The organism is Succinimonas amylolytica DSM 2873 (assembly GCF_000378405.1).
Taxonomy (GTDB): Bacteria; Pseudomonadota; Gammaproteobacteria; order Enterobacterales; family Succinivibrionaceae; genus Succinimonas; species Succinimonas amylolytica.
In genome coordinates, this window is record NZ_KB899636.1 from 1,645,405 (window position 1) to 1,703,075 (window position 57,671).

34 protein-coding genes, 1 pseudogene and 1 CRISPR repeat array (1 of these 36 running past the window's edge) are annotated in these 57,671 nt (G+C 49.5%); of the genes and pseudogenes, 18 read left to right on the forward strand and 17 right to left on the reverse strand.

Annotated elements, in window-relative coordinates:
- The 9 genes and pseudogenes from F557_RS22660 to nhaB all read right to left on the reverse strand — a co-directional run.
- Window positions 1–238 (reverse strand): annotated as a pseudogene (locus F557_RS22660) (hypothetical protein); the annotation flags it as partial.
- A 120-nt stretch (window positions 239–358) separates the two neighbouring features.
- Window positions 359–5,012: a CRISPR direct-repeat array (repeat unit 28 nt; unit sequence TTTCTAAGCTGCCTATGCGGCAGATAAC).
- A 233-nt stretch (window positions 5,013–5,245) separates the two neighbouring features.
- Window positions 5,246–5,845 carry a type I-F CRISPR-associated endoribonuclease Cas6/Csy4 gene (gene cas6f, locus F557_RS0107365; protein WP_019001598.1) on the reverse strand — a complete coding sequence of 200 codons (600 nt, stop codon included), beginning with the start codon at window positions 5,843–5,845 and terminating at the stop codon, window positions 5,246–5,248.
- Entirely contained in the window at window positions 5,845–6,870 is a 1,026-nt protein-coding gene (gene csy3 / locus F557_RS0107370) for a type I-F CRISPR-associated protein Csy3 (protein ID WP_019001599.1), read from the reverse strand. The genes cas6f and csy3 overlap by 1 nt, the downstream gene beginning before the upstream one ends.
- Before the next feature lie 39 nt (window positions 6,871–6,909).
- Window positions 6,910–7,866 carry a type I-F CRISPR-associated protein Csy2 gene (csy2, locus tag F557_RS0107375; protein ID WP_019001600.1) on the reverse strand — a complete coding sequence of 319 codons (957 nt, stop codon included), beginning with the start codon at window positions 7,864–7,866 and terminating at the stop codon, window positions 6,910–6,912.
- Complete coding sequence (locus F557_RS0107380; RefSeq protein ID WP_019001601.1) at window positions 7,863–9,044, reverse strand: type I-F CRISPR-associated protein Csy1; 1,182 nt, start codon at window positions 9,042–9,044, stop codon at window positions 7,863–7,865. Before F557_RS0107380 ends, csy2 begins: the two co-directional genes overlap by 4 nt.
- Window positions 9,034–12,468, reverse strand: coding sequence for a type I-F CRISPR-associated helicase Cas3f (cas3f, locus tag F557_RS0107385; RefSeq protein ID WP_019001602.1), 3,435 nt, complete (start codon window positions 12,466–12,468; stop codon window positions 9,034–9,036). Before cas3f ends, F557_RS0107380 begins: the two co-directional genes overlap by 11 nt.
- Before the next feature lie 5 nt (window positions 12,469–12,473).
- Window positions 12,474–13,436, reverse strand: coding sequence for a type I-F CRISPR-associated endonuclease Cas1f (gene cas1f, locus F557_RS0107390; RefSeq protein WP_019001603.1), 963 nt, complete (start codon window positions 13,434–13,436; stop codon window positions 12,474–12,476).
- A gap of 257 nt (window positions 13,437–13,693) precedes the next feature.
- Window positions 13,694–15,547, reverse strand: coding sequence for a YdgA family protein (locus F557_RS0107395; protein WP_157617783.1), 1,854 nt, complete (start codon window positions 15,545–15,547; stop codon window positions 13,694–13,696).
- A gap of 302 nt (window positions 15,548–15,849) precedes the next feature.
- Complete coding sequence (gene nhaB, locus F557_RS0107405) at window positions 15,850–17,457, reverse strand: sodium/proton antiporter NhaB (RefSeq protein WP_019001606.1); 1,608 nt, start codon at window positions 17,455–17,457, stop codon at window positions 15,850–15,852.
- Between the two features lie 380 nt (window positions 17,458–17,837).
- Here nhaB and F557_RS0107410 point away from each other — a divergent pair, with 380 nt between their 5' ends.
- Both F557_RS0107410 and F557_RS0107420 read left to right on the forward strand, forming a co-directional pair.
- On the forward strand, window positions 17,838–19,634 hold the full coding sequence (locus F557_RS0107410; RefSeq protein WP_044142688.1) for a putative transporter: 1,797 nt from the start codon (window positions 17,838–17,840) through the stop codon (window positions 19,632–19,634).
- Window positions 19,635–19,834: 200 nt separating this feature from the next.
- The gene (locus F557_RS0107420) at window positions 19,835–20,746 is read left to right on the forward strand and encodes an aldo/keto reductase (RefSeq protein WP_019001610.1); all 912 of its coding nucleotides are present in this window, start codon (window positions 19,835–19,837) and stop codon (window positions 20,744–20,746) included.
- Between the two features lie 179 nt (window positions 20,747–20,925).
- Here F557_RS0107420 and F557_RS0107430 read toward each other — a convergent pair whose 3' ends face one another.
- The 5 genes from F557_RS0107430 to F557_RS0107465 form a co-directional block, all read right to left on the reverse strand.
- Entirely contained in the window at window positions 20,926–22,017 is a 1,092-nt protein-coding gene (locus F557_RS0107430) for an FUSC family protein (protein WP_019001612.1), read from the reverse strand.
- Complete coding sequence (locus F557_RS0107435) at window positions 22,010–23,011, reverse strand: hypothetical protein (protein WP_019001613.1); 1,002 nt, start codon at window positions 23,009–23,011, stop codon at window positions 22,010–22,012. The genes F557_RS0107430 and F557_RS0107435 overlap by 8 nt, the downstream gene beginning before the upstream one ends.
- Window positions 23,012–23,103: 92 nt before the next feature.
- The gene (locus tag F557_RS0107445; protein ID WP_019001615.1) at window positions 23,104–25,716 is read right to left on the reverse strand and encodes an SEL1-like repeat protein; all 2,613 of its coding nucleotides are present in this window, start codon (window positions 25,714–25,716) and stop codon (window positions 23,104–23,106) included.
- Window positions 25,717–26,247: 531 nt separating this feature from the next.
- Window positions 26,248–27,303, reverse strand: a complete 1,056-nt coding sequence (locus F557_RS0107460; protein WP_019001617.1) for a hypothetical protein — start codon at window positions 27,301–27,303, stop codon at window positions 26,248–26,250.
- A 404-nt stretch (window positions 27,304–27,707) separates the two neighbouring features.
- Window positions 27,708–29,906, reverse strand: coding sequence for a RelA/SpoT family protein (locus F557_RS0107465; RefSeq protein ID WP_019001618.1), 2,199 nt, complete (start codon window positions 29,904–29,906; stop codon window positions 27,708–27,710).
- A 428-nt stretch (window positions 29,907–30,334) separates the two neighbouring features.
- Between F557_RS0107465 and F557_RS0107480 the strand changes: the two genes are divergently transcribed.
- From F557_RS0107480 to F557_RS0107520, 7 genes are all read left to right on the forward strand, one after another.
- Window positions 30,335–30,892: an NAD(P)H-dependent oxidoreductase gene (locus tag F557_RS0107480; RefSeq protein ID WP_019001620.1), complete on the forward strand. Its 558-nt coding sequence runs from the start codon at window positions 30,335–30,337 to the stop codon at window positions 30,890–30,892.
- A gap of 322 nt (window positions 30,893–31,214) precedes the next feature.
- The gene (locus F557_RS0107490; RefSeq protein WP_019001622.1) at window positions 31,215–32,660 is read left to right on the forward strand and encodes a sodium-dependent transporter; all 1,446 of its coding nucleotides are present in this window, start codon (window positions 31,215–31,217) and stop codon (window positions 32,658–32,660) included.
- Window positions 32,661–34,070, forward strand: a complete 1,410-nt coding sequence (locus F557_RS0107495) for a sodium-dependent transporter (protein WP_019001623.1) — start codon at window positions 32,661–32,663, stop codon at window positions 34,068–34,070. It abuts the gene before it with no gap.
- Window positions 34,071–34,178: 108 nt separating this feature from the next.
- Window positions 34,179–34,844 carry a 16S rRNA (guanine(966)-N(2))-methyltransferase RsmD gene (rsmD, locus tag F557_RS0107500; RefSeq protein WP_084761594.1) on the forward strand — a complete coding sequence of 222 codons (666 nt, stop codon included), beginning with the start codon at window positions 34,179–34,181 and terminating at the stop codon, window positions 34,842–34,844.
- A gap of 126 nt (window positions 34,845–34,970) precedes the next feature.
- Complete coding sequence (locus tag F557_RS0107505) at window positions 34,971–36,062, forward strand: hypothetical protein (RefSeq protein ID WP_019001625.1); 1,092 nt, start codon at window positions 34,971–34,973, stop codon at window positions 36,060–36,062.
- 737 nt (window positions 36,063–36,799) lie between these two features.
- Window positions 36,800–37,498: a P-loop NTPase family protein gene (locus F557_RS0107515; RefSeq protein WP_026297810.1), complete on the forward strand. Its 699-nt coding sequence runs from the start codon at window positions 36,800–36,802 to the stop codon at window positions 37,496–37,498.
- Window positions 37,477–37,986, forward strand: coding sequence for a PD-(D/E)XK nuclease domain-containing protein (locus tag F557_RS0107520; RefSeq protein WP_019001626.1), 510 nt, complete (start codon window positions 37,477–37,479; stop codon window positions 37,984–37,986). The genes F557_RS0107515 and F557_RS0107520 overlap by 22 nt, the downstream gene beginning before the upstream one ends.
- Before the next feature lie 359 nt (window positions 37,987–38,345).
- Here F557_RS0107520 and pykF read toward each other — a convergent pair whose 3' ends face one another.
- Entirely contained in the window at window positions 38,346–39,758 is a 1,413-nt protein-coding gene (gene pykF / locus F557_RS0107525; RefSeq protein WP_019001627.1) for a pyruvate kinase PykF, read from the reverse strand.
- Window positions 39,759–39,981: 223 nt separating this feature from the next.
- On the opposite strand from pykF, the gene F557_RS0107530 reads away from it, so the two are divergent.
- Complete coding sequence (locus F557_RS0107530) at window positions 39,982–41,949, forward strand: hypothetical protein (protein ID WP_019001628.1); 1,968 nt, start codon at window positions 39,982–39,984, stop codon at window positions 41,947–41,949.
- Between the two features lie 116 nt (window positions 41,950–42,065).
- Here F557_RS0107530 and metE read toward each other — a convergent pair whose 3' ends face one another.
- Window positions 42,066–44,357, reverse strand: a complete 2,292-nt coding sequence (gene metE / locus F557_RS0107535; RefSeq protein WP_019001629.1) for a 5-methyltetrahydropteroyltriglutamate--homocysteine S-methyltransferase — start codon at window positions 44,355–44,357, stop codon at window positions 42,066–42,068.
- Between the two features lie 458 nt (window positions 44,358–44,815).
- Here metE and F557_RS21135 point away from each other — a divergent pair, with 458 nt between their 5' ends.
- The 5 genes from F557_RS21135 to F557_RS0107570 all read left to right on the forward strand — a co-directional run bounded on the left by F557_RS21135 (window position 44,816) and on the right by F557_RS0107570 (window position 50,584).
- The gene (locus tag F557_RS21135; RefSeq protein WP_157617784.1) at window positions 44,816–45,784 is read left to right on the forward strand and encodes a J domain-containing protein; all 969 of its coding nucleotides are present in this window, start codon (window positions 44,816–44,818) and stop codon (window positions 45,782–45,784) included.
- A gap of 426 nt (window positions 45,785–46,210) precedes the next feature.
- On the forward strand, window positions 46,211–47,515 hold the full coding sequence (gene tig / locus F557_RS0107550) for a trigger factor (protein WP_019001632.1): 1,305 nt from the start codon (window positions 46,211–46,213) through the stop codon (window positions 47,513–47,515).
- Between the two features lie 283 nt (window positions 47,516–47,798).
- Window positions 47,799–48,422, forward strand: coding sequence for an ATP-dependent Clp endopeptidase proteolytic subunit ClpP (gene clpP / locus F557_RS0107560; protein ID WP_019001634.1), 624 nt, complete (start codon window positions 47,799–47,801; stop codon window positions 48,420–48,422).
- Window positions 48,423–48,478: 56 nt separating this feature from the next.
- Window positions 48,479–49,780 carry an ATP-dependent protease ATP-binding subunit ClpX gene (clpX, locus tag F557_RS0107565; RefSeq protein ID WP_019001635.1) on the forward strand — a complete coding sequence of 434 codons (1,302 nt, stop codon included), beginning with the start codon at window positions 48,479–48,481 and terminating at the stop codon, window positions 49,778–49,780.
- A gap of 126 nt (window positions 49,781–49,906) precedes the next feature.
- A complete protein-coding gene (locus F557_RS0107570; protein ID WP_026297811.1) occupies window positions 49,907–50,584 on the forward strand; it encodes an MmcQ/YjbR family DNA-binding protein in 678 nt (225 codons plus the stop codon).
- 24 nt (window positions 50,585–50,608) lie between these two features.
- Here F557_RS0107570 and F557_RS0107575 read toward each other — a convergent pair whose 3' ends face one another.
- Window positions 50,609–51,058, reverse strand: coding sequence for a hypothetical protein (locus F557_RS0107575; protein ID WP_019001637.1), 450 nt, complete (start codon window positions 51,056–51,058; stop codon window positions 50,609–50,611).
- A gap of 413 nt (window positions 51,059–51,471) precedes the next feature.
- Here F557_RS0107575 and F557_RS0107585 point away from each other — a divergent pair, with 413 nt between their 5' ends.
- The 3 genes in view from F557_RS0107585 to F557_RS0107595 are tightly spaced (at most 2 nt apart) and all read left to right on the forward strand, a layout consistent with a single transcriptional unit that may run on beyond the window.
- Window positions 51,472–53,361, forward strand: a complete 1,890-nt coding sequence (locus F557_RS0107585; RefSeq protein ID WP_019001639.1) for an ICP22 family protein — start codon at window positions 51,472–51,474, stop codon at window positions 53,359–53,361.
- A 2-nt stretch (window positions 53,362–53,363) separates the two neighbouring features.
- Window positions 53,364–56,441 carry a virulence factor SrfB gene (locus F557_RS0107590; RefSeq protein WP_019001640.1) on the forward strand — a complete coding sequence of 1,026 codons (3,078 nt, stop codon included), beginning with the start codon at window positions 53,364–53,366 and terminating at the stop codon, window positions 56,439–56,441.
- A 2-nt stretch (window positions 56,442–56,443) separates the two neighbouring features.
- On the forward strand, window positions 56,444–57,671 hold the 5' end (the start) of the coding sequence (locus F557_RS0107595; protein ID WP_019001641.1) for a virulence factor SrfC family protein. It continues 1,490 nt past the right edge of the window; the window shows 1,228 of its 2,718 coding nt (coding positions 1–1,228); the start codon lies at window positions 56,444–56,446; its stop codon lies beyond the right edge, outside the window.

Below are 57,671 nucleotides of genomic sequence, written 5' to 3' on the forward strand. Positions count from 1 at the left end.
CGCTGATCCTATTCTCCTGTTCTTCAACTTTTTTGGCTTGATTTTGAAAGGCTTCAGTCTGCTTCTGAATGGTTGAAGTCTGCTTCTGAATGGTTGAGGTCTGCTCTTGAATGGTTGAGGTCTGTTCTTGAATGGTTGATGTAAGTTTTTCGATTAACGAGTAAAGGTTGTCCAGTTTGGAAGTATCAGTATCGTGCTGATTAGCAGGAAGATTGTTATTTGTGATCTTCGCTTCCATTGCAAAATCCTTCAACACATCCCGATTTTCGTGTGCGATATGGTACGGATTCACCAGCACTTTTGTCAAGAATCCCTGAAGCCTTAAAAAGACGGTTTAAGACCTAATACTTTTTTTGAATTTCTAAGCTGCCTATGCGGCAGATAACTCGCTATTCGGTGCAAGTTCGTACACACGGCCTTTCTAAGCTGCCTATGCGGCAGATAACGCGTACAACCTCCCGCACCTTAACGCTGAACATTTCTAAGCTGCCTATGCGGCAGATAACATGGACTTAGCGTGCCGAAGTTATATGCTATACTTTCTAAGCTGCCTATGCGGCAGATAACTAAACCGAAGAATGACTAAAAATTAAACTATTTTTCTAAGCTGCCTATGCGGCAGATAACCGAACGTTTGCAGAACTGCATGATATACTTGCTTTCTAAGCTGCCTATGCGGCAGATAACACGTGTTAAAAACGTGTTATATGGGGACTTTTTTTCTAAGCTGCCTATGCGGCAGATAACAGAAAGCATTTTACGGGACTTTTCTATATATCTTTCTAAGCTGCCTATGCGGCAGATAACGCCGACCCTAAATATCAGGCCACCTTCCTGATTTTCTAAGCTGCCTATGCGGCAGATAACTAATGGCGTTCACATGGACGCATATAATAAGCTTTCTAAGCTGCCTATGCGGCAGATAACGGATATGAGATCATTATATACGTAAACGGAACTTTCTAAGCTGCCTATGCGGCAGATAACATGGGATGCCGCAACAGTACACGGTAATGAAATTTCTAAGCTGCCTATGCGGCAGATAACCGTTGTTTCCCTCCTCGGTGGGGAAAATTACAATTTCTAAGCTGCCTATGCGGCAGATAACCTTTCCCGCTCCTGAGAAAATCCCTGGCTCATTTTCTAAGCTGCCTATGCGGCAGATAACTTCTGTATATTGGTAATAGTATCAATGAGCAATTTCTAAGCTGCCTATGCGGCAGATAACTTCCGCCGCCGCTCTCATTATTTCAGGCTTCATTTCTAAGCTGCCTATGCGGCAGATAACATTTATGACACCGGCAGAACTGCGGCACTGGTTTTCTAAGCTGCCTATGCGGCAGATAACAAATTAGTCTCAAAGATAATACAAGTTATACCTTTCTAAGCTGCCTATGCGGCAGATAACTATGTTACATCTTACATTGAACGGTAAAAGCTTTTCTAAGCTGCCTATGCGGCAGATAACATTATGTAACCGCCCTCCGGGATTCCGTCCATTTTCTAAGCTGCCTATGCGGCAGATAACGTTAAGGCCGGCGCCGCCGGACTGACCGCTGATTTCTAAGCTGCCTATGCGGCAGATAACGCTACCATGAATGCCTTCGCGGCGTGGATGGATTTCTAAGCTGCCTATGCGGCAGATAACATATACCTCATTATTTGATCTGCTATGGGAGCTTTCTAAGCTGCCTATGCGGCAGATAACGCTACCGGTATCGGCCAGACCATTGTCATTCTTTTCTAAGCTGCCTATGCGGCAGATAACGAATGGGACAGGTTCCGGGAATATTGCCGGCTTTTCTAAGCTGCCTATGCGGCAGATAACGTATGTCGGGGCATTGCTCTGGAGCACTTCACTTTCTAAGCTGCCTATGCGGCAGATAACCATTTTCCGGACGTATGCCTGTTCAGCGTTAATTTCTAAGCTGCCTATGCGGCAGATAACTGAAAACTTGAAAACGGTCTCCGGAGTAGTCATTTCTAAGCTGCCTATGCGGCAGATAACTTTTCCTCTCCTTTTCTCTCTCTGTCATTTGGGTTTCTAAGCTGCCTATGCGGCAGATAACATTTTTAACCTCCCCGTTTTAATGTTCCCCGTTTTCTAAGCTGCCTATGCGGCAGATAACAGAAGGTGTAAATTTAAATTTTAGTTCATTGTTTTCTAAGCTGCCTATGCGGCAGATAACGTCAGGGACGGAATAACCGAATCGCTCCAGCATTTCTAAGCTGCCTATGCGGCAGATAACGATAAGAGCTCCCGCACCTCCGGAGGACAGGCTTTCTAAGCTGCCTATGCGGCAGATAACATATTCCGGGAGGTCTATGCCTAAAATCTCCCTTTCTAAGCTGCCTATGCGGCAGATAACCGATAAGCGCGTCCAGCTGTCCGACAGTCTGTTTTCTAAGCTGCCTATGCGGCAGATAACCAGTGTATCAGTTTTGATAATAATAAAAACAATTTCTAAGCTGCCTATGCGGCAGATAACATTAATGTAAGCGTAAAGCCTTATGATGTAAGTTTCTAAGCTGCCTATGCGGCAGATAACAGTTTTTTTTGTATTTCCCCCTGTTTTTTCCTTTTCTAAGCTGCCTATGCGGCAGATAACTCATAGACAATATCATTTTTTTTGTTACGTGCTTTCTAAGCTGCCTATGCGGCAGATAACTCCGGTGATGAGCACGTGAGGGTTAGCGTCGCTTTCTAAGCTGCCTATGCGGCAGATAACAATATCTTGTTTGTGGCTGATATTACCGATCCTTTCTAAGCTGCCTATGCGGCAGATAACGAAGCCCGCGCGGGCGGGGAGCATGAAGACACTTTCTAAGCTGCCTATGCGGCAGATAACGTTATCACTGAATCGGGAGAGAGACAGTTTCCTTTCTAAGCTGCCTATGCGGCAGATAACTCCAAAGCACCGGAGATCCTTTGATGATGTCTTTTCTAAGCTGCCTATGCGGCAGATAACCATAACGCACTACTGGCGCTTTGACTTCTGTTTTTCTAAGCTGCCTATGCGGCAGATAACAGAATTTAACCGATAACCCTCCTGCCAGTATCTTTCTAAGCTGCCTATGCGGCAGATAACGGATTTATTAAAACAGATTTTTAAACAAAAAATTTCTAAGCTGCCTATGCGGCAGATAACACGTGTTGCAAGTTCCTGCGGCATAACGTGCCTTTCTAAGCTGCCTATGCGGCAGATAACAGCAACGGGAAATACTTTTCCACAGATAAGGATTTCTAAGCTGCCTATGCGGCAGATAACCAATATGTGATAATTGTCACATAATAAGAGTGTTTCTAAGCTGCCTATGCGGCAGATAACGCAATATAGGGCATTTTGAGCAAATCCTATACTTTCTAAGCTGCCTATGCGGCAGATAACGAATTAATGCATGATACTACAAAATTTAACCGTTTCTAAGCTGCCTATGCGGCAGATAACTTATGAAAGGTTATGAACCGGATATTGTAAAATTTCTAAGCTGCCTATGCGGCAGATAACGAAAAGCTTTTTTTGGCACGTTCTTATATGTCTTTCTAAGCTGCCTATGCGGCAGATAACCATGATATCCGCGATGGTGGCGTCAGGCGGGATTTCTAAGCTGCCTATGCGGCAGATAACAATTTCTTTTAATCTTGTTACTTCCATTTTTTTTTCTAAGCTGCCTATGCGGCAGATAACGCTGTTTCTTCTGCCGCCGCTCTCATTATCTCTTTCTAAGCTGCCTATGCGGCAGATAACTAGGTATCGTATAGCGGCGCACCTGTCCACCGTTTCTAAGCTGCCTATGCGGCAGATAACGTCGGAAGCAAAAGCTATGCAATTATCACTGATTTCTAAGCTGCCTATGCGGCAGATAACGGCTTACATCAGAAAAATGCGGATACCGGGCTTTTCTAAGCTGCCTATGCGGCAGATAACGCTTACAACCTCCCCCACCTTACCTCCTGGCATTTCTAAGCTGCCTATGCGGCAGATAACTTACATATCCCAGAGGAAGTTATCAGATTACCTTTCTAAGCTGCCTATGCGGCAGATAACTTGTTAAATTTTTAAATTGTTACTTTTCTTTTTTTCTAAGCTGCCTATGCGGCAGATAACAGACCGAGAGGCGGGAGATCCCTTACTAGCAATTTCTAAGCTGCCTATGCGGCAGATAACAGCAGAAGCAGGTAAAATCTTTCAGAGAGTGCTTTCTAAGCTGCCTATGCGGCAGATAACCCTGTGGCAGGTTTTATCATTTCTAAGCTGGATTTCTAAGCTGCCTATGCGGCAGATAACATTTTGTAGGCACAAAAAAATAGCACCAAATATTTCTAAGCTGCCTATGCGGCAGATAACAATTTAATTCAAAAGCAGCTAAGGCAAAATCATTTCTAAGCTGCCTATGCGGCAGATAACGGAGAAGCACCCCCTCCGCCGCGGCGATGACAATTTCTAAGCTGCCTATGCGGCAGATAACCTTTTTTGATATACGTATAATCTGCTATGTGTTTTCTAAGCTGCCTATGCGGCAGATAACAGTAATGATGTATTTACCGGAAACTTTCGAAACTTTCTAAGCTGCCTATGCGGCAGATAACATAAAGGAAAAAGAAAAGGCCGCCATAATAGCTTTCTAAGCTGCCTATGCGGCAGATAACGCTATGAGCAGAAGATTAAGGCGGGAACCTCCTTTCTAAGCTGCCTATGCGGCAGATAACACTTTGAATTTTTTAACACTGGCTTTGGAACAGTTTCTAAGCTGCCTATGCGGCAGATAACGGTCGGGTAGCCCCCGGCCTCTCTCTGACTAATTTCTAAGCTGCCTATGCGGCAGATAACCTGCTAAACAAGCAATTAAGAATAAAGCTAAATTTCTAAGCTGCCTATGCGGCAGATAACATTTCTGCAAGTGGATATAATCGGCATTTTATTTTCTAAGCTGCCTATGCGGCAGATAACGACGACGCCCGCGCAGACATTTGCGGATCCATTTTCTAAGCTGCCTATGCGGCAGATAACTACAAGAAGTTTAATTGTACTACAAGAATCAAATGACTATTTACATAAACAGTAACCAGTTTTAATAAGATATATGATGTTGGAATGAGTCATATATGAATAAATAACGAGACCTTACAAATTGTAGAAAATGCAACAACTCGTTAGTCTCTCCCAAAAAAATGGTTGTTTTACAAAACATTAGAATAAAAATATCAAAGATAAATCTATGTTATATCCTCCATGGTTTTCAATTAAGTTGAATTGCTGAAATAAGGTAGAGCTCCTGACTTTATAAGTCCATAGCTACTAAAAACCAAAGTATTGTTGTTCTCAACCTGCAACACTTCGTCGATATACAGTCTGAAGCGTTGTCCGCTACTTAGGCTGTCAAGAGTGACATAAGGGAGGTTATTTTCTGGATTTTTGTAACAGGAGTATTCCTTTTCTGCCTGTTTCATATCCACATGATGTCTTTGAGCATAACGTCTCACAAGCCGTTCCTTATTCTCCTTGAACTGAATCCGTCGATACTGGACATATCCTTGGACAATATTAGGAATTGGCTGTATTTCCCCTTTCTTTATGTAATCAGTAAGACGAAGTAATCTACTGTTACAAGATGAATTAAGGAGAATATCGGGACTAGATGCATAAAGACGAACAATATTTCCCAGAGTTCGTTTTTCTCTATTGAATCTTGGAAATCCAAGACCTATATTGACGCATCCAGTTTTATGTTCGTCTTCTACGAATATCAAATGCAGTGCAGAAATCACTTTACCCATCAGGAAAGTCGCTGAGACCTCCTGATTAGGTAAAAGTATGAGATCCTGGTAGTATAGTGTTCTCATTATTCCTTGTCACCTTTGCCAAAGACACCACCACGGATAAGAACCGACATAACATAATGCTTGTCGTTATCATTGTCGAGAGGTGTACCACAGGTAAACCGGTCAAAAAGCGTGTAAAAATCTACTTTGTCCTTTGGATTTCGGAATGCCTTACCCATATTTGTTACTGCACCATAAGGCTCTGCGGCTATTGGTCCGGCACCATTCACAGGATCAGTGTATTCTGGATACCAAGTGTCGACCGTTCTTAGTGCGTTTCCTATTTTCTGTGAATGAACGGCAGCTATACCATCCACAGCATATAGGATTTTGCTTTTACTACTGTTTTTTCCTTTGTCCAGTACCAATTCTTCGCTAGGGAAAACTTCCTGTCCATTTTCAATTTTGGCATAGGTTGTAACCTCTAATGTTACAGATTCAGAACCGGAGAGTGTATCCGCTATCAGTTCGCCAAGTGCTACTATTTTTTCGTCAGATTTGTCAAAAGTACGGATAGGGTAGGTCTTTCCGTCAAATACCCATGCTTTCTCTGATCCTAGTACTTTGACATATACTTGAATTGCTTCAGCACCTACTCGGTTTCGCCACAAAAAGCGACCAGACGCGATATTGTACGCATACCGTTTTCCAAGTTCTTTAAAACCGAAGGTATTGGAATATGCAGATACTGCAGATCTGAGTTTGTTCTGAAAGTCTGCCATATTGCAAGATGAAGGCTCCCCGACTTTGCCAAGCACTTTAACAGTAAATACCATCTTAAGTGTGTCGCAATCCTGTGGTAAAGCACAAAAGTCAACTGTTTGCAAGTTTGGTTTTTGTACTTCGGAATTAAGTTTTAGGGGATCCCCGGATATTGCAGTTTTAAGACGGTTAGAGATTGTTCCTCTAACTGATTTTTCTACAAGCTTAAGGGGGACGGCATTTCCTTTATCATTCCATCTTGTTCCGTATAAAAAACCATCTGATGGGTTGAGTTTACGCTCAAATGCAAGTACCGACGGAAAATCGCTTTTTTTTGCTACCATGGATATAGTTCTCCAAATCAGAAAATAATGTTTTACAAATCAAATATTGAATAATTCTGAGTTTTCTTCATCCTCCTCCCCTGTATATGTCTGCTGACTCTCCTCTTCGTATTGGCTGTAGCAGTAAATTCCTGTGTTCGCGTCATAATATCTACGCCATAGCAAGGAATTAATGTTATGAAAGCGGTGAAGCATTTTGAATTCGCCAAGCGTGACTATGGCTTCTGCGAAGCAGTGCGGTGTTTCCGGATCTCTTTGATTTGTTGCTCTTCCAAGCTCATTGATGGCTGCGTAACCAGTGCTTATAGGTACTAACCATCCACGATTTTTTCGGTAGCGCTCGATGTCAACTTTTCCGTTATTAATGTGAGGCTCGGCTATGACAGAGATGTGCTCTATCAGTGCATCCAATGCATCATTACCAAGTTTCATGCTCTCTATCATTAACTCGCGGCGTTCGATGAGAGCATATCCAGGCATTAGTCTGTGGATGATATCTTTTCTGAAATTCTCATCTTCTTCGTTGGTAGTATTTACCCTTGTAATATATGGAGTTTCTGTCGGTTGTACATCTCCTGAAGCTATTCTAAAACCGCTATTTAGTAAATCATTTGCAGTATGTTCTATATCCTCATCTTCATCATCATTTGTGATTCCAGCAAGTTCGCACAGTAAAGAAACTTCCAGTATGCATTTAATTTCCGGAACAAATGAAGGACGATTTCCGTCTTTATCCAAGGGATTTGCACCGGCTATTATTGATAAATCACTATATTGTCCTTCCCTGTAGGTACGCATGCTGAATTTGTGATTAATGATCCCCAGCCCGTTTATTTCAAAATTATTAAAGCCTTTTTCATTGAATTTACGTTGCAACGCATGGACGGCTCCGCCGAAGGCACATACGGACGGGAATCCGGCAGTGTAAGGACTTGACCATGCATTAGCATTATTGACCTTAATGTGGGGTAATATCAAAAAAGTTTTTATACTCATTTCCACAAGTCTCTATAACTATCTATAATATTTTTTATTTCTACCATTTCAGCATCTCCGAGTACTACGGAATGCTCTCGTTTTAGGTTTTCAATTATCCAGCGTGCCATATCATTCTGTATTTCACTTTCCCAGCTGTTATTTTGGGCACGTAATGTTTCATCCTTACTAAGCCAAATTTGCTGTGAAATTTTGAGCGTACTTGGGATGTTTATAAGAGCTGCGCGAACGATAAACATTCTTTCCGATATGGACAATATGATTTCTTCAAATATCCTATCGCGGAATTTTCTTTGCTTTTCTAAAGGTATTGGCGAATCCTTAGGGAGTGTGATTAGTTTTAATAACCTGCTAAATTCCCATTTAAAAGTGCGTTTGTTTAGACATTCAGAGAAGAAATCTCGACGAGGTAATCTAATTTTGTGATCTTCTAGAGTAGGCGGCGCACTGAATAGCAGTTTGGTTATTCCGCCGTTTTCAGTATTGAGTTGGCTGATGTTCTGTGGCTGGGTTCCTCCATATTTAAGAGTAGTAAGGTTGTAAATTTCCCGGAACGAACCAGTTGTTGCTCCCTCTCCCTTCCTTATGAGTTCTTTTTTATCTTTTGCATCATCTCTTATCGCAGAAATTCTGTTTTTTAGTTCGTAAACCAAGGCTGATGGAGTGAGTAAAGACAGGATATGGTACTGCCCATTTCCTAACGTGAAATAAACTTGCTTGATTTTAGATGACGTAACATGGGTGTCTTTGCACGGTTTGAATACTTGTAGAATTTGTTCGCGTAGCTCGGTAGCTGAATTCCCTGAAGAAGACAGCAGTTCCTTCCCTTCGGGAGTATCTTCTCTGATATTATCAAGCACCGTTTTTCCATTGCTCATTGGTGTGGCAAGAAACTTCATGATTGTGGCATAACCAGCACTACCATACATATCAATATTACGCTTGGACTTTATGTTTCCTGATCTTATGTAGCCATCAGCTGATGCGGAACCAAAAAATACAATGGGTGTAATCTTGGAATTCTTATCCTGATTTGCATAAGGATGCGAGAACTGGCACGGGTGTGTAGCACAGGTTATGTATTTTGCATTGAGTGCTACGTTAGGTATGAATTTTTCGGGAGTGTTCAGTTCTTCTTTGAGCCCGCTAATGAAATCATATATAGCCTTATCTATCATCCTCGTTATGCTCCCCTTTGTCTGTTTTGTACATTCCGAATACGTCACTGTAATTCCAGTTAGCTACATTTCCGTAGTCTGGTATTTCAATAGTACCAAAACGCTCCATAACTTCCGTTGATTGAATACCGTTAAGTACGGCATATTTCTCAATTGTTGAACCGTAGTCTCTCATAAGCCACATTCTACTGTTAAACAATTTTATATCCTGTAATGATGTATTATTAATATTATAGATATTCTCTACCTTGGTCAAATTATTTTGTTTGTCATGTATATAGAAAGAATAATAATTTTCGTCTGGTTCACACTTTTTTAAAGTCAGAGTAATGGTTGGTGTGCTATCACGGAATCTGCTGAGTTTTTGGGTAATTGCACTAAGATCCCAGTAGCTTACAGGATATTCTTTTGTTGAATCAGGCTCGTTACTATACAATAAACATTTAATTACTTTATGCTCGTACCATGCAATAATATTTCCATTATTTGGAGGGGTCTTGTAATCTGAAATCATAGTCAGGCGATCGGCAGCATTGATTATGTTGTTCCATGAGGGAAGTAGCATTTTCATGTCATGGGATGGCATTGATGGATGGGCTGTTTCGTAACCTGGTTTGGTGTAATAAAGGCAAGTTTTTCCGTTATCCCAAGATTTTCTGTTTTTATATTTAAAAGCTTTGATGTTGTATTGCATGATTGCTATATTTGGTGTCAATATAGGTATCTGCCGGTGACGATTTACCCTACCTGACATTTGGACAATGCTACGCCAAGAACTGGGTTCTATTACAGCCCAGTCATAGTCATGATCCCTACCAACCTCTTCTACAGGAGTACATATGACTATAAAGAGAATATTGGTTGTGAATGTGGTATCTATGAGTTTTCTGATTACAGGATCTGTCAGAATAACCGGTGCTTGAGGGTTTTCTCCATGCCTTTTTAAAATATTGTCCAGGTACTGTTCTTCTTCATGACGTAGTAGCAGAGTTTGTCTGCTGTGGTAAACCATTATTTTAATTTCAGTGTCAGCGGGAAGAGAGTATTTGCATAGGTATTTTGCAAACTCTACACAGGGATCAATATTAGCAAAACGGATTACTCCGAAAGAGACCTTTTTGCCGCTTTCTGCATCATGTAAATGATGATTATGATGCAATGACAAAGCAGCTTGTAACATGTGCTCGAAGTAGATTTCAGTGCGATTTTCTTTTTTGTCAGAATAGTTATCGTCATTTTCAATGGGACAGTTGCAGATGTACCCTGTTCTTAGAGGGACAGATCTTTTGAGTCTGTCTGTCTGTCGCTTTGAAAAATTTGAGTGAAGCCTCCCAAAATTAAGATTTTGAGATGATTCTATGCAGCTAATTTTTTCCACGCTGCTTTCATTCTCATCAAGCCATGCCACCATGATATTAGGCTTTATGGCTCTTGCATCGCAATAGTTTTTAAAACCTTCCTTGTATGCATAGAAGTAACAAATTGCAATTTCAGGAGGGATTGTTGCAGAGGAAAGAACCACTTTTCTACCCAAAGTACCACAAAGGTGGATGAGTCTTCCGATGGCCTTCAGATCATTTCCTGTAAAATCATCAACTTCATCAATTATGAGGTCTGATGACATTATTCGTAGCAAGGGCAACATGTAGCGACCACCGCGACAGCATTCTGTGGCATTCATGATTTGATCGATGGTACAGCATAGTACTGGAGCGTATAGCATTTTTGATGAAGCTGAATTTTTGAATAGTGTTGCAAAACCTTCATGTGGAAGCTCGCCTTCGAAGAAGGTCTCATCTTCATACAAATCTTCCAGTGATTCCGATCCCCCAAACATATTTTCATCCGATTCTTGGGGGAACAATTTTTTTTCAAGTATATGCTGTTTCCTCTCCTGTTCGTGAAGATATTGCACGCTAGCCGAGCCGATGACCACAGCCAATTCTTCATCTGTCAGACGCAATCTGTCACGATATTCATCACCGGTTTGCAAAGTAAGAGTTCTCAATCCAAGTGCTAGTGTAAAACGTAGTGTTCCTGGATTTTCTCCAAATGTGGTCGCGATTTTTGCGTTGGCAGTTGTTTTGCCGCAGCCGGTGCTAGCCAGATTAAGGATAAAACCTCCTATGACATCGGGGTTTTCAGTTCGGAATTTTTTAATGGCTGTTACAGCCTGATCCTGCCAGATATATTTGCCCTTGGATTTATGTTTCAGTGCCTGGATAATTCCAGTGTGCGGAAGATCATTTTCAAGAGCGGGAAGGTAGTGAGAGACTTTAAGTGCGATGTTTTTAACTCCGCACAGATGTTCATCAAGTTTTTGCCGAAAACCACCGCGTTCCCGATCTGTGTTGGCGTAGAGAGAACAATTGCTTTTCCATTTTGGATCAGCTTCCAGCGATGAATAGAAGTGATCTCCGAGCATCAATGAAAGTCTAGCGTATCTGAGCACCAGTCTCAGGGTTCCGTCATTTGCGAATTTTTCGATCTCAGATGAAGCTTCCAGTAGTCTATAACACCATTTTTTCAGGTCATTGCGCCATTTTTCGGAAAAGTCAGAAAACTCATAAGAAAAATCAAAGCAATGATTCAAATCTGCCTTAAAATTCCTGGTGTCATCTGAATTATTCTCTGTGAAGCGTCTGTAGGTATATCCAGGAGTAATGTATGACAACAGTTCCGAAATGCTTGTAGCTCCATTGCTTAAATCATTTTTAGTAACAGTATCGCCACGAGCATTAACCGGCAGAGGTAATCTGTGATGACTTAGTACAAGCCAAACAATACAGCAGAGAACAATTGATGATTCTTTCCTAAAAGGATGATACTGAGGTTTGTTTTCTTTCTCAGGATCTCTGCAATGATGTATAAAATCAGCTATTTGAGGCATATTTCCAGCGGCAAGTTCTGTCCATATGTCACGTCCATTCTCAGCATAATAGCGGGATATTCCCTGGATGATTATTGCTGACACAAATTCGTGCCGAAACGGATCTGCAGTACAGGAGGAATTACGGAGTTTGTCCTGAAAATATGATGATGCTTTTCCAATATCGTGCATCAGAGCTGCAACGGCAGAAAGAGCTTGCACCAAAGGCATGAAGTTCCAACCGGTTTCCTTGTAGTGTTTTAGAATTTTTCTGCCGGTACTGTTTACTGGGACATTTCCGTCTTCATCAAATTTGTTTTTGTTGCCCACGACCCATAATAATTCTGAAATCTGTCGACTCCTAATCCAATGGCAACTGACTGAGGTGTTTTTACTTGCAGTTTGTCTGAGGAGATGGCGGACCATTTCAAGGCCTTCTTTTGTAATAACAGTCTGCCAGGTATTTTCCCCGATTCTATTGGCAAAGGCATCCAGCACCTTTCGTGTGGATTTTATAGCATTTTTTTCGGACTCTGAGATAAACATTACCATCATGGCTACTAGGTCTCCATCTGGTTGTTATCTGAACAAATCTGCTGAACACTGTCGAACATGTAATCCATAACCTTTAGTTCATTAAAAACCACAATAAGCTGTTTTCTGAAGGTACTGTCCTGATAATTACGTGCAGCACAAATAAATGCCCAAGGCAGAACTACAGCATCCTTGATGATATCTGCCACGTCAAACACTAGTGCGCCGCGTCTAGTTTTTCCATGCATAAGTGCAAACGCATGCGGGATTCCCAGTACCCACAATACTGATGCAGCAAGACCGTAGGCCAGATAGTTTCCATGATCCAAAAAACTATTTGCAAGATCGGTGCTTTCGCCTTCTTTAGAACGAGAGAATTCGCTCTTGAGCAAAGTTGTAGCAGCGTATTTATATAACAATTTGGTAAAACGAGCCTCAATCGTAAGAAGATTTGTTACATTAGATGCATTGTCGTTTTGAGATGAGTAATCATTGAGAGCGCTGTATAATTCGTCACTGATTGACAATCCAAACTGGTTAAGGTCTCTGTTACTGGACCAGATTTTTTTAATAAATGATATGCGATAGCGTTGGAGTTGCTTTGCAGCTTTGAGTCTGAATTCGTCAATGTACCAGAATGATAGCCACTGTTGCACAAACAAAGGAGGACGGTATTCGCTTTGAGGAGTAACGAATTCAATGCTGTTACCATCGAATAGTGGAGTGCCACCTCCACCGCAAAAGCCAAATAGTACACCAGCTTGGGCAAGCATTCTGGCAGCTGCCTGGGTGATTGATGTTCCAGAGCCTAGAAGAATTACGATCGTATTGCATATAGGAATATTGAAATAGCTTTCTTGTTTGGAATCTTCTGTTAGGTATAGAACTCTTCCGTCTTTTTGCATCACTCGGCAATGTTCTAAAAAGTAGATATTAGATCTTTTTGAATGCAATATTGACTTCATCTCAGATGATTTGAAACCGTCCATGATGCGTCTCCAAGGTAATATTTTATGTTTATTAGTATTAAAAGTTTGTGATTGGTTTGCATGTTTGTCAAACATTAAAAATTAAATGTTATAAACAATTTGTTATATGTCACAAAAATATTAATATTGTTGGGAGCTATAGACGATATCTTGTCAGAAATAGAGAAAAAAAGAAGTGATTTTATATCAATAAAAAAGCAACGGATTCAGGAGACTCCGTTGCTAGTTTTATATAGTGCGTAATTTCCGGAACAGTCTTACTGCATGTCCTTTCCGTTTATCTTCAGTGCTCCGTCGCGGAATTCCAGATGATAGGTGTAGACAGTAGCTGCCGGATCCTGGGCATACTGCTTCAGCATGGCGGTCACATCTTCCGGAATGTACTGCGGTTTGCCCAGAAGGGCGGCATCAATGCTGATGTCGGCATCAAGAATAATGTCCCCCGGGATATTCGGCAGAGAAGGTGCGGCACCGTCGGCACTCTCCGAGGACTTCTCCTGCGGTTTGATTCCGGCAGTGGCCTTGGCAGAGACCTGGGATCCGCCCAGCTGGGCACTCAGGTTGATATTTGCGGAGAAATCCCATCCCAGAAGTCCGAGAAATGCGGCCTCCCTGGCATCATCGTCAATGGTCATGTTACATTTGGAGAACTGGAGCATATTCATACCGGCAGTCTTGTCTCCGCAGGCAGCGGCCATGGCAGTGGTGTCAAGGTTATTGAGAGAAAGATCCAGTGATGCGTTTTTGACGTCAAAGCGTTCGTTTTCTCCGGCGTCCGGCTCGGCGAATACCAGCTGTGCCATCTTAAAACTGTAGCTGAGGGAGTTTTTGTGTGCAGCGGCATCGATTTTTGACGAGAAGCCGGTCTTGACATCTGTGATTTCCAGAGGGCTGTAGCTGACTTTTCCGGCGGCAAGATCTGTCTTAAAGCCGTCCAGGCGATTCTGCGCCGTGAGACTGAAATTGGAGAGCCCGAACAGAAGTACGTCCTTTTTGCTGCTTTCCTTTTTCTCCTCTGCTGCTCCATCAGCTTCTTCATCAGCTTCTTCAGTTTCCAGAATTTCCAGGGACGGAATGCTGATGGAGTAGTCAAGAGAATCCTTGTAGGCTGTCAGGTTATGCATGGTGGTTTCCATAACCGCAGGAGCCCACTTGACGGTTATGTCGTCAGCGGTACGGGAATCCTCCTTCAGACTGGTGGTTACTTTTAGGCTGTCGTCCGCAATGCTGTAGAAGCCTTTAGTTCCGGACAGAATGTTCTTAACGGTGTCCCGCTGGACATCCTCGATATCCATGGCTTCATATAAAGCATCGGAAATGTTCAGCTTTGCAGTGACTCCCTCCGGAGCCCGGGTGGTGATGAATTCAAAAATTTTGCGGGAGCTGTCAGCAGAGCTGTCTTCGACCTCAGGATCAAGTTCTGCAATTTCGTACTGGGTTATTTCCTCGCCATTGTCCGCGGTCTTTCTGCTGACTTCCCGGACTGCTACCTCGTCTCCCACGGCGGTAAGTCCGTCATGAATATCGCGGGCAATTTTGGTGACCAGCCATCTTTCGGCTACCCGGGGATCCGCACCGGGAGTCGGAGCCGGAGCCACCTCAGGGCCGGAGGCGGGGGTTACGGTGCCGGCAGTCTCGGTTTTCTGAGTGTCATTTGTTGCGGTTTCCGGTTTCGGGGGTTCCGTGTTTCCGGTGCTGGCGGTGTCAGTTGTACTCGGGGATTCCGTGTTTCCGGTGTCAGCAGTTACCGGAGTTTCGGCACTGCCGCCTCCGATTTTGCTGATGATTCCGGCGATCTTGTCCCGATCTACCTCGAATCTGGCGCGCACTTTGGTCTGTCCCTTGCCATTGCTTTCCGAGGAAAGTATTTCTGAACCGGTAACGAGCTCCCCGCTGTTAAGGATGATTTGCTGACGAATATCGGAAACATGTCCGCGCACAAATTCCTCATCGGTTATAGTGAGCATCACATTCCTTACGGCATTAACCTCGGCCTTTTTAAGAGCCGCTTCCTGATCTTTTCCAGTGGCATCGGTTTCTACCGGTACCGCCCAGACTGACAGGGGCAGGGCGGCTGTCAGCACCAGACTCATAATTTTTCTTGCAGACACAGTGATACCTCGCTTTAAGTGACAGTGCTGTCTGAAACAATGTTTCGCGGTGTTCCGGAGGCGCACCCGAAACTGAACTGCCGATCATTATACATGGATCGTCTGAGAAGCGTTTTCGGAATGCCTGAGAGACGGATCGGCCGCACATATTTCCCGGTATCATCTCCGTATAAGCTCTCATCAGGACAGATTTTTGCCGGTATTTGCCGCTTTTAAGGATAAAAAAACGCAGTCCCTAGAACTGCGTTTCCTGTCGGAAGCGTCGTTGCAGGACAGTTCCGCAACGACGGACTGCTAGCCTGCTATTTCACAGGAACCGGAGCAAGACACTGAGCCAGTCCTTCGGGAACAGTGTGCTCAACCCATCCCATGCTGATGAACCAGTCGGTCACTGCAGGAAGTACCAGCCAGGTGCAGAAAAAGCCGGCAATACCCATAACCAGAGTGTACGGCAGAGCCATCCACATCATTCTTACATAGGAAAGACGGATCAGCGGAGCCAGGGCAGAGGTCAGCAGGAACAGGAAGGCTGCCTGGCCGTTGGGGGTTGCCACTGAAGGCAGATTGGTACCGGCATTGATGGCGATTGCCAGATGGTTGAACTGTTCGGCATCGATCTTGCCGCAGGCCAGAGCCTGAGCTACCTGATTGATATACACCGTGGCCACGAATACATTGTCGGAAACCATGGAGAGCAATCCGTTGGCAATGTAGAAGAGCGGCAGCTGGTTTTCCGGAGATACGGACAGCACAGCATGAATAATCGGGTCAAAAAGTCCCAGACTGTTGATAACTGCTACCACGGCAAAGAACACACAGAGCAGCGTGGTGAAAGGCATGTTTTCGGTAAAGGCATTGCCGATTTCGTGTTCCTTGTTGACACCGGTAAAGGCAGTGGCCAGAACGATTACGGAAAGACCGATAAGCCCGGGGACTGCCAGATGGTAGGCGAGACCGGTAATCAGCCAGCAGCAGACCAGAGCCTGCATGATCAGGGATACCCGGGCCTCCTTTGAGTAGGCTTTTACCTGACGATCGCTGGATTCCTTGAGAATTTTGAAGACCTTTTCCGGAAGTGTGACTCCGAAGTCAAAGATCTTAAAGGTTTCCACGGCCCAGCAGGTAATTAGGCCCAGGACAAAAACCGGAGCGGAAACCGGCATTACCCGAAGCGCGAATTCCGAGAAGTGCCAGCCGGCGATATGGCCGATGATAAGATTCTGAGGTTCTCCCACAATGGTGCAGATTCCGCCAAGAGCGGTACCGACACCGGCGTGCATGAGAAGGGATCTCAGGAAGGCTCTGAAGTTGTCCAGATCTTCACGGTCAGGGCCGGCAAACTTATCGTTGTCAGTGAGCTTGGAGCCGGCGCCGGCAATAACCTCGTGATATACGGCATAGAAGCCGGAGCAGACCGTGATTATTACCGCCAGCACAGTCAGGGCGTCGAGGAAGGCAGAGAGAAATGCGGCCATGAAGCAGAAAATCAGGGACAGTATCACCTTTGAGCGTACCTTTATCAGGAGCTGGGTGAATACCAGAAGCAGGAGCTTTTTCACAAAATGAATACCCGCCACCATGAACATCAGGAGGAGAATAACTTCAAGATTTCCCTCGATTTCATGATAGATGGTGCCGGTATCGGTCATTCCGATAGCCACAGCCTCTATGGCCAGAACACCGCCAGGAATCAGCGGATAGCATTTGAGAGCCATGGCCAGGGTGAAAATAAACTCGCCGACAAGACACCAGCCCGACAGAAAAGGGCTTATGGCAAACAGCACCGGATTCAGAACGAGACACAGCAGAATAAACCGCTTGTACCAGATTGGGGCATCTCCCATGAAGTTATGGAACAGCGCCCTCATTGCCGGCACAAATCCCGAAGAATTGTTTACAGCATTTTGCATACAACTATAGTGACCCAGAATAGAACAGAAGAAAATAACCTGTAGATTATACCTTACTTTATCGGGTACTGAAGCGTCAAATATGTTTGCTTATCTTCAGTTTTGTATCTTTCTTCTGAGAATTCCGGCGGATGAGGCGGGTTACTCCGGAGCATAGGCGGAATGACATGCATTCTGATGGTGCAGAGGTGTTTTTTTACCTGCTGGAGTCCCGGTTTTTGGACACAAAGGATTTTTTGCAAAAAGTTTTAATTTGCTCAAAAAAAATGTAAAATACGCGCGATCAGAGAGTACGGGACTTTTTTTGTTTATCCAAAATGTTTCGGCTGTCGTCTGGTTCCTGGTTTTGTTCTTTGTTTTTTTTATCTCGGATCTTGTTTATGGGACTCTTTGATTTCAGCAGTACCATAGCTGTGATTACGGTGCTAATTTCCTTGGTATCGATAGTCGGCATACTGCTTGGAGATATAAGAATTCGCGGGGTCGGCATCGGCATCGGTGGCGTGCTCTTCGGTGGTATTTTTGTAGGATGGCTGGCTTCGTACATGGGGTGGATCCCTTCGGCCGTTGCTCTGTCCAGTGCGGCGCAATCTTCAGATCCGAAAGTGGTCCAGAGCTATGCCAAGTTTGTGGCCTTCAATGATATTCTGCATTACATGCAGGAGTTTGGCCTGATTCTTTTTGTATACACCATCGGCGTTCAGGTAGGTCCGGGATTTTTTGCCAGCATGAAGGGTAACGGGCTCAAGCTTAACAGCTTCGCAGTTCTGATTGTACTTCTGGGTTCTGTCATCGCTACCTGCTACTGTCTGTTTTTCGGGATGCGCATCGATCATGTAATCGGTATTTATTCCGGAGCCGTTACCAATACTCCTGCTCTCGGTGCCGGGCAGCAGATGCTGGACAGCATGGTTTCATCCTTCACCGGGGCCGAGATTGATGCCCGCGGTCTCGTTTCCGCCAATGTTCCCAAGGCCTATGCCATGGCATATCCGTTCGGTGTTCTTGGCATCATTATGACCATGTTTATCATCAGAATGATCTTCCGCATCGATGTAAACAAGGAAGGCGAGCGTTACGATCTTATGAAGAAGAGCAGCCACAAGGCTCTCAATACCCAGAATGTGGTTCTCAAGAATCCGCAGTATTTCGGAAAGAAACTCGGTGAGGTGCTGGCTCTTCAGAATGACACCGTGCTCTGCTCCCGTCTCAAGAGAAGCAACGTGCTTATGGTGCCCAAGGCTGACGAGGTTCTCCAGGAGGGGGATATCCTTCACCTGGTGGGTGATGGCGACAAGCTTTTGAAGGCCTCCGAAAATATCGGCGAAAGCATCAAGGTATCGCTCAGTACCAAGGGAACCGAATTTGAAGTTAAGAAGGTAGTGGTTACCAACGAAAAGGTATTCGGAAAAACTCTTGAAGAGCTGGATCTCAAGTCCCGGCACGAGGTGGTAATTTCCCGCATTATCCGTACTGGTGTTGGCTTTATTCCTCACAGAGGAACGGTTCTCAACTTCGGTGACCAGCTGAATCTCGTTGGCCGTCCGGAGTCCATTGAAGAGGTTATCAAGATTGTCGGCAACAGTGCCGCAGCTCTCTCAAAGGTCAAGATGCTTCCGATATTTGTCGGTCTGGCTCTCGGCATGTGTCTGGGCTGCTTCTCTCTTCCGATTCCGGGACTTACAGCCCCCCTTAAGCTGGGTCTGGCAGGCGGTCCTCTTGTGGTAGCGATTCTGCTCTCCTGCTACGGCCATACCATCACCTTCAACAGAATGAACTGGTTTATGCCGGCAGCTGGAAACAGCGCCCTCCGCGAAATCGGTATTGTGCTGTTCCTGGCGATAGTCGGCTTCAGATCCGGTGCCAATGGCTTCTTTGACGACCTTCTGCATGGCGACGGCCTTACCTGGATGGGGATGGGTGTATTTGTAACCTTCATACCTATTTTCATTGCCGGTGTTCTGGCCTACAAGGTGGCTCATGTTAACTATCTCCAGATGTGCGGCATGATGGCCGGTTCCATGACCGACCCTCCGGCTCTGGCCTTTGCCAACGGTCTTTACAAGAATTCCGAAGCTTCGGCCCTGAGCTATGCCACCGTGTATCCGCTAACCATGTTCCTGCGTATTCTGAGCCCGCAGTTCATGATAAGCTGCATGGTTGCTCTGGGAGGCTAAGACACGTCACATCCTGGCCGGGATTCCGCTCCCGGCTCTGACAGCATGGCCTGCATCTTCAGGGGTAGTATTCCCGGAGGTGCGGGCTTTTTTATATCCTGAGAATATTCTGAAAACTCTTTATCTGTTTGTCATTTTCGGCATTCCTGCTATCCTGATACATGTGGTGAGTACAACAGGATAACAGGGGCTTAACAATCATGATTAACGTTTCAGATACCGCAGATTCTCAAAGAATAATTTCCGGCATGATGCGTCTTTCAGGGCGCGGTCGTGAAGAGGCGATGCATTTTTTGGACTATGCGTGGGATTCCGGGGTCCGGTGGTTTGATCATGCGGATATCTATGGCAACGGTGCTTCGGAATCTGTTTTCGGGGAATGGCTGAAAACTCGCGGTCATCCCCGGGAGGAGCTTATCATTCAGTCCAAATGCGGTATCAGACCTGGTATCGCCTACGACTGTTCTTCAGAGTACCTTATCAATGCTACTGATGGCATTCTGAAACGTCTCGGCTGCGGCTATCTGGACGTGCTTCTTATACACCGCCCTGATGTTCTCTGGGAGCCGGAGGAAATAGCGGCAGCCTTCCGGGAACTCTACGATTCCGGCAGGGTGCGGGAGTTCGGGGTCTCAAATTTCAACCCGGTGCAGATTGAGTATCTCGGACATTATCTTGACCGCAAAATCGGCTATAACCAGCTGCAGCTCAGTCTGGCCTTTGCCCCGATGGTTTCGGAGGGACTGGAGACCAATACCTATTCCCCGAATGGCCTCAGCAGATCTCAGGGGGTTCTTGACTACTGCCGCCTCAACGATATCCGTATCCAGACATGGAGTCCGCTGCAGTTCGGCACCTTTCAGGGTACCTTTATCGATAATCCTGGCTACGGGCCCCTGAATGCCAGGCTGGCAGAGCTTGCCGGAAAATACGGGGTATCGAAAGCGGCCGTGGCTGCAGCCTGGAATCTCAGACTTGACCGGAGACTGCAGGTTATTCTGGGGACGGTTAATCCCGGTCATTTCGGCGATCTTCTCAGGGCCACCCAGGTACAGCTGACCCGGGAGGAGTGGTACGGCCTTTATATGGCCGCCGGCTATTCTCTGCCTTAAGCGTGATTTCGCTGTTCGGGACGGGGGATCGTGAATCCTAATACGGATGATGAGCTTCTGGATCTTATCAGGGAAACTGCAGATCCGAAAATCCCCTTATTTTTCCGGATCTGTTTCGGGCTGTCGTGAAGCCCCGGTATGACGGTTGTCGTTTTAGCAGCGCGTATAATTCCTGGAATTCAGTCCCGGCTGCCGTTTTTGTACGTCAGGTACATCTGAACGGCCCCGCCTGCCAGATGGGAGAGATCACTTTCCAGTTCCCGCAGGGTAAGCATAATGGTGGCACTGACTCCTTTCTGGCCGAGAAGACGTTTCTCCAGAAGACTGTTGATTTCCGCCAGTCTGGCGAGATGGCTGGAGGCGGCATCGCGGTTCAGCCGGATAAGACTGAGGATCACCTTCTTGGTTTCGGTTCTGTTATGTGAAAGCAGTTCTTTTGTTTCCGGATCCGGGAGGGCCTCCGGGGGGAGGGTGGAAATGCTGGTCAGAAGCACCCGGTTCATCAGCCTCATTTTATGAATGCGGTGCAGGAAACGTACAAAGCTCCTGTAGATAAATACATTGAATAGCAGGGCATATCGCCATACCGGAAGTTTTTCCTGATAGGTACGGCTGCTTTTAAAGATATCCCGGGGATTAATTCCGGAATCGTTCCTGCCGGTTTCTGTCAGCCGGAAAACACAGATGCGGTATTCCAGGTAGAACATGGTGAGGTAGTGCCGGTAGGTGCGCAGCATGTCCAGTCTTTCTGTGGCCGGCATGACCAGCGAGCTAATGATGAGGGATATTGCCGCCCCCAGAATGGTAAAGGCCACCCTTTCTGTAATCAGGTAGTCAGGAGTCAGGGAGGTGTGCCGCATCAGCAGGGCCAGGAGCATGATTACCGAAGCAGTCATAAAGGACACAAACAGCCAGTAGAGGCTCATAAAGGCCCGGCTCCAGAGGGTAAGACCGGAAAACAGTACCAGAAAGGTCAGCAGTCCGGCGGTTTCCGGAAAACACAGGCAGGCGATGCCGGCGATAATAACCCCGTAGATGCTGCCCAGAATTCTGTGTGCTGTGCGTCTCAGGGCGGTAAGGGGGGTGCTGATATAGAGACAGACGCAGAAGGTTGTCAGGGCAATCCAGAAGCTCTGATCCACGGGATAAAGCATGGACACGATTTCGGCCGTCAGCATGGAGAGCCCCATGGATAGCATCTGTCTTAGGAGAAGACTGTCCCGTTTTTTTCGGATGCGCTTTACGGTATCCGGTCTTATGCTGTCAGTCATGTCCGATTTTCTCCTTCATAAGAACGGCAATTTCCCGGATTGCCGCAGCGGTCTCAGAGGTCATTTCTCCGCCGCAGAAGGGATCCCGGGGCAGGCAGGAGATTTCGTTTTTAAAGTTATCCAGCTCCTTTAGAAGAACTCTGAGGCGCTCAGGATTTCTGGCGGAAAGAACGCCGAGAAGCTTCTCAAAAAAGCCTTTTCTGATGCCGGTAATGCGCTTTTTGTGCTCCTCTGAGGCTCCGGCACCGTGAGGCCAGTAGGTGATGAGCATAAGAGAGTTCAGGAGTCTGAGATAGCGGTTTTTACGCAGGGGATCGTTAACATACGAGGTGATGTTGAACAGTGAGCTCTGCAGCATGAGAAGCCGGTTCTTGGCTTTTCCGTCAATTTCCGAAAACGTATTAAGCTCTCCGAGCTCCGTCATTGTCCTGGCGAATTCCCGGAGGTCATGATAAAAGCAGAGGTTGATAACTGCGCACCAGTGGATTTTTACTGCGGGAATCAGAAGTACGGCGAGAAATACCGCTGTGCTTCCGAGCAGGGCGGATCTGAAAAGCTCCGGGAACAGGATCTCGTGTTCGTGGTCAATAAGGCCCATGCCGAAGTTTACTACGGAGAAAACGCTCATGAACATGATGGTTCCGGAAAACCCCGGGGCTTTCCGGAGGGCCCAGACCGTTCCTGTACAGAGCGTGATGCAGAAAACCAGCTGAGGGAGATACAGCTTTTCCTGACCGAAATACAGGGAAACAGCCAGAGTCCCTGTGAGGAGCAGCAGGCTTAGCAGGATATTTCCGAGTCTGCGGAGGAGTGTGGCGCCGTAAAGGGATCTGAGGCCGTACAGTCCCACGATAAGAATGTAGGCATTGGCGGGATTCGGAGCCGCGAGTTCGTTAAAAATCACTGCCAGAAGCATGCTGAGACAGCCGCGGAGCAGTTCAGCGGTGTAGATCCCTTCAAGATCGTTTCTGATATATCTGATGAAAAAGGACATGATGCTCTCTGCCCGGGGATGCGGAGTAACCTTTTCCGGAACAAAACCGCTCCCGGAGAATGGCCGGAAGCTCCCGTCTCTCCGGAGTTAATTTATTTTTCCAGCTGTTCCAGTACTTTTGCGGCTTCCATGTTGCCGCCGTTGGCCGCATCTCTGATAAGCCTCATGCCCAGACTTCTGTCCTGAGTGATGCCGGAACTGGGGGTGGCGTTGAGATACAGCAGTCCCAGAGCCAGTTCGGCATCATGGTTATGCAGCTGCACCGCCTGTTCGTACCAGGTTACGGCACTGATGAAGTTCTGAGTAACGCCGATACCGTACTCGGTCATATATCCGAGATAATAAAGAGACTCCTGATTGCCTGGGAACGGAGGATTTCCGGCCGCTGCCTTCAGGAACAGGTCATAGGCCTTCTTGGGATCCTTTCCGGTCAGCCTGCCGTCAAGGTAGCATTTTGCCAGAAACGCCTGGGCATCCGGGAAATTCTGGTTAATCCCTTTCTTCAGATATTTCCGTGCCTTATCGGGATTGGCGGCAATGATCCGTTCCGGGTTTCGGGGATCCGTATAGCCGCTGGTGTAGATTGCAGCCGCAACTGTGGCGGAATAGGGATCGTCAAGATCCGCAGCCTTCTGATACCACTGGTAGGCAGTGTAGGGATCCTTTTCAGTGCCGTTGCCGTTTATCAGGTTGTCTCCGGTGATTCTCATGGCTTCGCGATTGCCGTGGGCAGCGGCACTCAGATAGCTTTCATAGGACTTTGGAAGTGATCTGGCGACACCAAGCCCCTTTTCATAGCAGCGGCCCATGGCCATCTCCGCTTCCGGAACATGGTGCTCTGCTGCCAGCTTATAGTATTTTACGGCTTCCTGAATATTGGCATTGGTGAATACGCCTTCCTCCAGGTACCGGCCGACGTAGTACATGGCTTCGGGATGACCGCGCTTGGCGGCATCGGAAAAGTGTCTGTAGGCTTTCTGGCTGTCAGCGGTGACTCCGCTGCCGTTTTCATAAGCCCGGGCGATATTGAAGATTGCTTCCGGATCCTTCAGTGCCGCGGCTTTGGTGAAAAGCTCGAAGGCCTTTTCCGGTTCGGTTTTGCCGGTTTTGCCGTCCCGGTACATTTTTCCCAGGGCTGCCAGTGCCCGGACACCGCCGTTCTTTATGGAAAGCTCATAGTATTTCTGAGCCTCGCCATAGTTTCGGTCTACGCCCAGTCCGTTTTCATACATATGTCCCAGCCAGTATTCGGCTTCGGGATTCGGGGTCTTTTCCGATTCTGTGAAGTTTTCGAGGGCCTGCTGGTAATTCCCTTCCAGCACATCCAGTTCCCCGATATACGGCAGCACGTCCAGACCTCCGGCTTCATGGCCTTTGAGATACCATTCCCGGGCCATGGCCAGATCCTGAGGCTGCCCCAGTCCCTTGGCATAGATCCGGCCCAGACTTACCATGGCTTCGGGAAGTCCGGCGAGAGCGCTCTTGCTGATAAAGTTGAAGGCTCTTTTGTAATTCTGCTTGAGACCGTCGCCGTTAAGGAGCATTTCTCCCAGGGCGTTCTGTGCGCTGATATTGCCGGCCAGATTGGCATTCTGAAGATAGCGGATGGCCTTGGAGGAGTTTTCGGGTACTCCAATGCCCCGGCTGTACATCAGGCCCAGATAATATTCCGCGTCGGCACTGCCGAATTCATGTGCCCTGACAAAGTATTCCAGAGCTTTGTCGTAGTCGGGAGGTGTGGCCTGAAAATACTCCAGTCCGATATGGAAAAGACCGCAGGGGGCGTTGTTGTCGGCGGCGCTCTTAAAATATTCGTGGGCCTTCTCCGGACTGTACCGGCTGCCGGCGGCCCGGTTGGCATAGAGATCCGCCAGTACGCACATGGCATAGTTGTTGTTTTCGTCATTTACTGAAGCATTCAGCATTCTGAAGGCCTCATCGAAATTTCCCTGCCTGATAAGCAGCCGGGCACTCATCCCCTGAGCCTCGTAATCTCCTTCGTAGGAAGCCTGGTTATATAATTCAATGGCACGCTGCTCGTTTTTTTCAGTACAGAGAATTCCTCTTTCATGGAGCACACCGTCCAGAGTGAAAGCCTCCGGAACATTGCCGTCCTCTGCCTTCTGAAGGAGATCCTTAACCTTCTGGCACATGTCAGGCCGGGTCCAGTAGCTCTCCGGCATGGTATTAACGTACCAAAGCGCCAGTCCGTAGCTGCCGTAGGGGTAGCCCAGATCATGAGACTCCCGAAAATATTCTCCGGCCTTGACGAGATCTATCTCCATTTTGTTGCCGTTGCTGTAGATGCGGCCCAGTTTGTACATGGCTCCGGGGTGCAATCCTGCTGCAGCGTTGGTGTAATGAGCTATGGCAGTATGGGTGTCGGCCATAACTCCGTGACCGCCCAGTTCGTAGATGAGTCCGATATTGTATTCCGCCACCGGGTTATTGCCGGCCATGCGAAACCACGACAGTGCCTTGGTGTAGTCGGGGGTAACCTTTTTGGTGCCGTTGAAGTACTGTCCGCCAATAAAGATCTGAAGTTTGGGATCCTTCAGGGATTCCGTGCAGACATTTTCCTGGATGCCGTCTTTTACGCATTCATTGATAATCTTCTGCTGCGCCTCGATTTCGTCAGCCATGACCGCCGGGGCCAGCATCACGGCTATTGCTGCCGCAAGGACTGAAAGAGAAAAAGTCTTCATTTGCGAATCCGGTACTGCTTGCTTCTTTGTTACTTTGCTATCAGATATTCGGTTCATTGTATATCAAAAGTTTCCTGCTGTTTCCTTTGATACCCTATTTTAGTGAACTGGCTTGAGTTTTAAGCCAGAGATGGGAGATTTTCGGAAAAAAGGTAGTGCCCTAGAACGGAGTCATCAGGGAGTGTTTTCTCCGGAATGCTTTCAGAGCAGATTCAAATCATGTCATGAAAATGCGCTCCTTTTCAGAGTGGCGGAAAAGCCTTAATGATCGTGCAGGAGGACAGTCGCAATCGGTAAAAATCAGCATTGGCGCATGAGAGGAGGGCAGGGAAGACAGCTCCGCGGATCCGTTATGAATATTCCCGGCGTCAGAGGCCGGGAAAGGCGGCGAAGCACTGCTGAGACAGGTGCCGGTCAGCAGTCGGAATGTCCAGTCCCCGGGATTCTGCCGGATACAGCACGATAACCGGGAGCCGGGGCGGAGGCCGCAGTAGTCTATTTCACCCTGACCAGGGCTGTTTTCGGATCTGGTTACTCCGGATCCCGGGGCAGTTCCTTTGTTTCCGGAAAATCGGCAGTGGCAATCTGCGGTCCTTTATGGTTTCTGCTGTTTTCCTCCTTGTAAAGCGGCAGGCTTTCTTCAAAGGAGCGGTACCAGAACACGTCTTTCGTGGCATTTACCCGGATGAGAATATGGAATATGCCGACAAAGAGGGTGGTAAAGCCCATTCCGAATATCGAAAACGTCATGAGAGGCGGGGCGATGAAGCCCAGAAACAGCCAGACGCTGTTGAAGATGAGCCATATCACAAGATATCCTGCGCACATGCCGGTGATGCTCATGATATTGAGACTGAAGGCCTTGAAACTTTCCCATAGCGCCCGGAGAGCCGGCATTCCGGAGCACATTACCAGGGGAACACTGAAAAATTCCAGAGAGTACATGATGAGTGCCACCAGGGAGCCCGCCAGGAAATAAATTATCCCGTAGAACAGCAGGGTTTTAACAAGGGCCGCATCCGCGAGCAGTTTGTGGACGAAGATGAGGCAGGCCTGGGGAATCTTCTGCACCTCGTTATTGCCGGCAATGCTGGTTAAGGAAAATCCCGCTTCATTTGCTGAGGCTTCCAGCATTGTCCAGAGCTGACTCAGAATTTCAAAAGTTCCGGATCCGAAGAACAGCAGAATAAGCACCAGGCTTCCGGATACCAGGGCCAGCCAGATGACAATATCCCACAGTGTCAGAAAAAGCATGTTCCAGAAGTTGGTTTTAAGTGCCTTCACGGTATCAGGAAAAGCCGGGGTAAGGCCTTTTCTGAATCCGTATTGGAGAGCATATGAGGCGGCAATGCCCGAAAATACAAATGTGATCAGGGTGGTCAGTCCGGGAACCGGGAGAGCGGAGGAGACGCCAACCGAGATTATGATTATCAGAAGAACAGCCCAGAACAGGCTGGTTTTCAGGCTCAGCAGGGCATGCCAGCACCACATGAAGCCTTCGCCAAAGGAAGCCACTCTGAAGCTGTCGGCTCTGAGTCTGCCAATTCCAGAATCGATATTCTGAGGTATTTTCGCTGAATCTGTCATAAGGCTATATCCTGTATCTGAGTTACTGCCTGTTTCCCTGTAGAAGCCCAACATTATCCGTCAGTCATCCGCTATTTTTATTTTTTTTAGAGAATTCGTCAATGAAGTAATAGTGATTGTGAGGCGGAAAAATTTGTTTCGCATAGATTCGCCGCTCCCGGTGTGCCTGCCGGAGATGTCTTGCATCGATGTGCAGGTTGGTGAGATCAAGGAAATGAAGAAATAACTATTGATCAGGCAGGTTCTGATTCTTACGGATGCGGAGCGGATTCTCCGCAGTCTCGCACATCTGGCATAGGATAAGGGAAGCAGGAGAGGCTGGTATTCCGTTTTCATGAAGCCGCGTCCGTAACTAACACTGAAATGATGCAACTTTCCGGCGCTTTTTACAAAAGAGATATGTCTCAGCCCTGTCTGCTTTCCGGAACTCTCTTCCTTCTCGAAACATCCTTAATGCCGTTAATTTTAATCAGAGTGGAGATCACCGTTTCCAGATGGCTCTGATTCTTGATCTCTATCAGAATGTCCAGACTGTGGTCGCTTTCCTCCCGGTAATCCGTCTGGGTTATGGACAGGATCTCCGCTCCTGTCATGCTGACCAGGCTTACGATTTCACCGAGAATGGCCGGTCTTGTGATGTACTGAATATGCAGGGCGGTCTTGAAAAACGCATGTCCCTGATAATTCTTGTTCCATGACAGCGAGAGGCAGCTGCAGGAGGGATTTTTTTCGGCTTCGGCAATGGACGGGCATGAAGTGCGGTGAACCATGAGCAGGCCCTTGTCGCCGTCGTATATTCCGGTGATCCGGTCTCCGGGCAGCGGGAAGCAGCAGGAGGCGAATTCGTGCTTGACGCCCTCGATGTTGGAGATAATGCCGCTACCGGTATCTCCTTCGGATACCGAGCCGCTGCGCTCTCCCAGAAGGGCGCGGGCTACCAGGACGGCGTTGGATTCCCCCATGGTAATTTTGCGGAAGAGGGTGTTCAGACTGTCAATATGGATAGTCCGGAGTACCCGGGCAATGTTTTCGGAATCAATGCTGTCGAGCGGTATGTCTCCCATGGCCAGCTGCAGGAGCTTTCTGCCGTGCTCCTCGGAACTGGCGGCGTTAATGCCCTGCAGAAAGTCCTTGATGGCCTGCCGGGCTTTCAGTGTAACCACGGAGTCCAGCCAGCGGGGCTGGGCGAAGGGAGTTTCGCTGGCAATGATGTGCACCTGCTGGCCCGAGGACAGGGAGTGATCCAGAGGAAAGGGCTTGTGGTCAACCTCGGCCGCCCGGCAGCGATTGCCGAGATCGGCGCTTATGGCATAGGCGAAATCCACCGGGGTAGCACCCTTGGGCAGCTCCAGCACCTTGCTGCTGCCGTCAAAAACGTAGATTTCTTCCGGAAAAAGGTTGGCCTTGACGTTTTCCAGAAAATCAAAGGACGAGGAGGTGTTGTTCATGAGATCCTTGAGACTCTGCATCCAGCGGTTGGCATACATCGTGGTTTCAGAGCCGTTCCCCATGCCGCCGTTTTTGCGGAGCTTGTAAACCCAGTGGGCGGCAACCCCCTGTTTGGCCATCATGTCCATATACTCGGTTCTGATATGAATTTCTAGCTCCTGGCCGTCACTTCCCATAACAGTGGTATGAAGGCCCTGATAGCCGTTCATTTTCGGGAGCGCAATATAGTCCTTGAAATACCCCTGCTTGGGCTTGAAGAGGGCGTGTACCTGCCCCAGTGCCCGGTAGCAGCTGTCTACGGAATCCACAATTACCAGGAAGCTGAATACGCTGAGCAGGGTGTGCAGCCGCAGGTGATCGGTTTTCATTTTGTGATAGATGGTAGCCAGACACTTCTCGCGGACTTTTACCTGAAAACGGATGCCGATTTTGCGAAAGCAGGATCGCATGGATTCCATAAGCTCGTTATAGGTGTCCATCCGGTTTTTCTGCCCCTGAGCCACTGTGGCCTCCAGTACCCGGTATCTGTAGGGGTATATGGCACGGAAACAGAGATCCTGAAGCTCGTTTTTCATTTTGCTTATGCCCAGCCGGTAGGCAATAGGGGCATAAATATCCAGAGTCTCCCGGGCAATGCGCATCCGCTTGTCCGGCCGGAGAGCGCCGATAGTCTGCATGTTGTGGGTGCGGTCCGCCAGCTTGATGAGAATGACCCGGGTGTCGTTGGTCATGGCCAGGAGCATCTTCTGAATGTTTGCGACCTGGGCCTCCTTGTAGTCGCTGAACCGGATTTTTTCCATTTTGGTGACGCCGTTAACCAGGTCGGCCACTGTGTCGTTGAAAATACGTTTGATATCGTTCTGGGTGACCCGGGTATCTTCAATCACGTCGTGAAGCAGGGAGGCCATGAGCGCCTCTACGTCCAGATGCATGTCGGCAAGAATGGCGGTTACGGCCAGCGGGTGGGTGATGTACGGCTCCCCGCTGGAACGGGTCTGTCCGCTGTGGGCTCTGTAGGAATAGGCATAAGCCTCCGCCACCTCCTGAATCTGTTCAGGGGGGAGATAGGCTTTAAGCTTCTCTTCCAATGGCGTGAAGAGGCTTTTCATTTCGTCCGGCCAGTTGTTGCGGTCCAGCGCAGGATCTTCAGACATAAATTCTCCTTATTCTCCCCGCTCTGAAAGCTCAGCATGTTATTGTTGCAGTCTGTTTCGGCAGGGGAAGGCCGTAAGCAGTAAATCGCGGGGGAGTTTGCTGTCGGAACTGCTCCGTTTTCTCTATTTTAATTTGAAATTAGCGTTTTAGAGAGATTTTGTTTCAAAAATTGCGGTTTTAATGATGTGAAGATCCTGATTTCCGGAGCGGATGATCCGGCTATAGCTGCCGGATACGGAGCCGGAATTTCCTCCGGAGCTGGATTTTTCAGGAGTTAGGGAGCAGTTTTTTTAATGTTTGTGATCACTCCCGGCAATAATGACGGGATTATACAGCTTTACGGGAGGATCGCGGGTTTCTGTGCTAATCTTGATTTCTGAAGCCGGTGATTTTGGGCCGGCATATTTTTGATTAACAGGAGACTGCCATGCCTCAGATTCTTATTGTTTCCGGACATCCGGATCCTGCCACTTCGCTGGCAAACAGGCTTATTCTCAGGAACGTAAAGGAGCTCGTTCCTGCCGCTAATGTCCGGGAGCTGGGAGTGCTTTATCCTGACGAACAGTTTGACGTGGCTGCCGAGCAGGAGGCTCTGGCCGGTGCCGATATCATCGTTCTGGCCTTCCCGCTGCACTGGTATTCCGTTCCCGGTCTTATGAAGAACTGGATTGACAGGGTCTGGCTGCACGGATTTGCCTATGGCTCAAAGGGGGACCGGCTGCGGGGAAAAAGGATGGTGCTTTCCGTTACCACCGGTGGTCCTGAAACCGCCTACCGCCATGACGGCTCCCAGACCGCAACGCTGAGAGAAATTCTGCTGCCGCTTAGGCTTACGGCCCGTAACTGCGGCATGAAGGTTACCGATTATGTGGCTTCTTACGGGATGCTTTTCATTCCGGGAATGAGCACGGAGGATGATCGGAACCGTATTGAAAGAGAAGCTCTGGAGCATGCCAGGGTTCTGGCCAGAACTCTTTTACAGTAATTTTCTGGCTGACAGGGGACTTTGTTTTCAAAAAAAGTCCGGCGGTTTCCGGCCCGGGATCTGCTGTTTCCCGGATACAGCAGCAGAGGTGCCGGTACCGTCTGTTATCATACTGGCAGTTCTCGTTCTGCTTACCTCATCTCGCTTTATTTCTTTCTTCTTTTTCTTTCTTCTTCTCATCTCTTTCGTCCTTTGAATCATTAAGCAGTCATTTGTTATGTTCTCCCGGAGATTTTGATCCGGCGCGCGGGAGCAATTTCAGGTAAAATAGCGGCGGCGTCAAAAACACGGATAATTTTTCCTGTCAGGAGTTTTTGCTGTTATGAATGAAAATCTGAGGGATATCGGGATGGATACAGAAGCCGGTCAGCACCAGGGGGCTGAGAAACTAAAGTCCCGGCTGGGCTTGATTCTGCTGTCTGCAGGGTGTGCTATCGGCCTCGGAAATGTCTGGCGCTTTCCCTATGTTGCCGGTGAGAATGGCGGCGGCATTTTTGTAGCAGTCTATATTCTCTGCCTGATTCTGGTGGGGGTTCCGGCGGTTATGCTGGAGATGTCTTTGGGCCGGGCTACCGGAAAATCCATTACCCGGGCCTATGAAGCTGCTGAACCTCCCGGAAGCTGGTGGCATCTTTCACGGTATGTACTGATTTTCGGTCCCTATATTCTTCTTGGTTTTTATACCGTTCTTACCGGATGGCTTTTGTACTATCTCTGCTATTTCATAGGCGGGGACTTTGGAAGCCAGCATTATGCCAGTCAGGCAGAGGCCGGAGCCGCCAGCCTGAAAATGTTTGAGAGCTTTCTCGGGAATCCGGCAGCCATGCTTACGGCAACACTGGCTGTTATCGCAGCTGCCGGAATTATCGCGCTCCGCCGGGTAGAGAAGGGCCTGGAGGCGGTTACGAAGCCTCTTATGCTGCTCCTCCTCTTTATGATGATAGCACTGGCAGCCTATTGTCTGACGCTTCCCGGTGCCATGGAAGGGGTGCGCTACTACCTTTATCCGGATCTGGACCGGTTTCGGAATGCCGGGGTTCCCCGGGTGCTTACTGAAGCGCTTACCCAGGCTTTTTTCACGCTGAGCGTGGGACAGGGGTCGCTTCTGGTTTTCGGGAGCTATGCCTCCAAGGAGCACTCTCTTGTGAACGAATCGCTTTATATTGTCGGTCTGGACTTTATGGTGGCGTTTCTGGCCGGGCTTATTATTTTTCCGGCCTGCTTCAGCTACGGCCTAAGGCCGGACAGCGGACCGGATCTTCTTTTTATTACGATGATCAATGTGTTTTCGGGGATGGAGCACGGACAGACTGCCGGAGTGCTGTTCTTCTTTTTCATGTTTGTTGCGGCATTTACCACCGTGGCTACGGTGTTTGAGGGCAATATGGCGGCAGTACGGGATCTTTTCGGGATCCGGAGAATTCCGGGAGCTTTGCTGAATACCCTTCTGATTACGGTTCTGGCGCTGCCGGTGATTTTCGGATTCAACATTTATAACGATATTCATCCTCTGGGAGGCCGGAGTAATTTTCTGGATCTCTGGGACTTTATCGTCAGTACCAACATTCTGCCCTGCGGGGCCCTGTTTATGACGCTGTTTGCCGCTGCGGGATGGGGATTTCACAATTTCCGGAAGGAGGTCAACACCGGAGCCGGTCTGAGGCTGCCGGCCTGGACCTCCGGGTATTTCCGGATTTTTCTGCCGTTTATTATTGTGCTGATACTTATTACCGGCTATGCGGGCGTTATTTCCAAGTGGAGCTCATAAATGACAACTGAATTAAAGGATCACCCGAGTCCGGCCCGGGGAATCATCTCTTCCCGGCTGGGATTTATTATGATATCGGCGGGCTGTGCCATCGGTCTCGGAAATGTCTGGCGTTTTCCGTATATTGCCGGACATAACGGCGGGGCGGCCTTTGTTCTTATTTATCTTCTCTGCCTGGTACTGCTGGGCATCCCCTGTCTCTCCATGGAGCTGGCTATCGGCAGGGCTTCCCGGAGAAGTGTGACCAGGGCTTTTGAGGAACTGGAGCCTTCCGGGAGCAGATGGCATCTTCTGAAATACCTGATGGCTCTGGGCCCGTATGTTCTCCTGTCCTATTACGCAGTGATCACGGGCTGGCTTCTTTATTACCTCTGGAGCTTTCTGGCAGCGCTGACGGGAGTTGTTCCGGCTCAGGAGGCACAAAGCAGCATAGCTCCCGGGGAGTCCTTCAGCTCTCTTATCAGTTCTCCGGATCTGTCCCTGGGGTTCTGTGCCGCAGTGATTGCAATGAGTGGCCTGGTATGCTTCTTCGGCATCAAAAACGGGGTGGAGCGGGTGGTAAAGCCCATGCTGCTGGCACTCCTGTTTCTTCTGGCCGGCATGGCGGTTTACAGCCTCACGCTTCCCGGAGCCATGGAGGGCGTAAAATATTACCTTTACCCCGATTTCGGCAAAATGATGGAGGCCGGAATTATCAATGTGGTCTGGGATGCCCTCAATCAGGCATTTTTCACTCTCAGTGTCGGCCAGGGCTGTCTTCTGGTATTCGGGAGCTACATTGACAAGAAGCGTTCCATTCTGGGGGAATCCCTGTGGATTGCCGGTACCGACACTTTTGTGGCACTCATGGCCGGTCTTATTATTTTCCCGGCCTGTATCAGCATGGGCCTTAAGCCCGATGCGGGACCTTCACTGCTGTTTAATACCATGCTGTCGGTATTCAGCCGCATGGAGTACGGAATGATTCTGGGCACGGTGTTCTTTGTGTTTATGTTCTTTGCGGCCATTACTACGGTAATTACGGTTTTTGAAAATGCGCTGGCAAATTTCAACGACTTTTTCGGGAGCACCAGGAAGAGTTCGGTGGTGATAAACACCTTGCTGCTTTTTCTGGCGGCCGTTCCCTGCGGACTCGGTTTTAATCTCTGGTCGGATATTACCATCATGGGGTGGGGAATTCTGGATTTTGAGGATTTTATTGAATCCTACAATATTCTCCCCCTGGGCTCTCTCGGTTTTGCTCTTTTTGTGTCCTTCGGCTGGGGCTTTGACCGTTTTCTGAAGGAAATGAATACCGGCACAGGACTCCGGCTCCCGGCCTGGTTGAGACCGTATTTCAGATATGTCATTCCCATGATAATCGTTGTGGTGTTTACTTTGGGGTACTATGACAAGTTCTTTGCCTCATAACACTGCGGTACTGTCCTGGAAAACCGGTTCCGGGCAGACATGCGAAAGGAGGCGGCGGGGAGGCTGGTTATCCGGACCTACGGCATGAAAAATGAAAGGACAGCAACAATGACAAAAAATCACAGGTCTGCTCCGGGACGGAGTTTCGGGGATAATCCTGCCAGGGCGGGCAAACCGGGAAACAGCGGCAAATCCGGACGGGGAACCGGCATGGTCCGGATTATCGGAGGACGTTTCCGGGGACGCCGGCTTCCGGTACTGGACAGTGAAGGGCTCAGGCCTACCACTGACCGTGTGAAGGAAACCCTGTTTAACTGGCTTATGTTTCAGATTGCCGGAACCTCCTGCCTGGATCTCTTTTCCGGAAGCGGCAGTCTTGGGTTTGAAGCCTGGTCCCGGGGGGCTGCGAGAGTGGTAATGCTGGAAATGGACCGCCAGGTCTGTCTCAGTCTGAAAAAGAATGCCGCGCTTCTTGCCTCAGACACCGGGGAGGCCGGGACTTCTCCGGAGATTATCGGGGGGGAGGCGCTGTCCTGGCTCGGTTCCTATCGCGGCGAGCCCTTTGATATCATATTTCTGGATCCTCCCTTCCGGAAGGGGATTCTGGAGGAGGTGTTTGCTCTTCTTCCCGGAGTCGTCAGGAAGGACGGCTTTGTGTATGTGGAGCAGGAATCGGAATCTGCTATCCGGATACCGTCCTTCCTGACGCCTTACCGTGAGGGCCGGGCCGGGCAGGTGGTATTCCGGCTATTCAGAATGGGGGATCCGGCATAGTACGGGGCTCCGTACAGTCAGCAGAGATTCTTTCTGATTCCGGTCAGTCATAGCTGATATATCCGGCAGATTACAGAGTTTTGTCATTTCGGGCATTGCGTACAGATAATTACAGGGAATCTCTCCATGAATAATAATGACATATACAGCTTTATAAATTCAAAGGATGTCCGCAATTACCTTAAGGAGATTGATTATCAGTTTTCATCTCCGGAAGCGGCCTGGCTGGTTTTTCAATGCCGCACACTTACAATCAGGGAACGCCATGCGGCCTGGCAGGATATCATAGATACCATGCCGGATGCGGAACTGGAGTCCCCGCATTTCAGACACTTCGGAGAGCGGTATTTTTTGCATGATATCCTGAAAAAGGGTATCGAGAATGAAAAGAGAAGATTTTCTGAATTTTGTGCTGAAAGCCCCGGAGCTGTCTTTACCTTTCAAATCAGGCAGGGACGCTATAAATGGAATAGCAGTGACCTGACTCCGTTTTACTCAGGCTATTCCGCCTGTCTTGAAGCGGTACGACAGGAGATAGGCGAAATTAACAGCGACGCGGATCCGGAATACCGGGTAACCTCGGTAAGGATCACAAAAAAGATAACTGAGAAGCCCGGGGCGGAAACCCTGCTTCTTGATGCTGCCCGAAATCTGGAGCCGCTTTCACTTGATAGCATTTCCCCCCGTGATAATTCCGTGAAGTACAATCCTCCGGACAGTGAGGCGGTTGATTTAACGGATGTGCTGCAGTCCCTCTGGTTCTGTTTTCCGGTACCTTTCAAAAAGGGGGATATCGTCAGGGAGGTAAGTTCGTATCCCGATACTGAGGAGAGTGCTGCGCCTCTGGTTATTATCAGCACGGATTCCCAGGGAAATCTGAAGGCCGGGTATAAAGGCTGCGACTGTTCGGATATGAGAATTGACGGTTATTTCCTGGATAACCGGGGAATGCTGTACTGGGATTATACCTTCACCTATATGGATTACGAGTTTTTCCCCGAAGAGTGCCTTACCGGAAAAAACCGCATGCTGAAGGCTTTAAGAAGCTACCTTCGTGACGAGATTCCCGTTGATCTGTTTGTTAATGCCTGTATCAGCATTTTTCTGACTGAGATGTCCCAGGAAGAAAATTTTCCCGGAGCGTATACCAGAGAAGGGCTGGTTCTGGCCGGTCTGGTGCCTCCTGACGAGAGGGGAAGCGCTTCAGGCGAAAAATAACGAGATGTTTCATATTAGCTGCTGCAGCTCTTTAGCATGTATTTATGCAGCAGCTTTTTGACTGTCCTGAATTGCCGTTGTCAATGCATCAATAATCGGTTCTTCAGAGAATGGAGTCTCATCCATTTCTACCGATTCCGTATCATCTGTATCCGTTGATGAACATACACTGAAAGGCAGTTCGCCACGGTTGAACCAAGAGTCTGTTTCGTCATTAGCAAATACAGCAGAAAGTGCTGCAAGAGCTGAACTGACATTTTTCTGTCAGCTCATAGTTTTGTGTTTTTGGCGGTTGGCAATGAGAATCATGTTTTCGTTTTCAACTCCGTTAGATGATTTCCCCGCCTGTTTTCACTCCATAACCATTATTTGCACAGATCTGCACAGTTTTACAGTTACCTTTCCCATGCAAGGTTTCACCGTACCGTAAACGGGCATGATCGCCATCAGCATAATCCGTAACGAATGATCCTCAGGATGTTCCCGGATTCACTGTATTTCCGGAAAATAAGCCCCGATTTCGATCTGTCAAAAAGCACAGAGTTTAAGCCCGAAAACAAAAAATCCTTCCTTCTCCCGCATTATTTGCCACGGGGATTCCGGTATTCCCGAGGGGATGTGCAAGACTGCCGAAAAAATACATGAAAAAGAACAAGTAATGCAGTCGCTTGATAAAATGACTCAGCCTGCTGCGGTATGCCCAAATCATTTGAAGATGATTTCGCAAGGAACAGGATATGACGGAATTACTGACATACCGGAATTTTAAAGTCGGAGTTGAAGACTTTGAAAAGCTGATAACCCAAAATCCCTTAAAACAAACGACAGCAACATGGAAATGGGCTTTGTTACCGGCTGCCTCCGGCATCGCCCATCAGAGCATCTTCACAGACATTAACAACTTTGACGAATTCGGCATTAATGATACTTCGTATTCCAAATTTATCGGGCTTACCAGGGACGAAACTATAAAGCTTCTCAGACAGAGCGGCATGGAAAACCGCCTTCCTGATGTTCTTGAATGGTATGACGGCTATAACTTTGCAGGAAACAGCATGCTGTGCCCGTGGAGCGTTATAAAATTCATGTCCCGTGCTCTCCGTCCTGAAAACAATCCAGCCACATTCCTGCCGGAAAACTACTGGGTAAATTCCAGCGGCAATAACATTATAGAAATCTGCTTGAGGCATCCCCGGGAGAAGGATGTCGAACGCTTTCAGAATCTTCTGGAAGGTAAAACAGAAGAAATTGCCCTCCGGGAATTCACCTCCTATCCGGACATTACCTCAGATACTGATTTTGATACCTTCACCACTATGATGCTGCACACCGGTTATTTTACGGTGGCAAAGGATATGGTTCCCTCGGAACAATACCGAGTGGTGGTGAAAATTCCGAACAAGGAGGTTCTTGAGTGCTTTTCAGAGAAGAGGTGAAGACACTGTTCAGCGAAAACAATCCGGAATGGGGCAGAAGGTCCCGGGATCTCCGCGAAAGTTTGTTTGACGGAAATGCCACGAGGGTATCAGCAATCATAAACAAGATGCTGCAATCCTTTATCAGCGTGCGTGACACCGGAAAAGAAGACTTTTACCATGGCTTTATTACCGGGGTACTGGGCATAACCGCAGGATCGCCGAAGGAACTCAAATCCAATCGTGAAAGCGGAAACGGCTACTTTGATCTGGCAATTATGAATAACAGCATCAGCGCAGCCGTTATCATGGAATTCAAAATAAGCGGGAACTCAAAAGCTTCCGTCCGTAAAAAGGAATGCGCAGAGGCTCTGGATCAGATTGAAAGAAATAATTATGATCAGGAGTTTCAGGATGATTTCGACAGTATACGGAAGTTTGGCATAGTATTCTTTAAAAAGACCTGTGCGGTGATGGAAAAGAGCCAGCTGGATCAAGCATCAGAATAACGCATCCAGACTTGTTTTTCCTGTGAGACGGGGTTCTCTCAGATACTCCGGCTCGCAGCAATTCTCAAAAGGCATCCTGAATAATGCTGTTTTCCCGGCTATATCCATTAAACAGATCCCGAAAATCTGGTGGTAAGTACAATGGTACCTAAACCGAGGAGTTTTTATCAGATTGTATATCTGGGAAACTTACCCGAAGTCTGTACATTCCGGCTCTATCTTTGTATTTAAGCTTCATAAAAAAGCCCCCGTAAAGCCTGTTCAGCTTACGGGGGCATTGCATTAAGCTCTTTTTGCTATACAGCGCTTTTTATCAGCCGGCCCCGGAACAGTTTGTGTGCCGGAGCCTTTTTCTGATATTACAGAACCTGTACAGAAGAGGTGTTGGTGGTTCCGGAAGCTACCTGAGCGCCGCATACAACTACAATGGCATCACCCTTGGCAGCAAGTCCGCTCTTTACAGCCTCTTCACGGGCAACGGAGATGAACTCGTCAAGAGAATGGACCTTCTCGTGAACAACAGGAGTTACACCGCGAACGATGCAGAGCTGACGGGCAGTCTTCATGTTAGGGGTAACAGCCAGGATGTTGCTGGTCGGGAAGTACTTGCGGATGGAGCGGGCGGTACGACCCTGAACGGTGGATACCACGATGAGCGGGGACTTCAGGTTGCAGGCCATTTCTACGGCACCCTGACATACGGCTTCGGTGATCTCGTTGGTGTTATGATCATCGAGGTAGCGCGGAGTTACAACCGGATCGGTACGCTCGCAGATGGAAGCCATGGTGCGAACAGCCTCGCGAGGATATTTGCCCTTGGCAGACTCGCCGGAAAGCATTACAGCATCGGTACCGTCGAGAATTGCGTTGGCAACGTCGCCTGCTTCGGCACGGGTCGGACGCGGATTCTTCTGCATGGAGTCAAGCATCTGGGTAGCGGTAACAACGATCTTGCCTACCTCGTTGCAGCGACGGATGATGCGCTTCTGAGCAAAAATAACTTCCTGAGGCGGAATTTCTACACCCATGTCGCCGCGGGCAACCATGATGCCGTCGGAAGCAGCAAGAATGTCTTCAAAGTTATCAAGACCTTCCTGGTTTTCGATCTTGGAAATGATCTTGATGTCCTGGCCGCCATGAGTGTCAAGGAAGTTACGAACGTCTTCAACGTCCTTCTTCTTGCGGACGAAGGAAACAGCGATAAAGTCAACACCAACCTGAGCACCGAACTCCAGGTCTCCCTTGTCCTTTGCGGAAAGGGCAGGAAGGTTGGTGATTACGCCAGGAAGGTTAACACCCTTTTTGTTGCCAAGCTTGGTGGTGTTCAGAACTTCGCATTCTGCAGCAGTTTCGTCGGCGTTCTTGGAAAGAACCTTGAGTCCGATAAGACCGTCATCGATGAGGATGATCTTGCCTACTTCGATGTCGTGAATGAGTCCCGGATAGGAAACTGCGCAGCTCTCGTTGGTGGTAGGCTTGGACATGTCGGTGTGAACGGTAAATTTCTGTCCCTTTACCAGTTCAACCTCACCGTCGTTGGGAACTTCGCCGGTGCGGATTTCAGGACCTTTGGTATCAAGAATGATGGCGTAGATTTTGCCGGTATCCTGCATAATTGCATTAATGGTCTTAATGCGGGCGCCCTGTTCCTCATGATCACCGTGAGAGAAGTTGAGACGCATAACGTTCATGCCAGAATCAAGAAGATCCTGAAGGACTTCGCGGGGCTCGGACTTCGGTCCGATTGTACATACCATCTTAGTTTTCTTCATACATATTCCTTAAGAAATAAGCCTATCGTCTGAAATGCCGGATACCCCGGCAAATTTGACGCGCATTTTACCTTGAAAATGTGATTAATTCAAAAGTTTAGTAAAATGTTCGGGCAAAATTTTTTCAGAAAATACATTAAGGGTGTAACAGAGTCCCGCGGCGGGTGAGCAGTTTTCCGAAATATGAAGCATCCGGCATTTCTGTTTTTAAGGAGTTTTACTGATGGCGGTTCCGAACAGCGAGTTGCTTAACCGGCTTCTGGATACCATTACCAGAGCGGGGGATGATGATAATGACCGGGAAACGTCCGGGAACGGCGCAGCTCCGGGGGGTGTCGCAGGGGAAATGCCCGGTCATGGCAACGACATTTCCGGGCAGACTCTGACCGCTCTTCTGACCGATATTAAGGCCGAGCTTCAGGGAATCAACCGCAATCTGGCGGTTCTGGTATCCTGCGTTCAGGGCAATTCCCGGAACCAGTCCCGCCGTTCCGCTCTGAAGCCGGGGGCGCAGTTTCCGTTTTTCATGGTGCCCGGGGTCAGGGAGGAGCTGGCGTCGGTGGTTATCCCTCCTGAGCTTGAGCCGGTGCGGAGCTTTCTTAACGATCATGATCTTTATATAGTATCCGCCGGACTCCGGAGAACCGCCTCTGCCATACCTCCGGACCGTCTTAGGGATCTGGCCGGCTTTATCGGTGAGAATTACGGGGTTCTTGCCCCGGTTCTCCGGGAGATCCGGAGAACCTACAGCGCCGACAGGTATGATTTCAGATTCCGTGTCAGAACGGATCCTGATTCCCGGGAGGTTCTTATCCGCCTCAGGCGGGATCTTCGCGATCTCGGCTTTGCCGACAGTGCGGGGGAGACTGCCGGGGAATCTGCCGCAGCTTCGGGGCGGGACGTTCTCCTGGATCTTTCCTCCCGTCTTACCGAGGAGCCGGCGGGACGCTACTTTCTGACCGGAGGCTGGCTGGAGGTTCTGGCCCGCAAGCTTTCAGAGGAAACCATCGGGGAGCTTTTTGAGGAGTCTCCGGAGATCCGGCTTTATCTGGCGGCCAACCTTGCGGTAAGGTCCGGGGACGAAGAGGACTTTGAAATGGACCTCTTTTTCCTTCTGAACGGTCTTCCTTTCTGGATTGAATGCAAAACCGGCGTCCGGGAAGGCTGGCAGGAGGATCTCGGGCGCTACCGGGAACTTGCGGAGCGTTATCCGGTACTGGGACGCAATGCTTTTCTGCTGGCTGCGGATATTGAGCCGGAACAGATTCTGCCTCTGTCCCGGGAATCAGGGATCCGGATTGTGGATATTCCTTCCTTCAAGAGAGTGCTCCGGGATTCCGTGCTTTCCGATATTGCCTCCGGGGATATGGCCGGAAATCCTCAGGCACACCTCCGGAAATGCGGACAGGAGCCGGTCCGGAAGGAAGCCACCCCGGCGTTTTATGCAACGGACCCGGGATTTCTGAGACTCCGGGAATTCCTGTCGCGGAAAGGAATTTCCGCTGAGGATCACAATACCATACCGGCAGAGGTTAATGGCAGCTTCAATGAATTTGCCGGGTTTTTCTGGCAGAACCGTTCCCGCCTGGATCACTTTGACTGTGATCTGCGCACCGCTCTGAACGGCGGGGATCTGGAGATTCCTTCCGGAGAAATTCCGGATCGCCATTCTCTAAATTTTCAGTTTGTCCTCTGGCTTAAGGATCTGGGCTTTATTTCCGGATACGAGCATGACAAAAAGAAAAAGGCTCTGGTGCTTAAGGATGTTAAAAGCGCTTTCTACGCTGACTGCGTCAGTATTTACCTCTGGCCGGCATATCTTGCCTGGAAGCTTGAGACCAGACTGTGCGGCAGGGATTCGGGGCGGGAAAGGCCTGTAATCCTGCGGCGTCCGGCATTTCAGGGGCCATCCGGAACTGCCGCCGAAGCGGATCTGGCGGTGGAAAACGGGGCTTCCTGGATATTTGTAGTTGCCGCTTCCCCTGACGAATCAGAGGAGGAACTCCGGGAAAGGCTTAAGGCGCTTTTGGATACGGGAATTTCTGCGGAATTCATCCTTGTTGCGGTGCCGGCTCCTTCTGCCGGCATGAAGGCCAGATTTCGTTCCGGATACGGAGTAGTTCCAGGGTCTCCCGAGGAAACTGTCCGGGCTGTTCTGACCTCCCTTGCGGAGCGGAATACCGGGAACTGAAATGCTCCGGGGCGCCCCCGGATTCCGGAAATTCTGTCATCCTCAATAAAAGAGTCCCGGGAGCAGTACTCCCGGGACTCGTGTCTTCAGAACCGGTTCAGCCGGTTATATCCGGATCAGGCCTGTTCCCCGCGGATTTTCCGGGTGGCGGTCAGCATGTTTTCCAGACACGGCCAGACTTCGGCATTGCCGCGGGTCTTAAGACCGCAGTCCGGATTGATCCACACCTGTTCCCGGGGCAGAATGTCCAGAATCTTTCTGATGGTGGCGGTGAACTCCTCCACAGAGGGGATTCTCGGAGAGTGAATGTCATAAACCCCCGGACCGGTTCTGGTTTCAAAGCCGGCGTCGCGGAGCTGTTTCAGCAGAGTCAGGCTGGAACGGGAGGCCTCAAAGGAGATGACGTCGGCATCCATGTCATCAATGCTCTTCAGAATGTCACCGAATTCGCTGTAGCACATGTGAGTGTGGATCTGTGTTTCCGGCTTCACTCCGGAAGCAGTCAGTCTGAAGGCCTGCACTGCCAGAGAGAGGTATTCCTGCTGATCCGCGCGGCGGAGCGGCAGCTTTTCGCGGAGAGCGGCCTCATCGATCTGGATAATGCGGATTCCGGCCTTTTCAAGATCCAGAACCTCATCGCGAATTGCCAGGGCGAGCTCCATGACGGATTCCCGGGCCGGAATATCTTCACTGGGGAAGGACCAGTTCAGGATGGTAATCGGGCCGGTGAGCATGCCCTTAACCGGCTTTGCGGTAAGACTCTGGGCATAGCCTGCAATATCCACGGTAAGCGGGGCGGTTCTTCTGATGGTGCTCCAGATTACCGGCGGCTTAACGCAGCGCGTGCCGTAGGACTGTACCCAGCCGTTGTCGGTGAAGATATAGCCGTCCAGCTTTCTTCCGAAAAATTCCACCATGTCGTTTCTTTCGAATTCACCGTGAACCAGAACGTCAAGTCCGACCTTTTCCTGTTCTTTTATGCAGGCGGCAATATGCTTTCTGATTTCAGCATCATAGTCGGCTCTGGAAATGGCACCGGAACGGAGGTTCTTGCGGAGAGCGCGAATCTCGGCAGTCTGGGGGAAGGATCCGATAGTGGTGGTGGGAAGTGCCGGGAAGCCGAAGGCCTGATCCTGGATTTTGAGACGCTCGCTGCGGACAGGCTGTCTTTCAAAATCGGAAGCCTGAAGATTCTTCACGCGGTTTTCGGTAGCGGTATCGGCGGCAGTTCTGGGGGTTTTAAAGAGCTCCTGGTTCTTTTCCAGAACATCCGGACTGGAGGTGCCGTTCAGAATGTCCCGGAGATCCCGGAGTTCGCCGATCTTTTCCTCGGCAAAGGCCAGGTATTTCAGCTTTTCCTCCGGAAGGGATTTTTCATTGCGGAGGGTTACCGGCACATGCAGGAGAGAGGAGGAGGTGGTTATTACAATGGCTGCGTCCGGATGCTTTTCCTGAACCCGGCGAACCGTCTCCAGTGATTTTTCATAGTTGTTACGCCAGATGTTAATGCCGCTGACCACACCGAGTCCCAGTTCGAAGCCGGGTTTGAAACTTACGCTGTCGAGGAGACGGAGATTTTCCTTTCCTTCCACGAGATCCAGGGTAAGTCCGGAATATCCCAGTTCCGGAATGGCACTTATGATGTTTCGGAGATCTCCGAAGCAGGTTGCAAGATAAACCCGGAGCGGTACTGCAGAGATGAGATTTTTGTGGATACGCCGGAACAGTTCGCAGTCTTCTTCGGAAAGATCCTTTGCGAGATAGGGTTCCAGGAGAGAAATTTCCGCGATGCCGGTTTCTTTTGCGAGGACGAGAATGAGCTCCTTATAGAGAGCGGTTACAGTCTCCTCCAGCTCGGAAGCGCTTTTTGATCCGGTGATTCTGGTGAGCTTCACGAAGGTGAACGGTCCTGGCAGTACCGGACGTGTCTGAATTCCGGCCTCCTGGGCTTCTTTCAGAGCGGAGATCAGAAAACCGGCATTGATTTTCGGGGCTACGGCGTCATCGTATTCCGGTACCAGATAGTGGTAGTTGGTGTTGAACCATTTTTTCATGGAAAGCGCCACGGCGTTCCGGCCGTTCTTCTGATAGCCGCGGGCCATGGCGAAATAGAGTTTCAGTCCCTGAAGACCCAGATTCTGAAAGCGTTCCGGAATAAAGCCCAGCGCCTGAATGATGTCCAGAATGCTGTCATAGAGTGAGAAGTCCAGGGAGGGAATGCTGTCCAGGCCGGAATTTTTCAGAAATTCCAGATTGCTTTTTCTGAGAGCGTGAACCTTCTGATAGAATTCATTTTCTGCTATTTCCTCTCTGAAGAAGGCTTCGGAAAGAAATTTGAGTTCGCGGGCGGCACCGATGCGGGGGTAGCCGATGATTCCGGTTTTTACGGGGCTGTTTGCCTGTGTCATAGCGGTTTTGTCTCCTTGTTGAAATTGCAGGACGCTGTTCCTGCTCCTGGGTTTTATCTGAAAATGACGGAAAGTCTGAAAAGCCGGGAAGCTTATTCCAGCCTTCTGTCTGGTTAATAAAATGTTAGCCGCATGTTTTGATATAGGCAATTTGAATATATTTACAGCTACCGATAAAAATATTTTATAACCAAAATGATGAGGAAAAAATAATCAGCCGAAGACCGGGAGCGGGACCGTGCCAGCCCGGCTGTAGACGGTTTCTGATACGGGGAGAAGTGCTCCTCTCTCCTGGCTCTGTGACCTGAAACGCTAAAAATCGCCGGACAATTTTGTATAATCCCGGAAATGATACTTCTTGGCGGGCGGCTGGGAGCGCGGACTTTTCCGGGAGTTTGTTCCGGAGCGGTTCCTATGCCGTCTGCCGTTCCCTGTTTGCAGTACGGACAAGACTTTCCTTGAAAATTAACGGTATTTCCTCCAGACTGATTACTCTGAAAACCAAGATCGGCGCCTATATGACTCTGGGAGCCGTGGGCACCACCGGCATGTTTCAGAGCGCCGAGGCCTTGCAGGCGGCCGGGCTTGCTACGGCGGTGGTGTCTCTGTGGTTTTTGTCCAAGGAATGCCTCACCTCTTTTCGCAGGAAGCGTGAGGAGGGCGGTCCCGCCTCGGAGGAGTCCGAGAAGGAGCTTTTGGAGAAGGCCCTTGTTCTCCGCAGGCAGGGCGAGCATCACTATGACATGGGGCGGAAATTTCAGAACGGCATCGGGATAAACTCGGATTACAGCCGGGCATTTCAGCATTTCTATGAGGGGGCCAAGCTGGGAAACCGGGAATGTGCTGCCGAACTGGGTACCTTTTACGAATACGGCAAGGGGGTGCCCCGCAACGAATTTCTGGCGCAGTACTGGTACGAGGAGGGGGCCTACGGCGGATCCGGCATGGCCTGCTACTATCTGGCCAGATGGTATCTTGCACAGGAGCGGAAGACCCCGGAAATCCGGAGAAGGGCGGTGTATTTTCTTGATGAAGCCTGTTTTAACGGGAATGTCAAGGCTCAGGAGCTGCGCGGTATTCTGATTCAGAAGAACACCTTCACGGATTCGGCCACCGAGGAGCAGCTGGGATCAGCCACCCGGGAGAGCATGTATGACTATGCCATTCACCCGGGGCTCAGAAGATATATTTTCCGGGGCGGTACCAGCAAGCCGTCGGAAATCCGGGCGGCCTACAGGATTCTGGGCTTTCCCGGAGGGGATGACGGTGAATTTCTGGATCTGTCTCCCCGGAGGATCCGGCGTGCCTATCATGACAGAGTTAGAAAATACCATCCCGACGCTGCCGGTACCTGTTCGGACAGAGACCGGGAGAAGCTCGAGGTTCTGAAAAGAGCCTGCGAGCTTCTGCTCAAGCTCAATTCCTGATGTCTGCTGCGGTCTTCACGTAACTTTTTCTGAACAGTTTCCGTGCGTTACGTTCCTGTTCTTTTTTTCTTTCCCATTCCCATATCTTATCTTTTCTTCCCGGCCGCACCTCCTGCCGTGGCTCTGCATGCCTCTTCCGCCCCGTCAGAAGAGATTCTGTCCTGATTAGGAAACGCGCCTCCGGTAATATTAGCGAGACTGTTTACATCTCGGCGCGGGGGTTATATAATGCCGCAGTTTTCAGGATGTCCATGGTGTTTTCTGGACATATAGATTTGGTTCCATGCCCCAAAGATGGCCGTCTTTACTGACAGTGCCGTCCTTCAGGACATGGGTAAAGCAGATACACAGAGAGATATTATTGTTTCCTTCATCGTGCTGAAGGCTGTTCATGCTTGCTGTGTTTCCGTTTGTTGAGGTATAAGAATGCAAGTTTCTATTGAAGCTTCCGAAGGTTTAAACCGCCAGTTGAAGGTAACCATTCCTTCAGAGGATTACAAAAAGGCACGTCAGAAGGAATTCGTGATGATTTCCCGGAATCGCAAGTTCCCCGGGTTCCGTTCTGGTCACGTTCCGGCAAACATCATTGAGCGTGATTACGGTGCCGAGATTGCTGAGAGAACCCTCAGCAGTCTCATTAACAAGTCTGTTTATCCGGCTATGGTGCAGAGCAAGATTGCTAACATTGAAGGGGACAGTATTCCGGTGGTAGGCAATATCACCAACAACGGTCCGGATCAGGATCTGGTCTACACCCTGGATATCGAGGTTAAGCCTGAAGTTAACCTTGAGAAGGATCTTGCCACTGTTGACGTTGAAAAGGTTGAAGGCGAAATCGGTGACGCTGATTTGGAACAGATGATTACCAATCTGAGACGTCAGTCCGGCAAGTGGGTTGAGAATGCCGACAAGGTGGCTGCCAAGGATGACCGTGTAGAGCTTACCTACGAGGGATTTATCGATGGCAACGCCTTTGAGGGCGGCAAGGCTTCCGGCTATCCTTTGATTCTCGGTGCCGGCAGAATGATTCCCGGATTTGAGGATCAGATTATCGGGCATAAGGCTGGCGATGAATTTGATATCAATGTAACTTTCCCTGAGGACTACGGAAACAAGGATCTTGCCGGCAAGGCCGCTGTTTTCAAGTCCAAGCTGGAGAAGGTGTCCGAGAATCAGCTTCCGGAGCTGGATGAAAAGTTCATTTCATTCTACAGTGATACTGCCAAGACCGAGGAAGAGTTCCGTGCTGAAGTTCGCAAGAACATGGAGCGCGAACTGAGCAAGCTCGTTAACGGTGCCAACGTCAAAACCGTTATTGAAAAGCTGGTCAGCGAATTTGGCGGCTTTGAAGTTCCGTCCAGACTGGTTTCCCAGCATGTTTCCAATGCCAAGAAGGAATATGAGAAGAGAAACAGATCTCTTCCTGCCGATGAGGTTATTGAGAATAACGTTAAGCGGGGACTTACCACCAGATACGTTATTGATGCGTTTGTATCAAAGTACGGCATCAAGCTGGATCAGAAGGCTGTTGAATCCTACATTGACATGATTGCTTCTGCCTATGACAGCTCTGAAGAATACAAGAAGGCTGTTATGAACAACAAGCAGATGTATTCTCAGTTTGCTGATCTGTCCTTCCAGAAGCAGATTGCCGATTTCTTCTTTGAGCACGCCAAGCTGAACGTTATCAAGAAGAGCTTTACCGAGCTCGTTGGTCAGAACCTGGTTTAATCAGGTTTTTCCGGAGCCGTACCGGACTCCGGGCAGATAGCAGAACCTGCTGGAATTGTCTCCGGCAGGTTTTTTCTTTTCAGAACTGTACCCGGAACCTCCCCAAGAGCTGCCACCTGCCTTCTCCTGGATCTGTTGCCTGTTTCATTTACCGATCTTGTTCCTGCGCGGTTCGGGGCGTTTCACATCATAAAATTGTCAGCTTTTTATCGCCAATCTTCCTGTAAAATGGTAAAATCCGCTAATTGATTACATGGCAAGTTAATTTTTGGATGAAGACAGCATGTCATTTGAAAGCAGTACCGGCAGCCTTGCTGAAAAGGCAGCATTGATTCCTTATGTTATTGAACAGACCGCAAAGGGCGAAAGATCGTACGATATCTATTCCCGTCTTTTAAAGGAAAGGATAGTGTTTCTGGTCGGCGAGGTTGAGGATCACATGGCAAATCTGGTGGTGGCTCAGCTTCTGTTCCTGGAATCGGAAGACCCGGACAAGGATATTTATCTCTACATAAATTCCCCCGGCGGTGTGGTAACTGCCGGAATGAGCGTGTATGATACCATGCAGTTTATCAAGCCTGATGTATGTACCCTCTGTCTGGGACAGGCCTGTTCCATGGGTTCCTTCCTTCTGGCAGCCGGTGCTCCGGGAAAGAGATATTCTCTTCCCAGTTCCAGGATTATGATTCATCAGGTTCTGGGCGGTTTCAAGGGACAGGCTTCGGATATTGAAATCCATGCCCGGGAGACTCTCCGCATCAAGGAGGAAATGAACAAGAAGCTGTCCTTCCATACTGGCCGCAGCTATGAGGAAGTAGTTCAGGCCACCGACAGAGATAATTTCATGTCTGCCGAGGAAGCCAGAAATTTTGGTCTTATTGACGAGGTCTTGACGAAGCGTCCGTAAGAAAGAGAGGCATCATCCAAAGAAGGTTACAGAACAGGAAGACACAGGAAATTTAAATGGCAGGAAATAAGAAAGACGGCACCGCTGGCGGAGGGACCAAGACTCTGCATTGTTCCTTCTGCAACAAGTCCCAGTATGAAGTGGCGCGGCTTATTAAGGGCGGAGACGACGTTTATATCTGCAATGAGTGCGTTGATCTCTGCAATGACATTATTTCTAAGGATCAGAAGAAAAAACAGAACGAGAAGACCGATTACCTTGAGGATCTGAAGAAGCTGCCTACTCCGCGGGAGCTTAAGGCCCATCTGGATGAGTATGTTATCGGGCAGGAAAAAGCCAAGAAGATTCTGTCCGTAGCCGTATACAACCATTACAAGCGTCAGCTGGTGGGAGACGAATATGACGGCGTGGAGCTGGGCAAGTCCAACATTCTGCTTATCGGTCCTACCGGTTCCGGCAAAACGCTTCTGGCTCAGACCCTGGCGCGTTTTCTGAATGTGCCTTTTGCCATGGCAGATGCCACTACTCTTACTGAGGCCGGCTATGTGGGCGAGGATGTGGAGAATATTATCCAGAAGCTTCTGCAGAACTGCGATTATGATGTGCAGAAGGCCCAGAAGGGCATTGTGTTCATTGATGAAATCGACAAGATTGCCCGCAAGTCCGAGAATCCCTCCATTACCCGCGATGTCAGCGGCGAAGGCGTGCAGCAGGCTCTGCTGAAGCTGATTGAAGGCACTATCGCTTCTGTACCTCCGCAGGGCGGCAGAAAGCATCCGCAGCAGGATTTTGTACAGGTTGATACCTCTAAGATTCTCTTTATCTGCGGCGGTGCTTTTGCCGGTATCGACAAAATTGTGGAGCGCCGTGTGCAGAAGAATTCCGGTATCGGCTTCGGAGCTGAGGTGTTCGGGGAGAGCAACAAGCTCACTCTTTCGGAGCGTATTGAAGCCGTGGAGCCGGATGATCTGAGCAAGTTCGGCATTATTCCCGAGCTTATCGGCCGTCTTCCGGTCATTGCTTCTCTGGACGAACTGGACAAGGATGCGCTGGTAACCATTCTGAGAGCCCCTAAAAATGCCCTTACCAGGCAGTATGAAGCCATGTTCAAGCTGGGCAAGGTGAAGCTGGAGTTTACCGACGACGCTCTGGAGGCTATGGCCGACAAGGCTATTGAGAGACATACCGGTGCCCGCGGACTCCGGTCCATTATGGAGGGAATTCTTCTGGATACCATGTATGAGCTTCCTTCAAACAGCGATGTGGCCAAGGTTATTATCAATAAGGACGTGATAGAGGGGCGTGATCCTATTCTGGTTTACGATTCCCAGCTTCTCAGTACCGGATCCGGATCCTGATACTGTTCCGGAAGGCTGCTTTAGAAGACTCCTGCTTAGGCAGGAGTTTTTGCATTAATGAGCTGCCTCATGGAATAGCTGGAGTCCGGGCGGAAACTAATGTGAAACGCAATAATGGAGCAGGATATGGACGATATGGTCAGTACCGTTTTTCAGAGGAGACGCTTTATTCCGGAAGCTTTGGAAAAATTCGGCTTCAGAAAAACCTCCCGGGGGTATGAGTTCAGTTCCGGTATTATGGACGGCGCTTTTCAGGTACAGATTCTGATTACCTCTGGAGGAGTGCTGTCAGTAATGGTAACAGATACCCTGACCGGCGAGGAGTATGTCCCGCTTCGGGCTTCAGGCTTCAGCGGTGCTTATGTCAGTGCCGTGCGGGAGGCCCTGGGGACTCTGCTCCGGCAGATTGCATCTGCGTGCACCCGGGAGGTTCTTTTTGTATCGGAGCAGGCGAATCGTATTTCCGGGCTGATTTTCGGGAGGTACGGGATAAGTCCGGATTTTCCCTGGGATAAAAGTCAGTATCAGAGCTATGGAGTGTATCGCCATCATGATACCGGAAAATGGTTTGCCCTGATTATGAATGTCAGACGGGAGGTGCTTTTCAGGGACGGATCGGCGGAAAGGCAGGATATCATCAACCTTAAGGCGGGGGCGGAACGCTCCCGGGAGCTTTCCAGGCATCCCGCAATTCTTCCGGGATATCACATGAATCATAAGAACTGGGTTTCGGTGCTGCTGAATGACCAGCTTGCGGATGAGGATGTTATGAGCCTGGTTGCAGCAAGCTTTGATCTGACCTGATTTATACCGGATCCGGGGATGGCCTTACCGGTATTCCCGGGAAAACGCGAAGTCCGGACCGTTTCCGCACTGCCTTGCCGTAACTTTGGTATAGACCAGTTTGCGGCCGTACTTTTGGCGATGCCCGTAAATCCTGAGCTCCGTAATACAGATTATACCCTCCGTTCCGTCGGAATAGCTGGCGGCAGCCTGGCATTCTCCTTGATACTGTGTCTCGGAGCTTTTTCTGCTTTCCCGGCAGTTCATATTGTCGATGCCGGTGATACGGAGCGGCGATCCGTTCTGCGACAGGTTTTCGTTGACCAGTTCTTCCACCCGGTGGCCGAGGCCGGTTTCAGTCGCGTTAAAGACCTCCATGCCTGTGTTCACCACGATTCCCAGAGAGAAAATGATGAAAGCGGCGTACATGAGGATGACTGGTTCCCCCCATAGCCCCCGCCAGCCTGGCTTTTTTCTGTTCCTGCTGTATCTCATTCTGGTGTTTATCCTGCTATCTTAAGGATAAGGATTGTTAAGGGCGGCGTAATGCATAAAACATTTTCTCCGGAGTTCGTTTTCCGGGGCCGGTTCCTGCTTTAGGGGGATTCTAGCAGAAATGCGCGTTTCCGGCATGATGTGATGTGACCTGGAGGTATCTCGCAGGAGAGAGGCTTATGAGTGAACCGGCAGCTTTTTAGGTGCCGCAGGGCGCTGCGAACTGAAATCCCGGAACCGGAATAGTTTTCTCCGGCGGATAATTTTTAGCAGATTCAATAATTATCATACCGGTCCGGCGCTTTTCTTGACTATTCGGAAATCCTCTTTATTATGATTTCTGAGAGATGATTTTTAACACGCCGGCCCTGACAGCGCCGGCAGTATAAGGGCGCAGTGCCGGAGCTCTTTTTATGGACAGCAGCGATGTAAATTTTCTTAGAAGGTACGAAAAAAGCAGATATCTCAGTGTCGGAGAACAGGGACACAGCGTCAGAAAGATTCAGTCTCAGCTTCTCAAAGGGATTTGCGATACTCTTCTTGTATCTGAACCGGACAGTGTGAAGCTTCACTTCAGGCAGCTCTTTGCCGTTCAGAACGAGAATGCCGACTATATCAGCGTTTTCATACCTGAGGCTGTTCCTGATATCAAATCTGTAATGTGTCTGTCCGAGCTTCCGCCAGACAGACAGGATGAGGTGAAACGGCAGGTGGCCTATGATTTTTCATATCTTGCTGCCAGAGCCCGGAAGCTTATTGCCACCCGTCCCAAGCCGGACAAAATGATCTTCCTGCGTTTTTTTTACAATTCCGATTTTGCCGGAGGGCTGGGAGCCTTTCTGCACCTTCCTGACTCCGATGACTGTATTTTTATTGTAAACGGCCGGATTCCGGTAGTGGCCCTTTACGGCTACAGAATCAATCCCTACCGCAGAATCGGCGGCGGCAGTGCGGAAGTGGCGGACGGCGTTCCGGAGGCAGAGACTGATCAGGACTGGCGGTTTCATCACCCTCTGGACAGCTTTGTGCCGGATAATGGCGAGGACGGCGGGTACCGTTCCCTGAATTATGACTGGAGCGATCGGGTTACCGCGGAACATCTGATATCAGAAAACACCGTCCCGGGAAGCCGCTTTCCGGATCCCGCGGCGGACGCTCCGGAAAACGGCAGTGGGGGCGAAGTCCTGGCTGCTGCGGTTCCGGTATCCGAGTACGCTCCGGCCCCGGAGACTGCGGGAACGGCGGAATCTGACAGCTATGCTCCCGGAGAAAACAGCTTTCACGGGGTGCCGGATGCTGTACCGGAGTCCGGCAGTGACCATCCTGCCACCGGGGAGACCGGAAACAGCAATGGCGGAGAGGAAAGCTCCGTCCCAGGTTCTGATAAAACTGTCATCCCTCCCTTTGTCAAATGGCTGACGGTTTTTGTACTGGCGTGTCTGCTGATTCTTCTCCTTACGGTTATGCTGTGGTACGTTTCCCATCCCGGGAAGCCGCTTTATGAGATGCTTCCCTGGTACCGGGAGGCCCCGGTTCTGAACGGGAAACCCGGTTCCCGGGATCCGGAGACTCCGGCAGTTCTGCCGGGAGAGGCGGAAGGAGTTCCGATCCCGGTAACGCCTGAGACAGGTAGTGCTACGGGACATTATACCGGAGACGCCGTTATTGCTCCGGATTCCCCGGATACCGGTAATAGCGAGGCCCGGAACGGAGAGTCCTCCGGCACCGCGGAAGGCGGGAATTCCGCTCCCGGAAGCCAGGATCCTTCCCTCTACAATCCGGAATTCGATACCGGGAAGGGGGGAGCCGCACCGGGGGGTGATGACGATTCTCTGGAACCTAATGCCGGGAACACCGGTATTTCCGGAGATACTGGCGGCACTCCTGCAGATCCCGACAGCGCAGGCAGCTCACCGGGGACCGGGGAATTCCGGGAGAACCTTGGCGGTTCCGGATCAGGAAGCCTTACTGAAGAACCGGGCGGTACGGAAAATCCCGGAAGCTACCTTAAGATTTCCTACCGGGATCTCGGACCTCTGGAGGAGGGCGGCAGAAGAGTGGCCTATACCGTTACCGATGAGAATAACAGCGTGCGCTGCTCGCTCCGGGGCCGTTTTTCCAGAATTGATAACGGCCGGGTGTTTTTTATTGACGAGAACATCAAAATCGGGAACGGGTGCGATCTGTCCTCCTTTCCGAAGGAGATGCTCTGCTATGACAGCGACGGTTCTTTCTGCCGGGCGATTCCCAGAAATAACGGCCAGAAGGGGTTTGTTCAGTATGTTAAATTATCCAAGGAATAGTCATGATACCTGAAATTCCAAAGTTTTCTGAAAATGACAGACTGGTTTTGTTCCAGAATACCGGGGTGCAGTTTCTGGATCTTGATCTGGATTTTTCTGACACGGATGCCCGGGATCGTCTGGAAACCTTTCAGTTTTCCCCGGAGATGCATCTGCTCCGGGCAGTCCGGGAGCTTTCCGGAGATGAGGTAATAAGCTCCCAGGATCGCGGCCGGCTTCTGGATCTGGTTACCCGGGCTTCCCTGCCTCCGGGAAATTTCGAGAAAATTCATCTGGAGGATGTTCTGAATGCTTTTGCGGGCCGCTGGGTGCCGCTTCCGTATTTTCTGGACAATTCCAGCGCTCCCTTAAACTGGTGCCGGGGCTATATAAAGCAGATCGCTGTAAACAGATACCGTCTGGTGCTGGCCTTTGATACCGCCACCAGCAGCGGAGATCAGTCCGGAAAGGGTTCCGAGAAGCATTATCTCAGTGATTCCGTGGTGTCAAGCGGCCTTTCCTACAGTCTGTGCGACCGGTTTGACCGGATTCTGGGCTTCCTGGAGGAAGGCTTTATGAAATCTCTTCTCGAAAAATACTGGAAGGATTTCATGAAGAGAAGCGAGAAGTCCCCCTCCAGGATTCAGACGGGTCTGACCTCCGGGATCTGGAAAGGGTTCTACCAGGCACTGCTGTTTGTGCTCCTGGACAGATCGGTCACCGGACGGCCTTTACCCCACGGAAAGAACCTTACCGGCTGCCCGCCCGTGGTGGTCAGACCCTTCTCCCGAAACGGAGAGGAGCCCATCGAGGTTACCATGGTGCTGGATATCGGAAATTCCCGGGTCTGCGGTCTTTTGCTGGAGGGACGGGACAGTCTCAAAAGCTCCTATTCCCTGGAGCTCCGGGATCTCTCCAGTCCCGAGCAGGTTTACCGCAATGCCTTTTCCAGCAGTGTGGAGTTTGCCAGTCCGTCGTTTTCACTGAAGTTTCCGGAGCTCGGATATCAGAATTTCGAATGGAATTCCCTGGTGCGTACCGGGAATGAGGCCATGCATCTTTCCTGGCTGCTCTCCGGAAACGAATCCCGTTCCGGCATGTCCAGCCCCAAAAGATACCTCTGGGATGAGGATCGTGCCAGATATGCCTGGATCTTCAATCCCCATACGGATACCGACAATAAGCCGAACCTTCTGGAATCACGCATAGCCTCGCTGGTGAACGGTGCCGGGGTGCCGCTCTACCGCGAGCCGGATTCCTATCCTGCCATGGAATCCGGTTTCAGCAGAAGCTCTCTTATGATGCTCCTTCTGATGGAAATCATCGCGCAGGCCGAGCAGCAGATAAACGGCATTGCCTCCCGGTGGAACGGCAAGCAGCGTGATACTCCGCGCATGCTCCGTAATATCATACTTACCGTGCCCCCCGGAATGCCTCTTGAGGAGGTGGCGATTTTCCGGAGACATCTGGAGGATGCCGTGGCAGTGTTCTGGCGGGCCATGAAGTGGGATCTGTCCGATCCCATGACACGGCCGGATTTTTCCTCCCAGTCTGTCTGGCCGCCGTATCCGGAGTGCGAGATCAAGTGGGACGAAGCTTTTTCCAGTCAGGCGGTATATCTTTACAACGAGGTTACCAGCAAGTACTCCGGGCACTGGGAGGATTTCTGGCGGGTCAACAGTCTTGAGGCCGTAAGAAATCCCGACTCCCCGGAAAAGAAAATTACCATCGCCACTGTGGACATTGGCGGCGGTACCACGGATTTTGTCATTAACGACTACCGTTACGGCGAGGGCGGCGGCATTATCCCCGGCCAGCGCTTTCATGAAAGCTTCAAGGTGGCCGGAGACGATCTCCTTCTGGATATCATTCAGACCTATGTTATTCCCTCCGTCCGGGCTTATCTGACGGGGCGGCTGGGTTTTTCCGAAAGCTTTGCCGAGGATTATATATTCGAGAAGCTGGGTTCGGAGCCCCATGATAATTCCGTGCAGCACTCCACCAGCAGGAAGCAGCTCACCCTGCAGGTACTCTGCCCCGTGGCGGTGGCCATTATTAACTCCTATCAGGATTTCGGCACCGAAAAGTACCGGGATCTGGACGGGCGAACCTTCGGGCAGATTCTGAAGGATTCCGGCCGGGATCTCGGAAGCGACGAGACATTTGCCAGGGTTGAGGCGTTTTTTTCCGATGAGCTCAGGAGAAAAAAGGACTCCCGGAGCATCTCTCTTCTGGATGTGGTGCTTAACATGGATATCCGGCTCCTTCATGAGCGTCTGGCTACCTGCAGCTCCCGCTATGATATCTGCAGCAAGGCGATTTCGTTTATTGCAGAGGTGATAAACCAGTATCGCTGCGATATCGTGCTTCTTTCGGGACATCCTTCCACCCTGCCCGGAATTGTTTCTGCTTTCAGAAACAAGGTGGATCTGACACCGTCACGTATTGTGCAGATGTCCTCCCTGCGGGTGGGAGACTGGTATCCCTTTGCTTCCGGCGGCCGGATCCGGGATCCCAAGACGGCGGTGGCCGTGGGAGCGATGATCGCCTATCTCAGCGAAATCTCCCAGGTAGAGAATTTTTATCTTAAGGTGGGATCCTGCAGACTGCGTTCCAATATCCGCTATATCGGCGCCCTGGATACCGGCGGCCGGATTCTGAATTCCTCGCTGTTCTATTCCGGAGTGGATTTGGAGGAGAACAGCTCCTACAAGTTCGAGAATTCCTTCCGGGTGAGCGGCAGAATGACCATCGGATCAAGGCCGGTAAAAATTGAGCGCTGGCCGGCAACGCCGCTTTACAAGCTGACCCTGGATGAGAAGCTTTCCCGCAGTATTGCCAATATCAGCGAGTCCTACATCGAGCTCTGTCTGGATCGGGCCGAGAGCACTTCCGAGGATTCCGGGCGCTATCAGCAGGACCGGCTGGTTCTTAAGGATGTTACCCGGGTCAGAGGCTGCTCCGGCAGCACCCGGGACAGCATTGAGGTGATTACTGAAGGGGAGAATGCCAATGTGTTCCTGAAGCTCTGCACCCTTCCGGACAGCAAGCTGGGTGAGAACGATTACTGGCTGGATAACGGCGTGGTTTGCAGGAGATAGCTATGAGCACAGAAGAATTGTCAGACCTGTCCCGGCTCTGGGAAAGAGCAGAGCAGAATTCTCAGAAGGCCATTAAATGGATTAATGATGCCTCGCGGGTCAGTCCGGCCGTTAAATCCGGACAGAACCGGCATCTGGCCTCGCTTTATGATGCTATCTACCAGGCCTCGGTAATGCGGCGCACGGCCCGCAACAAACCGGGAATCGGCCTTTTCGGGGAGTCGCAGGCGGGAAAATCCTATTTGGTTTCTGCCATGGCCTCCAATGGCGAGCACCGGCTGATAACCAGACTGGGCCAGGAAAGCTATGATTTTGTCCAGAAAATAAATCCCCAGGGCAGCGGCAAGGAATCCACCGGTCTGGTGACCCGCTTTTCCATGTATTCCGACAGAGACGAGGATGCGGATCCCGAATATCCGGTACGGCTGACTTTTATTGCGGAGTGCGAAATCGTCAAAATCCTGGTGAATTCCTACTATTCGGATTTTATTGACACTGCCACGGGGATTTCCGAAATCAGACAGCTGAGCAGACAGGTTACCGAAAAGCTTTCCCGGCTCCCGGCGGAGCGGGGCGTCCGGAGTATTCCCGAAAATGAAATCACCTCGCTGGAGAAGTACATCGAATCCCGCTACGGCGTTCTTAACGGTTCTCTGGGAGAGGCCTTCTGGACCCTGGGGCGGGAGAGGGTAATCCGTTTTGGAGTGGCGGATCGGGCGGAATATTACTCGGTGCTCTGGGGCGGCAATGAGCGGTTCCGGGAGCTTTTTCTCAGACTGGCCGGAACGCTGGAGCGCCTGGATCACCTGGAAACGGTCAGTGCTCCCATAAAGGCGGTGGTCGTGTCCCGGGATTCTGTATCCCTGATAAATGTCGATGCCCTGAAAAAGCTGGAGTCTTCCGATGATACCGAATGCTATGTGAAGACCAGGAACGGGGTTAAGCCCATCCGGATGAGCGAGCTTGCGGCACTTACGGCTGAAATCCGCATTCCGGTGGAGAATCCGAAATTCGACATTATTAAAAACAATGATGTGCTGGATTTTCCGGGGTACCGGGGCCGCCTGGATCGGGAGCTCGGTGCTCTCAATTCTCCCGGAGAACGGGAAATTATGTCGGATGCCTTTCTGCGCGGCAAGGTGGCGTATCTTTTTGAGAAGTATACCGAAAACTATGATCTCAATGCCCTGATTCTGTGCACGGCTGCGGACAGTCAGATTAATTCCCCCA

Coding starts and splice junctions, on each gene's coding strand:
- cas6f (WP_019001598.1), bottom strand. CDS start 5,845: ATGAGAACACTATACTACCAGGATCTCATACTTTTACCTAATCAGGAG.
- csy3 (WP_019001599.1), bottom strand. CDS start 6,870: ATGGTAGCAAAAAAAAGCGATTTTCCGTCGGTACTTGCATTTGAGCGT.
- csy2 (WP_019001600.1), bottom strand. CDS start 7,866: ATGAGTATAAAAACTTTTTTGATATTACCCCACATTAAGGTCAATAAT.
- F557_RS0107380 (WP_019001601.1), bottom strand. CDS start 9,044: ATGATAGATAAGGCTATATATGATTTCATTAGCGGGCTCAAAGAAGAA.
- cas3f (WP_019001602.1), bottom strand. CDS start 12,468: ATGATGGTAATGTTTATCTCAGAGTCCGAAAAAAATGCTATAAAATCC.
- cas1f (WP_019001603.1), bottom strand. CDS start 13,436: ATGGACGGTTTCAAATCATCTGAGATGAAGTCAATATTGCATTCAAAA.
- nhaB (WP_019001606.1), bottom strand. CDS start 17,457: ATGCAAAATGCTGTAAACAATTCTTCGGGATTTGTGCCGGCAATGAGG.
- F557_RS0107410 (WP_044142688.1), top strand. CDS start 17,838: ATGGGACTCTTTGATTTCAGCAGTACCATAGCTGTGATTACGGTGCTA.
- F557_RS0107420 (WP_019001610.1), top strand. CDS start 19,835: ATGATTAACGTTTCAGATACCGCAGATTCTCAAAGAATAATTTCCGGC.
- F557_RS0107430 (WP_019001612.1), bottom strand. CDS start 22,017: ATGACTGACAGCATAAGACCGGATACCGTAAAGCGCATCCGAAAAAAA.
- F557_RS0107435 (WP_019001613.1), bottom strand. CDS start 23,011: ATGTCCTTTTTCATCAGATATATCAGAAACGATCTTGAAGGGATCTAC.
- F557_RS0107445 (WP_019001615.1), bottom strand. CDS start 25,716: ATGAAGACTTTTTCTCTTTCAGTCCTTGCGGCAGCAATAGCCGTGATG.
- F557_RS0107460 (WP_019001617.1), bottom strand. CDS start 27,303: ATGACAGATTCAGCGAAAATACCTCAGAATATCGATTCTGGAATTGGC.
- F557_RS0107465 (WP_019001618.1), bottom strand. CDS start 29,906: ATGTCTGAAGATCCTGCGCTGGACCGCAACAACTGGCCGGACGAAATG.
- F557_RS0107480 (WP_019001620.1), top strand. CDS start 30,335: ATGCCTCAGATTCTTATTGTTTCCGGACATCCGGATCCTGCCACTTCG.
- F557_RS0107490 (WP_019001622.1), top strand. CDS start 31,215: ATGAATGAAAATCTGAGGGATATCGGGATGGATACAGAAGCCGGTCAG.
- F557_RS0107495 (WP_019001623.1), top strand. CDS start 32,661: ATGACAACTGAATTAAAGGATCACCCGAGTCCGGCCCGGGGAATCATC.
- rsmD (WP_084761594.1), top strand. CDS start 34,179: ATGACAAAAAATCACAGGTCTGCTCCGGGACGGAGTTTCGGGGATAAT.
- F557_RS0107505 (WP_019001625.1), top strand. CDS start 34,971: ATGAATAATAATGACATATACAGCTTTATAAATTCAAAGGATGTCCGC.
- F557_RS0107515 (WP_026297810.1), top strand. CDS start 36,800: ATGACGGAATTACTGACATACCGGAATTTTAAAGTCGGAGTTGAAGAC.
- pykF (WP_019001627.1), bottom strand. CDS start 39,758: ATGAAGAAAACTAAGATGGTATGTACAATCGGACCGAAGTCCGAGCCC.
- F557_RS0107530 (WP_019001628.1), top strand. CDS start 39,982: ATGGCGGTTCCGAACAGCGAGTTGCTTAACCGGCTTCTGGATACCATT.
- metE (WP_019001629.1), bottom strand. CDS start 44,357: ATGACACAGGCAAACAGCCCCGTAAAAACCGGAATCATCGGCTACCCC.
- tig (WP_019001632.1), top strand. CDS start 46,211: ATGCAAGTTTCTATTGAAGCTTCCGAAGGTTTAAACCGCCAGTTGAAG.
- clpP (WP_019001634.1), top strand. CDS start 47,799: ATGTCATTTGAAAGCAGTACCGGCAGCCTTGCTGAAAAGGCAGCATTG.
- clpX (WP_019001635.1), top strand. CDS start 48,479: ATGGCAGGAAATAAGAAAGACGGCACCGCTGGCGGAGGGACCAAGACT.
- F557_RS0107570 (WP_026297811.1), top strand. CDS start 49,907: ATGGACGATATGGTCAGTACCGTTTTTCAGAGGAGACGCTTTATTCCG.
- F557_RS0107575 (WP_019001637.1), bottom strand. CDS start 51,058: ATGAGATACAGCAGGAACAGAAAAAAGCCAGGCTGGCGGGGGCTATGG.
- F557_RS0107585 (WP_019001639.1), top strand. CDS start 51,472: ATGGACAGCAGCGATGTAAATTTTCTTAGAAGGTACGAAAAAAGCAGA.
- F557_RS0107590 (WP_019001640.1), top strand. CDS start 53,364: ATGATACCTGAAATTCCAAAGTTTTCTGAAAATGACAGACTGGTTTTG.